At 69.3% G+C, this 54710-nt stretch carries 60 protein-coding genes and 1 tRNA gene (1 of these 61 running past the window's edge); 21 read left to right on the top strand and 40 right to left on the bottom strand.

Going from position 1 to position 54710, the window contains the following annotated elements; all coding sequences use genetic code 11:
* Positions 1–305: the start of a glycerol kinase GlpK gene (gene glpK, locus ABE438_RS16085; RefSeq protein ID WP_346503662.1), read on the bottom strand. The gene continues 1198 nt to the left of window position 1, outside the view; only the first 305 of its 1503 coding nucleotides appear in the window; it begins with the start codon at positions 303–305; its stop codon lies off the left edge, out of view.
* 335 nt (positions 306–640) lie between these two features.
* Between glpK and ABE438_RS16080 the strand changes: the two genes are divergently transcribed.
* Genes ABE438_RS16080 through ABE438_RS16070 form a run of 3 tightly spaced genes read left to right on the top strand, consistent with a single transcriptional unit; the run spans position 641 to position 3031 of the window.
* Complete coding sequence (locus ABE438_RS16080) at positions 641–1666, top strand: Ppx/GppA phosphatase family protein (protein WP_346503730.1); 1026 nt, start codon at positions 641–643, stop codon at positions 1664–1666.
* The gene (locus ABE438_RS16075; protein WP_346503661.1) at positions 1663–2388 is read left to right on the top strand and encodes an RlmE family RNA methyltransferase; all 726 of its coding nucleotides are present in this window, start codon (positions 1663–1665) and stop codon (positions 2386–2388) included. The genes ABE438_RS16080 and ABE438_RS16075 overlap by 4 nt, the downstream gene beginning before the upstream one ends.
* A 46-nt stretch (positions 2389–2434) precedes the next feature.
* Positions 2435–3031, top strand: coding sequence for a type 2 periplasmic-binding domain-containing protein (locus ABE438_RS16070; protein WP_346503660.1), 597 nt, complete (start codon positions 2435–2437; stop codon positions 3029–3031).
* 86 nt (positions 3032–3117) lie between these two features.
* Here ABE438_RS16070 and glpX read toward each other — a convergent pair whose 3' ends face one another.
* The 5 genes from glpX to ABE438_RS16045 all read right to left on the bottom strand — a co-directional run bounded on the left by glpX (position 3118) and on the right by ABE438_RS16045 (position 7994).
* Entirely contained in the window at positions 3118–4116 is a 999-nt protein-coding gene (glpX, locus tag ABE438_RS16065) for a class II fructose-bisphosphatase (RefSeq protein ID WP_346503659.1), read from the bottom strand.
* 110 nt (positions 4117–4226) lie between these two features.
* Positions 4227–5567, bottom strand: coding sequence for a homoserine dehydrogenase (locus ABE438_RS16060; protein WP_346503729.1), 1341 nt, complete (start codon positions 5565–5567; stop codon positions 4227–4229).
* Between the two features lie 100 nt (positions 5568–5667).
* Positions 5668–6099, bottom strand: coding sequence for a hypothetical protein (locus tag ABE438_RS16055; protein ID WP_346503658.1), 432 nt, complete (start codon positions 6097–6099; stop codon positions 5668–5670).
* Positions 6100–6255: 156 nt separating this feature from the next.
* A complete protein-coding gene (locus ABE438_RS16050) occupies positions 6256–7479 on the bottom strand; it encodes an LL-diaminopimelate aminotransferase (protein ID WP_346503657.1) in 1224 nt (407 codons plus the stop codon).
* 161 nt (positions 7480–7640) lie between these two features.
* Complete coding sequence (locus ABE438_RS16045; RefSeq protein ID WP_346503656.1) at positions 7641–7994, bottom strand: hypothetical protein; 354 nt, start codon at positions 7992–7994, stop codon at positions 7641–7643.
* Positions 7995–8100: 106 nt separating this feature from the next.
* Between ABE438_RS16045 and phaC the strand changes: the two genes are divergently transcribed.
* Positions 8101–9942 (top strand): class I poly(R)-hydroxyalkanoic acid synthase, encoded by a 1842-nt coding sequence (gene phaC, locus ABE438_RS16040; protein WP_465248628.1) that lies wholly within the window; start codon positions 8101–8103, stop codon positions 9940–9942.
* Positions 9943–9966: 24 nt separating this feature from the next.
* On the opposite strand, the gene aac(6') is transcribed toward phaC, so the two are convergent.
* Both aac(6') and ABE438_RS16030 read right to left on the bottom strand, forming a co-directional pair.
* Positions 9967–10443 carry an aminoglycoside 6'-N-acetyltransferase gene (aac(6'), locus tag ABE438_RS16035; protein WP_346503655.1) on the bottom strand — a complete coding sequence of 159 codons (477 nt, stop codon included), beginning with the start codon at positions 10441–10443 and terminating at the stop codon, positions 9967–9969.
* 131 nt (positions 10444–10574) lie between these two features.
* A complete protein-coding gene (locus ABE438_RS16030; protein WP_346503654.1) occupies positions 10575–11924 on the bottom strand; it encodes an OmpP1/FadL family transporter in 1350 nt (449 codons plus the stop codon).
* A gap of 466 nt (positions 11925–12390) precedes the next feature.
* Between ABE438_RS16030 and ABE438_RS16025 the strand changes: the two genes are divergently transcribed.
* Complete coding sequence (locus ABE438_RS16025; protein ID WP_346503653.1) at positions 12391–13239, top strand: fumarylacetoacetate hydrolase family protein; 849 nt, start codon at positions 12391–12393, stop codon at positions 13237–13239.
* 82 nt (positions 13240–13321) lie between these two features.
* On the opposite strand, the gene ABE438_RS16020 is transcribed toward ABE438_RS16025, so the two are convergent.
* The 9 genes from ABE438_RS16020 to ABE438_RS15980 form a co-directional block, all read right to left on the bottom strand.
* Complete coding sequence (locus tag ABE438_RS16020; protein WP_346503652.1) at positions 13322–14062, bottom strand: alpha/beta fold hydrolase; 741 nt, start codon at positions 14060–14062, stop codon at positions 13322–13324.
* Positions 14063–14252: 190 nt separating this feature from the next.
* Complete coding sequence (gene argC, locus ABE438_RS16015) at positions 14253–15185, bottom strand: N-acetyl-gamma-glutamyl-phosphate reductase (protein WP_346503651.1); 933 nt, start codon at positions 15183–15185, stop codon at positions 14253–14255.
* 324 nt (positions 15186–15509) lie between these two features.
* Positions 15510–16466 carry an agmatinase gene (speB, locus tag ABE438_RS16010; RefSeq protein ID WP_346503650.1) on the bottom strand — a complete coding sequence of 319 codons (957 nt, stop codon included), beginning with the start codon at positions 16464–16466 and terminating at the stop codon, positions 15510–15512.
* Positions 16467–16486: 20 nt separating this feature from the next.
* Entirely contained in the window at positions 16487–16765 is a 279-nt protein-coding gene (locus tag ABE438_RS16005) for a hypothetical protein (protein WP_346503649.1), read from the bottom strand.
* Between the two features lie 173 nt (positions 16766–16938).
* Complete coding sequence (locus ABE438_RS16000; protein WP_346503648.1) at positions 16939–17691, bottom strand: SDR family oxidoreductase; 753 nt, start codon at positions 17689–17691, stop codon at positions 16939–16941.
* A gap of 163 nt (positions 17692–17854) precedes the next feature.
* Positions 17855–18334, bottom strand: coding sequence for a 30S ribosomal protein S9 (gene rpsI, locus ABE438_RS15995; RefSeq protein WP_346503647.1), 480 nt, complete (start codon positions 18332–18334; stop codon positions 17855–17857).
* Positions 18335–18336: 2 nt separating this feature from the next.
* The gene (rplM, locus tag ABE438_RS15990; protein ID WP_346503646.1) at positions 18337–18798 is read right to left on the bottom strand and encodes a 50S ribosomal protein L13; all 462 of its coding nucleotides are present in this window, start codon (positions 18796–18798) and stop codon (positions 18337–18339) included.
* A gap of 197 nt (positions 18799–18995) precedes the next feature.
* Entirely contained in the window at positions 18996–19769 is a 774-nt protein-coding gene (locus tag ABE438_RS15985) for a sulfite exporter TauE/SafE family protein (protein ID WP_346503645.1), read from the bottom strand.
* On the bottom strand, positions 19766–20194 hold the full coding sequence (locus ABE438_RS15980) for a PaaI family thioesterase (protein ID WP_346503644.1): 429 nt from the start codon (positions 20192–20194) through the stop codon (positions 19766–19768). Before ABE438_RS15980 ends, ABE438_RS15985 begins: the two co-directional genes overlap by 4 nt.
* A 92-nt stretch (positions 20195–20286) precedes the next feature.
* Here ABE438_RS15980 and ABE438_RS15975 point away from each other — a divergent pair, with 92 nt between their 5' ends.
* From ABE438_RS15975 to ABE438_RS15965, 3 genes are all read left to right on the top strand, one after another.
* On the top strand, positions 20287–21096 hold the full coding sequence (locus tag ABE438_RS15975) for an enoyl-CoA hydratase (RefSeq protein ID WP_346503643.1): 810 nt from the start codon (positions 20287–20289) through the stop codon (positions 21094–21096).
* Between the two features lie 65 nt (positions 21097–21161).
* Positions 21162–21710, top strand: a complete 549-nt coding sequence (locus ABE438_RS15970) for a CoA-binding protein (protein ID WP_346503642.1) — start codon at positions 21162–21164, stop codon at positions 21708–21710.
* An 82-nt stretch (positions 21711–21792) separates the two neighbouring features.
* A complete protein-coding gene (locus ABE438_RS15965) occupies positions 21793–23070 on the top strand; it encodes an O-acetylhomoserine aminocarboxypropyltransferase (RefSeq protein ID WP_346503641.1) in 1278 nt (425 codons plus the stop codon).
* A 37-nt stretch (positions 23071–23107) separates the two neighbouring features.
* Here ABE438_RS15965 and ABE438_RS15960 read toward each other — a convergent pair whose 3' ends face one another.
* On the bottom strand, positions 23108–23542 hold the full coding sequence (locus tag ABE438_RS15960) for an HIT family protein (protein WP_346503640.1): 435 nt from the start codon (positions 23540–23542) through the stop codon (positions 23108–23110).
* On the bottom strand, positions 23535–24608 hold the full coding sequence (locus ABE438_RS15955) for a COX15/CtaA family protein (protein WP_346503639.1): 1074 nt from the start codon (positions 24606–24608) through the stop codon (positions 23535–23537). The genes ABE438_RS15960 and ABE438_RS15955 overlap by 8 nt, the downstream gene beginning before the upstream one ends.
* A 119-nt stretch (positions 24609–24727) precedes the next feature.
* Between ABE438_RS15955 and ABE438_RS15950 the strand changes: the two genes are divergently transcribed.
* Positions 24728–24934, top strand: coding sequence for a DUF2842 domain-containing protein (locus ABE438_RS15950; RefSeq protein ID WP_346503638.1), 207 nt, complete (start codon positions 24728–24730; stop codon positions 24932–24934).
* 12 nt (positions 24935–24946) lie between these two features.
* Here the strand turns inward: ABE438_RS15950 and ABE438_RS15945 are convergent, their stop codons facing one another.
* Complete coding sequence (locus ABE438_RS15945; RefSeq protein WP_346503637.1) at positions 24947–25999, bottom strand: polysaccharide deacetylase family protein; 1053 nt, start codon at positions 25997–25999, stop codon at positions 24947–24949.
* 138 nt (positions 26000–26137) lie between these two features.
* On the opposite strand from ABE438_RS15945, the gene ABE438_RS15940 reads away from it, so the two are divergent.
* The gene (locus ABE438_RS15940) at positions 26138–27349 is read left to right on the top strand and encodes a GNAT family N-acetyltransferase (RefSeq protein WP_346503636.1); all 1212 of its coding nucleotides are present in this window, start codon (positions 26138–26140) and stop codon (positions 27347–27349) included.
* A 19-nt stretch (positions 27350–27368) separates the two neighbouring features.
* Here ABE438_RS15940 and ABE438_RS15935 read toward each other — a convergent pair whose 3' ends face one another.
* The gene (locus ABE438_RS15935; protein WP_346503635.1) at positions 27369–29552 is read right to left on the bottom strand and encodes a GumC family protein; all 2184 of its coding nucleotides are present in this window, start codon (positions 29550–29552) and stop codon (positions 27369–27371) included.
* A 214-nt stretch (positions 29553–29766) separates the two neighbouring features.
* Between ABE438_RS15935 and ABE438_RS15930 the strand changes: the two genes are divergently transcribed.
* Positions 29767–30324 (top strand): polysaccharide biosynthesis/export family protein, encoded by a 558-nt coding sequence (locus tag ABE438_RS15930; protein WP_346503727.1) that lies wholly within the window; start codon positions 29767–29769, stop codon positions 30322–30324.
* Positions 30325–30364: 40 nt separating this feature from the next.
* On the top strand, positions 30365–31552 hold the full coding sequence (locus ABE438_RS15925; protein ID WP_346503634.1) for a glycosyltransferase family 4 protein: 1188 nt from the start codon (positions 30365–30367) through the stop codon (positions 31550–31552).
* Here the strand turns inward: ABE438_RS15925 and ABE438_RS15920 are convergent.
* Both ABE438_RS15920 and ABE438_RS15915 read right to left on the bottom strand, forming a co-directional pair.
* Entirely contained in the window at positions 31539–31877 is a 339-nt protein-coding gene (locus tag ABE438_RS15920; protein WP_346503633.1) for an SMR family transporter, read from the bottom strand. The two genes, ABE438_RS15925 and ABE438_RS15920, sit on opposite strands and share 14 nt — an antisense overlap.
* On the bottom strand, positions 31874–32278 hold the full coding sequence (locus tag ABE438_RS15915; RefSeq protein ID WP_346503632.1) for an SMR family transporter: 405 nt from the start codon (positions 32276–32278) through the stop codon (positions 31874–31876). Before ABE438_RS15915 ends, ABE438_RS15920 begins: the two co-directional genes overlap by 4 nt.
* A 480-nt stretch (positions 32279–32758) precedes the next feature.
* Between ABE438_RS15915 and ABE438_RS15910 the strand changes: the two genes are divergently transcribed.
* Positions 32759–34300 (top strand): undecaprenyl-phosphate glucose phosphotransferase, encoded by a 1542-nt coding sequence (locus ABE438_RS15910; RefSeq protein WP_346503631.1) that lies wholly within the window; start codon positions 32759–32761, stop codon positions 34298–34300.
* Positions 34297–35568 (top strand): O-antigen ligase family protein, encoded by a 1272-nt coding sequence (locus ABE438_RS15905; protein WP_346503630.1) that lies wholly within the window; start codon positions 34297–34299, stop codon positions 35566–35568. Before ABE438_RS15910 ends, ABE438_RS15905 begins: the two co-directional genes overlap by 4 nt.
* On the opposite strand, the gene ABE438_RS15900 is transcribed toward ABE438_RS15905, so the two are convergent.
* On the bottom strand, positions 35541–36350 hold the full coding sequence (locus ABE438_RS15900) for a methyltransferase domain-containing protein (RefSeq protein ID WP_346503629.1): 810 nt from the start codon (positions 36348–36350) through the stop codon (positions 35541–35543). The genes ABE438_RS15905 and ABE438_RS15900 overlap by 28 nt on opposite strands.
* Before the next feature lie 596 nt (positions 36351–36946).
* Between ABE438_RS15900 and ABE438_RS15895 the strand changes: the two genes are divergently transcribed.
* From ABE438_RS15895 to ABE438_RS15885, 3 genes are all read left to right on the top strand, one after another.
* Positions 36947–37024 (top strand) — tRNA-Pro (locus tag ABE438_RS15895).
* Between the two features lie 330 nt (positions 37025–37354).
* Positions 37355–37669: a hypothetical protein gene (locus ABE438_RS15890; protein ID WP_346503628.1), complete on the top strand. Its 315-nt coding sequence runs from the start codon at positions 37355–37357 to the stop codon at positions 37667–37669.
* A gap of 342 nt (positions 37670–38011) precedes the next feature.
* On the top strand, positions 38012–38161 hold the full coding sequence (locus tag ABE438_RS15885; RefSeq protein WP_346503627.1) for a hypothetical protein: 150 nt from the start codon (positions 38012–38014) through the stop codon (positions 38159–38161).
* A gap of 98 nt (positions 38162–38259) precedes the next feature.
* Here ABE438_RS15885 and ABE438_RS15880 read toward each other — a convergent pair whose 3' ends face one another.
* On the bottom strand, positions 38260–38892 hold the full coding sequence (locus tag ABE438_RS15880; RefSeq protein WP_346503626.1) for an alpha/beta hydrolase: 633 nt from the start codon (positions 38890–38892) through the stop codon (positions 38260–38262).
* 66 nt (positions 38893–38958) lie between these two features.
* Positions 38959–39891 (bottom strand): ring-cleaving dioxygenase, encoded by a 933-nt coding sequence (locus ABE438_RS15875; protein ID WP_346503625.1) that lies wholly within the window; start codon positions 39889–39891, stop codon positions 38959–38961.
* 185 nt (positions 39892–40076) lie between these two features.
* On the opposite strand from ABE438_RS15875, the gene ABE438_RS15870 reads away from it, so the two are divergent.
* Both ABE438_RS15870 and ABE438_RS15865 read left to right on the top strand, forming a co-directional pair.
* On the top strand, positions 40077–40502 hold the full coding sequence (locus ABE438_RS15870; protein ID WP_346503624.1) for a DoxX family protein: 426 nt from the start codon (positions 40077–40079) through the stop codon (positions 40500–40502).
* A 76-nt stretch (positions 40503–40578) separates the two neighbouring features.
* Positions 40579–41511, top strand: a complete 933-nt coding sequence (locus ABE438_RS15865; protein ID WP_346503623.1) for a LysR family transcriptional regulator — start codon at positions 40579–40581, stop codon at positions 41509–41511.
* 28 nt (positions 41512–41539) lie between these two features.
* Here ABE438_RS15865 and ABE438_RS15860 read toward each other — a convergent pair whose 3' ends face one another.
* Positions 41540–42043, bottom strand: coding sequence for a YciE/YciF ferroxidase family protein (locus ABE438_RS15860; protein WP_346503622.1), 504 nt, complete (start codon positions 42041–42043; stop codon positions 41540–41542).
* Positions 42044–42205: 162 nt separating this feature from the next.
* Between ABE438_RS15860 and ABE438_RS15855 the strand changes: the two genes are divergently transcribed.
* Entirely contained in the window at positions 42206–42376 is a 171-nt protein-coding gene (locus tag ABE438_RS15855; protein WP_346503621.1) for a hypothetical protein, read from the top strand.
* Positions 42377–42396: 20 nt separating this feature from the next.
* On the opposite strand, the gene sugE is transcribed toward ABE438_RS15855, so the two are convergent.
* The 7 genes from sugE to ABE438_RS15820 all read right to left on the bottom strand — a co-directional run bounded on the left by sugE (position 42397) and on the right by ABE438_RS15820 (position 47207).
* Positions 42397–42711 (bottom strand): quaternary ammonium compound efflux SMR transporter SugE, encoded by a 315-nt coding sequence (gene sugE / locus ABE438_RS15850; protein ID WP_346503620.1) that lies wholly within the window; start codon positions 42709–42711, stop codon positions 42397–42399.
* A 128-nt stretch (positions 42712–42839) separates the two neighbouring features.
* Positions 42840–43388, bottom strand: a complete 549-nt coding sequence (locus ABE438_RS15845; RefSeq protein WP_346503619.1) for a MerR family transcriptional regulator — start codon at positions 43386–43388, stop codon at positions 42840–42842.
* Between the two features lie 35 nt (positions 43389–43423).
* On the bottom strand, positions 43424–43738 hold the full coding sequence (locus ABE438_RS15840; protein WP_346503618.1) for an integration host factor subunit alpha: 315 nt from the start codon (positions 43736–43738) through the stop codon (positions 43424–43426).
* A 200-nt stretch (positions 43739–43938) separates the two neighbouring features.
* On the bottom strand, positions 43939–44916 hold the full coding sequence (locus ABE438_RS15835; protein WP_346503617.1) for a beta-ketoacyl-ACP synthase III: 978 nt from the start codon (positions 44914–44916) through the stop codon (positions 43939–43941).
* A 12-nt stretch (positions 44917–44928) separates the two neighbouring features.
* Complete coding sequence (gene plsX / locus ABE438_RS15830) at positions 44929–45993, bottom strand: phosphate acyltransferase PlsX (RefSeq protein ID WP_346503616.1); 1065 nt, start codon at positions 45991–45993, stop codon at positions 44929–44931.
* Between the two features lie 111 nt (positions 45994–46104).
* A complete protein-coding gene (locus tag ABE438_RS15825) occupies positions 46105–46674 on the bottom strand; it encodes a YceD family protein (protein WP_346503615.1) in 570 nt (189 codons plus the stop codon).
* On the bottom strand, positions 46671–47207 hold the full coding sequence (locus ABE438_RS15820) for a ubiquinol-cytochrome C chaperone family protein (protein ID WP_346503614.1): 537 nt from the start codon (positions 47205–47207) through the stop codon (positions 46671–46673). Before ABE438_RS15820 ends, ABE438_RS15825 begins: the two co-directional genes overlap by 4 nt.
* A 117-nt stretch (positions 47208–47324) precedes the next feature.
* On the opposite strand from ABE438_RS15820, the gene ABE438_RS15815 reads away from it, so the two are divergent.
* Positions 47325–47819 carry an outer membrane protein assembly factor BamE gene (locus ABE438_RS15815; RefSeq protein WP_346503613.1) on the top strand — a complete coding sequence of 165 codons (495 nt, stop codon included), beginning with the start codon at positions 47325–47327 and terminating at the stop codon, positions 47817–47819.
* A gap of 107 nt (positions 47820–47926) precedes the next feature.
* Here the strand turns inward: ABE438_RS15815 and ABE438_RS15810 are convergent, their stop codons facing one another.
* The 6 genes from ABE438_RS15810 to ribH all read right to left on the bottom strand — a co-directional run bounded on the left by ABE438_RS15810 (position 47927) and on the right by ribH (position 54604).
* Complete coding sequence (locus ABE438_RS15810) at positions 47927–48844, bottom strand: DMT family transporter (protein WP_346503612.1); 918 nt, start codon at positions 48842–48844, stop codon at positions 47927–47929.
* A 202-nt stretch (positions 48845–49046) separates the two neighbouring features.
* Complete coding sequence (locus tag ABE438_RS15805; RefSeq protein WP_346503611.1) at positions 49047–51203, bottom strand: sodium-translocating pyrophosphatase; 2157 nt, start codon at positions 51201–51203, stop codon at positions 49047–49049.
* Positions 51204–51400: 197 nt separating this feature from the next.
* Complete coding sequence (locus ABE438_RS15800; protein WP_346503610.1) at positions 51401–52612, bottom strand: MFS transporter; 1212 nt, start codon at positions 52610–52612, stop codon at positions 51401–51403.
* A gap of 35 nt (positions 52613–52647) precedes the next feature.
* Positions 52648–53646 (bottom strand): thiamine-phosphate kinase, encoded by a 999-nt coding sequence (gene thiL / locus ABE438_RS15795; protein WP_346503609.1) that lies wholly within the window; start codon positions 53644–53646, stop codon positions 52648–52650.
* A complete protein-coding gene (nusB, locus tag ABE438_RS15790) occupies positions 53646–54110 on the bottom strand; it encodes a transcription antitermination factor NusB (protein WP_346503608.1) in 465 nt (154 codons plus the stop codon). Before nusB ends, thiL begins: the two co-directional genes overlap by 1 nt.
* Positions 54107–54604 carry a 6,7-dimethyl-8-ribityllumazine synthase gene (gene ribH / locus ABE438_RS15785; protein ID WP_346503607.1) on the bottom strand — a complete coding sequence of 166 codons (498 nt, stop codon included), beginning with the start codon at positions 54602–54604 and terminating at the stop codon, positions 54107–54109. Before ribH ends, nusB begins: the two co-directional genes overlap by 4 nt.
* Positions 54605–54710: the final 106 nt, after the last annotated feature.

The following is a 54710-nucleotide window of genomic DNA, read 5'->3' as shown; positions in this document are numbered from 1 at the left end:
ATGGCGCGATGGATCGCCTCCCCCGTCGCCCGGTCCCAGACCAGCGTAGTCTCGCGCTGATTGGTGATTCCGATGGCCGCGACCTCGCCGGGCAGGATGCCGGCCCGCGCCAGCGCCTGCCGGCAGACCGCCAGCGTGCTCGTCCACAGCTCCTCCGGCTCGTGCTCGACCCAGCCCGAGGCCGGATAGAACTGCGCGAATTCCTGCTGGGCGCTGGCGACGGGGGCGAGCACGTCGTCGAACAGGATCGCCCGCGAGGAGGTGGTTCCCTGGTCGATCGCCAGGATCATCCGCCGTTTTGCCATGGTGCTCTCCTCCCGGGCCGTCCAGCGGCGCCTGCGCGGCCGCAGGGCCGAGCTTTGCCGGCTCGCGCCCCCGCAGGCAACAGCGCAGGCCGCGACGCGGCATCCGGGCATCTTACGCCCTGCCCGCGGGGCAGGTTCCGCTTGGCAGTCGCGGCAAGCTGTTGCTACGCTGCCTTTGAATTGAAACGTTCCGGCCTTCGTGCCGGACTCCGGCAGCCCGCGATGGCGAGGCCGGTCGAGGACATGGCGCCGTGACGGTCGAGGACCGCCAGGAATCCGGTCGCCCGCTGCTTGCGGGGGCCGCCCCGTCGGAGGAGCGCAGCGCTCCGCCGTCCGTGCCCGTGCGATCCTCCCCCTCTCCCGCCGTGCGCAGCCCGCTGCGCCAGCAGCCGACCTATGCGGCGCTCGATCTCGGCACCAACAACTGCCGCCTGCTGATCGCGCGGCCGGCGCAGCACGGCTTCCGCGTGGTCGACGCCTTCTCGCGCATCGTGCGCCTCGGCGAGGGGTTGAGCGCCAGCGGCCGGCTCTGCGAGACGGCGATGGAGCGGGCGGTCGAAGCCCTGAAGATCTGCCGCAACAAGATGGAGCATCGCGGCGTCACGCGGGCGCGGCTGATCACCACCGAGGCCTGCCGCGCCGCCGCCAACGGCGTCGACTTCGTCCGCCGCGTCGGCCGCGAGGCCGATCTCGATCTCGAGATCGTCGACCAGCGTACCGAGGCCTCGCTGGCGGTGACCGGCTGCGCCTCGCTCGCCGCGCCGGACGCCAATGCGGTGATCGTCTTCGACATCGGCGGCGGCTCGACCGAGATCGTCTGGCTCGGCGGGCGCGAGCGCGGCCGCGACCCGGCCTCGCGCATCCGCGAATGGGCCTCGCTGCCGATCGGCGTCGTCTCGGTCGCCGAGCGCTATGGCGGCATCGATGTCGGCCGCGAGACCTTCGAGCGCATGGTCGCGGACTGCTCCGAGATCCTGCGACCCTTCGCCCAGAAGGCGGCGGCGGCGCATCGCGCCCGCGGCTTCCACCTGCTCGGCACCTCCGGCACGGTCACCACCGTCGCCGGCGTGCATCTCAAGCTGCCGCGCTACGACCGGCGGCAGGTCGACGGCTTGTGGATGCGCGAGGCCGACATCATGCGGGTCATCGACGAACTGGTGGCGATGGACTATGCGCAACGGCAGGCGAACACCTGCATCGGCCGCGACAGGGCCGATCTGGTGCTGGCGGGCTGCGCGATCTTCGAGGCGATCCGCCGTGCCTTCCCGAGCCCGATGGTGCGCATCGCCGATCGCGGCCTGCGCGAGGGGATCCTGTTACGCATGATGCACGAGGACCGCGCCTGGCGGCGCCGGCAATGAAACCGTCCAAGCCCAGCGGCGGCGCCCGCGATCTGCGCGTCAAGGTCAAGAAGCCGGCCAAGCGCAGCCATTCCTCGCAGCTCTGGCTCGAGCGGCAGCTGAACGACCCTTATGTGAAGCGGGCCCGCGAGATGGGCTATCGCTCGCGCGCGGCGTTCAAGCTCGTCGAGATGGACGACCGCTATCACTTCCTGAAACCGGGCCAGAAGCTGGTCGACCTCGGCTGCGCGCCGGGCGGCTGGTGCCAGGTGGCGGCGCAGCGCATCGGCCTCGACAAGGGCAAGGGCCGGATCGTCGGCATCGACCTGCTGCCGGTGGACCCGATCCCGGACGTCGAGCTTATCCAGCTCGACTTCATGGCCGACGAGGCCCCTGCCCTGCTGACCGAGGCGCTCGGCGGCAAGGCCGACGGCGTGATGTCCGACATGGCGGCCAACACCACCGGCCACAAGAAGACCGACCATCTCAAGATCATCGGCCTCGCCGAGGCCGCGGTGGAATTCGCCAACGAGATCCTGGCGCCGGGCGGCTTCTTCCTCGCCAAGCTGTTTCAGGGCGGCGAGACGGTGACGCTGCTCAACCAGCTCAAGCGCGACTTCGCGACGGTCCGCAACGTCAAGCCGGCGGCCAGCCGCGCCGATTCCTCCGAGCTCTACGTGCTGGCGACGGGCTTCCGCCGTAAGCCGCAGGCGGAGGCCGAGGCAGCGGCGGACGAGGCCTGAGCCCCGGCCTGCACATCCCCTTCCCGCGCCGCGTCACGGGGGCTTCATGACGGTGTTCGCGACGCTCGGCCCGGCCGGGACCAATCACGAGCTGGTCACGCGGCGCTATCTCGCCCATCACGTGCTGGACGCGGCGCGGATCGTGCTGGTGGGGGATTTCGCCGAGGCGGTGGCGGCGCTGCGGGCCGGCACGGTCGACCATATCGTCCAGTGCGCCGTGCATCCCGAGACGCCGCGGACGCTGGGCGAGAACTTCCGCGACGTCTTCGCAATCGACAGCTTCGTCGCGCCGGGCAAGCCGCTCGCGATCCTGACCCGCAGCGAGGTCGAGGCGCCGCGCTCGATCGCGCTGGTCTCGCCCGCCACCGATTCCTATGCCGATCTCGGCCGCTGGGAGCGCCGCTGCCCCGAGGCCTCGATCCCGGTCATCGTCGAGAAGCTACTTTCCGGCGCCTATGATTCCGGGCTGGTGTATCTCGATGCCGCGACGCGTCATCCCGGGCGCTTCCGCGTCGAGGAGGTGATCGGCGCTCCGGACGACGTCTGGATCGTCTATGGCCGCGAGCGGCTTTGCGCGGACGGCATCCTGGCGCGGACGGACGGCCCCGCCGCGGCGCTCTACCGGCGACCTGCCAGGCCCTGACACGGCGATGGCCGGGGCAGCCCTCGCCGCCCCGGCCATCATGATCCCTGGATCGTGCGCGCGCCCGCTGGACGCGCCTGCGACGCTCAGTCGAGCTTGAACTTCCCGAGTTCGCGATGCTCGCCATAGATGCGGCGCACGGTGCCGGTGATCGAACGATAGACGATCGTCTCGGTCTCGATCACGTCGGGGCCGAAGCGCACGCCCGACAGCATGCCGCCATCGGTGACGCCGGTGGCGCAGACGATGACGTCGCCCGAGGCCATTTCCGACATGTCGTACTTCTTGTTGGGGTCCGAGACGCCCATGGTGGCGGCGCGCTTGCGCTTCTCCTCGGTGTCGAGGATCAGGCGGCCCTGCATCTGCCCGCCGACGCAGCGCAGCGCGGCCGCGGCCAGGACGCCCTCGGGCGCGCCGCCGATGCCGAGATAGAGGTCGATGCCGGTCTTCTCCGGCTCGGTGCAGAAGATCACGCCGGCGACGTCGCCATCGGTGATCAGGCGGATCGAGCAGCCGGTCTTGCGCACGGCGGCGATCAGGTCGGCATGGCGCGGCCGGTCCATGATCAGCACACTGATCTCGTGCGGCTTCACGCCCTTGGCGCGCGCCAGCGACTGGATGTTGTCGACCGGCGAGGCGTCGAGGTCGATCACGCCCTCGGGATAGCCCGGGCCGATCGCGATCTTGTCCATGTAGACGTCGGGTGCGTAGAGCAGCTGGCCGGCGCCGGCCATCGCCATCACGGCGATCGAGCCCGGCATGTCCTTGGCGCAGAGCGTGGTGCCCTCGAGCGGGTCGACCGCGATATGGACCTTCGGGCCCTGCCTGTTGCCGACCTTCTCGCCGATATAGAGCATCGGCGCCTCGTCGCGCTCGCCCTCGCCGATGACGATCTCGCCGTCGATGGGCAGGCGGTTCAGCTCGCGGCGCATGGCGTCGACGGCGGCCTGGTCGGCGGCCTTCTCGTTGCCGTGCCCGCGCAGGCGGGCGGCCGCCACGGCGGCGCGCTCGGTGACGCGCACCAGCTCCATCGAAAGATAGCGCTCGATGATCTGATCGGGCGAGATACGGAGATCGACGGACATGGGGCCTCCCTAGGAACGTATGACGGCGGATGACAGGCGTAAGGCTAAGAGCATGGCGTCAGCGTGACGAGGGGTCGCGGACAGCGTCTGCGCCGTGCCCGCCACGCGCATCACTCCCGCTCGATCCGGATGACCTGCGGGTTTTCCGAAATGTGGCCGTCGGCGCTGACCTTGGCCAGCGCGTCGCGCAGCGCGCGCTCGGTGGTGGCGTAGGTGATCAGCACGACCGGCACCGGCGCGCCCGAGCGGCCTTCCGGATCGCGCGCCGCGGCGGCTTCCGAACGACGCTGCACGATGCTCTCCAGCGAGATGCCGGCTTCCGCCATGCGGGTGACGATCGCGGCCGCGGCGCCGGGACGATCGGCGACGGCGAGGCGGATGTAGTAGCCGCCCTCGTGGCGCTGCATGGCGCTGCGCACCGGCTGCTCCAGCCGCGAGACCGGCAGGCCGAAGGGCAGGCCAACCGTGCCGCGCGCCACGTCGGCAATGTCGGCGATCACCGCCGAGGCGGTCGGCCCGCCGCCGGCGCCGGGGCCGACCAAGGTCAGCTCGCCCACCGCATCGGCGTCGATCGTCACCGCGTTGGTGACGCCCATCACCTGGGCGATCGCCGAGGTCTTGGCGACCATGGTCGGGTGCACGCGCTGCTCGATGCCGGTCTTGGTGCGCTCGGCCACGCCGAGCAGCTTGATGCGGAAGCCGAGATCGTCGGCCATGCGCAGGTCGAAGGGCGTGATCGAGGAAATGCCTTCGACGTGAATCGCTTCGGCGTCGATCTTCGTGCCGAAGGCGAGGCTGGTCAGGATCGCCAGCTTGTGGGCGGTGTCGAAGCCTTCGACGTCGAAGGTCGGGTCGGCCTCGGCATAGCCGAGTCGCTGCGCGTCCTTCAGGCAGTCGTCGAAGGTCAGGCCCTCGGTCTCCATCCGCGAGAGGATGTAATTGCAGGTGCCGTTGAGGATGCCGTAGAGCTTGCTGACATTGTTGCCGGCCAGCGCCTCGCGCAGCGTCTTCACCACGGGGATGCCGCCCGCCGAGGACGCCTCGAAGGCGAGCGCCGCGCCGGTCCGTTCGGCCAGCTCAGAGAGCGCGAGGCCATGGGCGGCGAGCAGCGCCTTGTTGGCGGTGACGACGTGCTTGCCGGCGGCCAGCGCCGTCTCGACCGCGCGGCGCGCCGGGCCGTCGGAACCGCCGACCAGCTCGACGAAGCAGTCGATCTCGGGGTCGCTCGCCAGCGCCACCGGATCGTCGAACCAGCGATAGCCGGCAAGGTCGATGCCGCGATCGCGGTTGCGGTCGCGCGCCGAGACGGCGGTGACGCGGATCGGCCGGCCGCAGCGGGCGGCGAGCTGGTTGGCCTGGCGGTTGAGGATGCCGGCGACGGCGGCGCCGACGGTCCCGAGCCCGGCGATTCCGACGCGGAGCGGCATGATCTCGGGAAGCGGAGCGTGCATGGTCATGGCGCGCGGGGTCGCATGGGGCGCAGCCGGAGTCAACGGGACCAAAGCGGGAGACGAGCCGGGGCAGGGCCGGCCAGCGCGCCCTCCCCGGCAGTCAGTCGAAGCGGCAGATCACCTCGGAGGCCTGCTTGCGCAGCTTGCCGTCGGAGAAGCTCAGATAGATGCGCAGGAGCTGGTTGCCGAAGGCGGTGGTTTTGATGGTGCGCAGCACTTCGAGGCTCTCGCCGCTCCAGACCGCGGTGTTCTGGTCGACCGGCTTCCAGAACCAAGGCTGCGGCGGACGGATCAGCGTCTGGGCGAGAAGCGCCTCGACATCGCCCTGGGCCATGCCCTCGGGCAGGTATTTGGCGACGACCTCGGTGGCGTCGCGGCCGCATTCGCGCGCGGTGGTCGCGGTCAGCACGTCGCCGATCAGGGCGGAATCGGTGTCGACCGTGCGGCCGCGCGAGAAGTCATAGGTCGCGAACAGGCAGGCCAGCGCGAACAGCCCGAAGAAAACGCCGATGATCCGGCCCTTTGAGACCATGCCAGCCCGAACTCCGTTGGCTGCTGCGGAGCGCGACCAAGGCAGCCGACTCCCGTCCGGACGCTGGGGCATCCGGACGCCTTCGGTTCCCACGTTTCGGCGGCGCGGTCCAGCCCCGGCGCGGTCGCAGGCGCCGGGGCTGGAGGTCGCGGTCGATCAGCCGGTGGCGCGCGGCATCTGGATGACGTTGTGCAGCGTCTGGTCGGCCGTCTTGAGGAAGCGCCCGACATTGCGCGCCGCCTGGCGGATGCGCTGCTCGTTCTCGACGATGGCGATGCGGACAAAGTCGTCGCCGTGCTCGCCGAAGCCGATGCCCGGCGCCACCGCGACCTCAGCCTTCTCGATCAGCAGCTTGGAGAACTCCAGCGAGCCGAGATGGCGGAACTTCTCGGGGATCGGCACCCAGGCGAACATCGAGGCCTGCGGCGCCGGGAAGTCCCAGCCGGCCTTGCCGAAGCTCTCGACCAGCGCATCGCGGCGCTTGCGATAGACGTCGCGCATCTCGCGGATGCAGTCGTCCGGGCCATTGAGCGCGGCCGCCGCCGCGACCTGGATCGGCGTATAGGCGCCGTAGTCGAGATAGGACTTCACCCGCGCCAGCGCCGCCAGCAGGCGCTCGTTGCCGACGGCGAAGCCCATGCGCCAGCCGGCCATGGAGAAGGTCTTCGACATCGAGGTGAACTCGACGGTGACGTCCATCGCGCCCGGCACCTGCAGCATCGAGGGCGGCGGGTTGGCCTCGTCGAAATAGACCTCGGCATAGGCCAGGTCGGAGAGCAGGATCAGCTCGTGCTTCTTCGCGAAGGCGACGAGGTCGCGATAGAAGTCGAGCGAGGCGGTGAAGGCGGTCGGGTTGGCCGGGTAGCAGGTCACCAGCGCGATCGGCTTCGGCACCGAATGCATCACCGCGCGCTCCAGCGCCGGGAAGAAGGCCGGCGTCGGCTCGGCCGGGACCGAGCGGATGACGCCGCCGGCCATCAGGAAACCGAAGGCGTGGATCGGGTAGCTCGGATTCGGCACCAGCACGACGTCGCCCGGCCCGGTAATGGCCTGCGCCATATTGGCGAAGCCCTCCTTCGAGCCCAGGGTCGCGACGACCTGGGTGTCTGGGTTTAGCTTCACGCCGAAGCGGCGCTCGTAATAATTGGCCTGGGCGCGGCGCAGGCCGGCGATGCCCTTGGAGGCGGAATAGCGGTCGGTGCGCGGCTTGCCGGCGGTCTCGACCAGCTTCTCGATGACGTGACGCGGGGCCGGCAGATCCGGATTGCCCATGCCCAGGTCCACGATGTCGACGCCACGAGCTCGCTCGGCTGCCTTGATCTTGTTGACCTGCTCGAAGACGTAGGGCGGCAAACGCTTGATGCGGTGGAAATCGGTCATCTTGACATCGGGTCCATAGGGTTCACACGCGACGGAAGGCGAACGCTCACATTCCTTGCGTGGACCGGGTTTAGCACCGCAGCTTCCGCCGAGACAGGGCTAACCGCGCAAGAATCGTCGAAACAATGCCGCAGGGCGCCGATGTGCGCGGCCGCGACGCCCTACTCGGCCGGCGGCAGCTTGGCCGGGGCCGGCGGCGCGGTCTGGCCGAGGCTCTGCGCCTGCGTGCCGGCGGCGGCGTTGGAGACGCGCTTGGCCTCGAGCTCGGCCTCGAGCTTCTTGAAATCCTCGACGGTCATGCGCTTGGCGTCGCGGCTGACCGTGGTGCCGACCGGGATGTAGCGGGCATCCTGCGGGCGGGTCTCGACGACGAAGGGCTTGGCCTCGCCCGGCTTGGTCGCCAGATCGGCGAATTCCGCGACGCCGCGGGCAGCTTCGCAGCCCGCCAGGGCGGTTGCGAGCAGGCCCGTGACGGCGGCCGCCTTGCACATCTCCCGGAAGCGATCGTCAGCCATTGCCCAGCTTTCGTAAATTTCTTTTGTCACCCATAACGGTTACGTCCTTAATAGGTCCAAAATGGGGTGTCCAACGCCCCGCAGCCACGACGCCCGAGGAGCCGCGATGAGCCCGCCCGCCACCGACAGAGCGCAAGCAGGCGCCAGCCCGGCGAGCAGCGCGCCCGCGGATGCGCCGCGACTGCCTGATTTCGACGCCATGGCGCAGAATATGGGCCGGCTGGTCGAGGAGGCCGGCAAGGTCACCGCCGCCTATCTCAAGCCGATCGAGCGCGGCGAGGCCAAGACCGGCCAGGCCGACGAGGCCAGCGAGATGGTCAAGGTGCTCGGCCGCGTCGCCGAGCGCTGGATTAGCGACCCGCGCCGGATCATCGAGGCGCAGGCCTCGATCACCGGCGATTTCCTCAGCCTGTGGAGCAACACGCTGAAGCGCCTCGGCGGGGAGACCACCGAGCCGGTGATCGAATCCGAAGGGCGCGACCCGCGCTTCGCCGATCCCGAATGGCGCGAGCATCCGGTGTTCGACTTCGTCAGGCAGGCCTATCTGCTCTCCTCGCGCTGGGCGGAGACGCTGGTCGACAAGGCCGAGGACCTCGACCCGCACACCCGCGACAAGGCGCGCTTCTACGTCAAGCAGCTCGCCGGTGCGCTCTCGCCCTCCAACTTCATCGCGACCAATCCCGAGCTGCTGCGCGAGACGCTGGCGCAGAACGGCGAGAACCTGGTGCGCGGCATGAAGATGCTGGCCGAGGACATCGAGGCCGGCGGCGGCGAGCTCAAGATCCGCCAGTCGGACGCGCGCGCCTTCGAGATCGGCGTCAACATCGCCATGACGCCCGGCAAGGTCGTGTTCCGCAACGATCTGATCGAGCTGATCCAGTACGCTCCGGCCACCGAGACCGTGCTGAAGCGGCCGCTGCTGATCGTGCCGCCCTGGATCAACAAGTTCTACATTCTCGACCTCAACCCCGAGAAGAGCTTCATACGCTGGTGCGTGGCGCAGGGGCTGACCGTCTTCTGCATCTCCTGGGTCAATCCGGACGAGCGCCACGCCGCCAAGGATTTCGAGAGCTATATGCGCGAGGGCATCTTCGCGGCGCTGGAGGCGATCGAGCAGGCCTGCGGCGAGAAGAAGGTCTCGGCCATCGGCTATTGCGTCGGCGGCACGCTGCTGGGGGTGACTTTGGCCTATATGGCGGCGACCCGCGACAAGCGCATCGACAGCGCCACCTTCTTCACCACGCAGGTCGACTTCACCCATGCCGGCGAGCTCTCGGTCTTCGTCGACGAGGACCAGATCCGCGCCCTGGAACAGCAGATGTCGCAGCGCGGCTATCTCGACGGCTCGCGCATGTCGGGCGCCTTCAACATGCTGCGCCCGAACGATCTGATCTGGTCCTATGCGGTCAACAACTATCTGAAAGGCAAGGCGCCGAGCGCCTTCGACCTGCTCTACTGGAATTCGGATTCGACGCGGATGCCGGCGGCGAACCATTCCTTCTACCTGCGCAATTGCTATCTCGATAACACGCTGAGCCGGGGCGAGATGAGCCTCGGCGGCAAGCGGCTCGACCTCGGCAAGGTCAAGATCCCGATCTACAACATCGCCACCCGCGAGGACCATATCGCGCCCGCCAAGTCGGTCTTCATCGGCTCGCAGAAGTTCGGCGGCCCGGTCGACTATGTGCTGGCCGGCTCCGGGCACATCGCCGGCGTGGTCAACCCGCCCTACAAGGTGAAGTACCAGTACTGGACCGGGCCGAAGCCGGAGGGCGCGCTGGAGGACTGGACCGCCAAGGCGCAGGAGCATCCCGGCTCCTGGTGGCCGCACTGGTTCGGCTGGCTGGAGGCCCAGGCGCCAAAGCGCGTCGCGCCGCGCATTCCCGGCGCGGGCGGCCTCCCCGCCCTCTGCGACGCACCCGGAACCTATGTGAAGGTCAAGGCCTGACGCAGCGCAGGCGGCCCGCCACGGTCAGGTCGCCCCGCCGTCCTCTGCGGCGAGCGGCTTGCGGAAGAAAACCACCCGCTCCGTCTCGACGAAACCGAGCGCGCGATGGAGCGCGAGGCTCGCGGCATTGCCGATCGCCGCGTCGGAGGCGAATTCGGAGCAGCCATGCCCGCGCCCCCACGCTTCGACGGCACGGCAGAGCATGCGGGCGACCCCGGACCGGCGGTGCGGCCCGGCGACGAAGATACCTTCGAGAAACACGACCGGCGAGGTCTCGCAGCCATTGACATAGTCGCTGCGCAGGGCGGCCTCGGCGAAGCCGATGCAGGCGCCCTCGCCCGTCAGGGCGACGCAGGCGAAAGCGTGGTCGCGGCCGGCGGCCAGGGCCGCCTCGATCTCGGCGCGATGCTCGGCCGCATCCGCCTCGGGCCAGAGCTCTGCCCTCAGCGCAGCCCAGGCGGAGAGATGCGCCTTGCCGGCGGGTTCGATCGTGATCGTCATGCCCTGCTCCACGCCGCGGTGCGTGACGAAGCTGCGCCGCGAAGCCCCAGAATCCGGGCAGAGACGGCCGCCAGACAACGAAAAAAGCCGGCCCGCAGGCCGGCTTTCGAGATCTCGTGGCGATTGGGCGATCAGTACTTGCGCACGACCGGGTCGCGCACCGGGACCGTCTCGGTCGGGTTGTCCCAGCGCCAGGTCAGCGCCGCCGAAGCGACGTGAATATAGGGCTCGGCCGCCGCGGTGTAGATGACCGGCGAGCCGTTCTGCTGCGGATGGAAGCCCGTATAGTTCACCCGCGCCTTGTTGACGTGGATATAGGTGTAGCCGAGGTCGAGATTGAGCTTCTCGGTGACCTTGTAGCTCAGACCGGCCGACAGCCAGAGGCGGTCGTTGTCGGAGATGAAGACCGTGCGGTTGCGGTCGTTCACGGCCGAGAGCTCGTAGCCGACACCGGCGCGCAGCGTCAGGTCGGAATTGTACTTGTACTCGAGACCGCCCGAGAAGAACCACGAGTCGTCATACTCGAAGTTCAGGCTGGTGACGGGCGCGCTGCCGAAGCGGGTGACGACCGGAATGCGGTTGAAGCGGCTCCAATTGGTCCACTCGACGCCGATATGCGCCTGCCACTGGTCGTTGATGACCTGAGACACGCCGACGACGACGGAGTCCGGCAGGTTGAGGTTGGCCTTGACCGGGAGCACCGGCGGAGCGCCGGGCGAGCCCATCAGCTTGCCTTCCAGCGTCTGGCGGATCGAGGAGCGGTAGGCCACGCCGATGGTGGTGCCGTCCATCGGGGTCAGGGTCGCACCGACGCGATAGCCGAAATCGATGGTGTCGCCGTCGAGGATCACGTTGCCGGCAGTGGCGGTGATGCCGTTCGCCTGCTTCAGGTTGGCCTTGAAGTACTGGATCTGCAGCGCGGCACCGATCGAGAGCCAGTCATTGACCTTGTAGCCGATGGTCGGCGCCACGTTGATCGAGCGGACCTTGGCCGAGCGGCCATAGACCTGGCCGGCATGGAACTGGTTGTCGGCCTTGGAGCGCAGGCCGAACGGCGCGCCGGTGGTCAGGCCGATCCAGAGCCGGTCGGTGAGCTGCCAGGCGGAATAGCTCGCCGGGATGAAGGCACCGTCGCCGCCCAGGTCGCCGGTACCGAACGGGCTGCCGCCGAAGGCCTGGATCGGGAAGCTGCCGACAGGCGTGCGGACCGTGGTCGGCGACGTCGGCTTATAGTCGCCGTTGGCGTAGAGATAGGTGAAGTTCCACTGGCTGTTGCGGCCGGGGAACATGGTGATCGTTGCCGGGTTCCAGGCCATGGCGCCCATGCCGATGCCGCCCGAGGCCGCGCCCGCATAGCTCATGCCGAGACCCTCGGCGCTCTGGCCGCTGCGGATCGCGAAGGAGCTGGCGGAGGCGGCGCCCGCGGCCAGGAGGGCACACAGCGACACGGTGGCGGCGGTGAATGTGCGGAGGCTCGACATCGCGGCTTCTTCCCCGGAAACGATTTGTTCTCTGGGCCCGTGCGAAAGGACCGGGCGAATCTGGATTCACCATGCCGTTCCCGCAGTTCCGCCGCAATCCCGCCATCGGAGGCGGCCTAATCGTGCAGGAGCAGCAATCTTCCGCTAGGGAAGGCGCGAATTCGGCTCGAAACGGCGCTGTTTTCGCAGCGACCTCCTAGAGATAGCTTCCAAACGAACAGTTTATATCGAAACTTTCGCCGGTTCTTATTGTGCAACGCACAAATTGAGCCGCATCCACCGTCCCCCATCTTTGCCGATTACCCGATTCCGTTGCAGAAAGAACACATTCGCCCGCCCCTCCACATGGGGATGGGGCATGCGCCTGACCGGACTTGCGCCGGCCCCGTGGTCCGCTAAGGATCGCGCCGGTCCATGCGGGCGTTCACCGGCCCGTTTCAAACGATTTGAGTATGGAGGAAGCGACGTGAAACTGGTTCGCTACGGAGCGTTCGGCCAGGAGAAGCCGGGCATGATCGATGCGGCGGGCAAGCTGCGCGACCTGTCCGCGCAGGTTCCGGACATCGCCGGCAAGACCCTGACCGCGGCGTCGCTGTCCAAGCTGAAGGCGCTGGACCCGGCCTCGCTGCCGCTGGTCGAGGGCTCGCCGCGCATCGGCGCCTGCGTCGGCGACGTGCGCAACTTCATCGCGGTAGGCCTCAACTTCGCCGACCACGCCGAGGAGACCAACTCCCCGATCCCGAAGGAGCCGATCCTCTTCAACAAGGCGCCGAACTGCATTGTCGGCCCGAATGACGACGTGATCGTCCCCAAGGGCTCCGAGAAGACCGACTGGGAAGTCGAGCTGGCGATCGTCATCGGCGATGGCGGCTCCTATATCGAAGAGAAGGACGCGATGGCGGCCATCGCCGGCTTCTGCGTCTGCAACGACGTCTCCGAGCGCGCCTTCCAGATCGAGCGCGGCGGCCAGTGGGCCAAGGGCAAGGGCTGCCCGACCTTCGGTCCGCTCGGCCCCTGGCTGGTCACCCCCGACGAGGTCGCCGATGTGCAGAACCTCGCCATGTGGCTCGAAGTCGATGGCGAGCGCGTTCAGAACGGCTCCTCGAAGACCATGATCTTCGGCGTGACCTATCTGGTGCACTACATCAGCCAGTTCATGCGCCTGGATCCGGGTGACGTGATCACCACCGGCACGCCTCCCGGCGTCGGCCTCGGCTTCAAGCCGCCGCGCTTCCTCAAGGGCGGTGAGACGGTCAGCCTCGGCATCGAGGGCCTCGGCACCCAGACCCAGAAGTTCAAGGCCTATCAGGGCTGACGAATCCAGCGCCGCCCGGGACTTAAGTCCCGGGCGGCGTCTTTTTCTGAGCGCCCATTGGCGGGGGCCGCGCTCCCGCCCGCTATTGCCGGCGCAGCCAGTCGATTACCTGAGCCACCGCGACGCGCGGCGTCTGCGCATGATCCGCCTCGACCACCAGCCGCGTGCCGGAATAGGCCGCGCGGTCGCCCATGGCGGGCCGGTCGGCGGTTCCCACCACCCAGAGAGACGGCCCGCGCAGGCCGCTGCCGCGCGCCGCAGCGGCCGCCGGCCCAGACGGGTCGAAGAAGCTGAGATAGGCCTCGGCCGTCGTCGTCACCGGGAAGACCTTGCCCTGGTTGAAGTCGAGGAAGCGCGCCTTCTGGCCGCCCTTCCCGGCCGCCACCAGCGCCTTGGCCTCGGCGACGCTCTCGCCGGTCTGGCCGGCGATGAAGTCCGGCCGGTGGCCGGGCGCGAGCGCGACCACGGCGTCGACGCCGCCATAGCGCGCCGCATAGCCGATGGAGAGGTTGGCGCCGAGGCTGTGGCCGGCCAGCACGATGCGCGAGGCACCGCCCGCCTTGAGCTTCGCCACCGCGGCATGCACCTCGCCCAGCGTCTGGTCATAGGTGCGATAGCCCGACGTCCAAGACATGCGCGGCAGCATGACGGTGGCGCCCTGCGCCTTCAGGGCCTGCGCCAGCGGCTGCAACGGGCCCTGCCCGCCGGCCTTGCCGTGGATCAGGACGACGCCGGTGCCGCGCAGCTCGAAGGCCTGCGCCGTCACCGGCAGGAACGCCGCCGCCGCGGCCAGAGCGAAGACCGGTCGGCGCAACGCGCGCAACAGCGCGGCCCGCCTCCGGAAAGACAGGAATCCTGACATGATGAGATGACCCCTCCCCGTCGGCGGCCGGTCGATCCGGGCGCGACGAGCCCTCATCCTAGCGCCGATTTCGCGCCGTCGCGCAGCCCCTTCTTTCGGAAGGGCGCGCGACGGCCGGGGGAGGTCGGAGTGGCCCCGCAGCCGGTCGGGCTCAGCCCTGCGGCAGGCCGAGCATCAGGCGGATGTTCTGCACGGCAGCGCCCGAGGCGCCCTTGCCGAGATTGTCGAGCCGGGCGACCAGAACCACCTGCCCCGCCGCCGCATTCCCGAAGACGCGCAGCTCCAGCCGGTTGCTGTCGTTCAGCGCCTGCGGCTCGATCTTGCCGTTGGCCTCGGCCGGGACGACGGTGACGTAAGTACCGCCGGCATAGCGCGCCGTCAGCGCCGCCTCGAGATCGGCGGGCTTCGGCCGGCCGGGCAGCGTGTCGAGATGCAGCGGGATGCTGACCAGCATGCCCTGCCGGAAATTGCCGACGGAGGGCACGAAGATCGGCCGCCGCTGCAGGCGCGCATAGGTCTGCAGCTCCGGTAGGTGCTTATGAGCGAGGCCGAGGCCGTAGAGTTCGAAATCCGGCGCCGTGCCGGCCTCGTAGGCCTCGATCATCGCCTTGCCGCCGCCGGAATAGCCCGAGACCGCGTTGACGCTGACCGGATGGTCGGCCGGCAGCAGGCCGGCATCGACGAGCGGGCGCAGCAGCGCGATGCCACCGGTCGGATAGCAGCCGGGATTGGAGACGCGGCTCGCCTGTGCGACCGCGTCGGCGAAGCCGGGCTCCAGCTCCGGGAAGCCGTAGGTCCAGCCCGGCGCGACGCGATGGGCCGTCGAGGCATCGACGATCTTGGGCGCGTCGGCGCCGAGCTCGTCGGCCAGCGCGACGGATTCCTTGGCGGCATCGTCGGGCAGGCAGAGCACGACGAGGTCGACCTGCTGCATCAGCGCCTTGCGGGCGGCCGGGTCCTTGCGCTTGTCGGGGTCGATGCTGCGGATCTCGACCTCGGGCACCGTGGCGAGGCGCTCGCGGATGCCCAGCCCAGTGGTGCCGGCCTCTCCGTCGATGAAGATGGTCTTACGCGTCTGGCTCATCGGACCCTCGCAAGGCGTCTGGTGGAAGGCCGGCTGTCGTGCCTTGCCGGCTCAGGGCATAAAAAAAACCGCGCTCCAGGGCGCGGTCGCGGGCGTTCGGATCTAGCCGAGCGTCATCGCGGGCGCGCCGGGGCGGCCATGGCGAAGCGACGTCGGATCAGGATCGTGGTCATGGCCGGTATATGTTCGCTGCCGGCCGCGCTGTCAATCGGCGGGCTAGCGCGGCGGGTGGGCGCCGCCGCCCCCCAGGCGGCGAAAGCGCAAGGATCGGAATCGGATGCGTGCGATCGCGACGAGACCGATTCAAGCGCTTCGCAAACCGATTCAACCGGCCTTCTTCTCGGCCAGGGCCTGGATGTAGTGCTGCGCCACGGCGGCGCCGGCGATCGCGGTGGCGTCGGCATGGTCGTAGGGCGGCGAGACCTCGACGATATCCATGCCGCGGAAATCGAGGTCGCGGATCGCCCAGACCATGCGCAGCGCCTGGGCCGAGGAGAGCCCGCCGGCGACCGGCGTCCCCGTCCCCGGCGCGAAGGCGGGATCGATCGCGTCGATGTCGAAGGTCAGATAGGCCGGGCCGTGCCCGACACGCTGGCGCACCCGTTCGGCAACACCCGCCGCACCGAGCGCGTCGGCCTCGTATCCGTCGATGATCGCGATGCCGCAATCGCGCGGTGCCACCGTACGGATGCCGATCTGGATCGAGCGCTCGACGTCGATCAGCCCCTCGCGCACCGCCTCGAGCACGAAGGTGCCGTGGCTGATCGCGCCGACGCCGTCGTCCCAGGTGTCCTGGTGCGCGTCGAACTGCACCAGCGCCAGCTTGCCGTGGCGGGCGACATGGGCACGCAGCAGCGGCAGGGTGATGAAGTGGTCGCCGCCCAGCGTCACCAGATGCGCCCCGCCGGCAATGATCGCTGCGGCCTCGGTCTCGATGGCCCGCGCGCAGCCCTGCAAATCGCTGCGCGGCAGCAGGCAGTCGCCATAGTCGACGGCCGAGAGCCGCTTGAACGGGTCGCGGCGCGAGGGATATTGCGCGTCGCCGTCGAAGATGGCGCTGACGCGGCGCAGCGCCTGCGGCCCGAAGCGGGTGCCCGGGCGATTCGAGACCGCGAGATCGAAGGGCACGCCCCAGATCACCAGATCGCAGCCCGAGACGTCCTTGCTGTAGCGGCGGCGCATGAAGGAGAGCGCGCCGGCATAGGTCGGGTCGTGCGCCGGGCCGAGGCGGTCCCCGGTGAAGGCATGGTCGATGGTCGGGGTGTCGGCGGGTTCGGTCATGGCGGCAGGTCCGGGAGGGTTCAGCGGCGCCCGGTCAGCCAGACATAGAGGCACCAGGGCAGGATGAGGGCGAGGCCGGTCAGCACCAGCCGGAGCGTGGTCCAGGCGACGGGGTTGTTGAGCGCGCGGCCGTCGAGCTCCGGTACGCCGTGGATCAGGCCGAGCGCGAAGGCCGGGGCCAGGAACACGACGAGCGCCCCGCCGATGCGCCGCCCGCGCGGCAGATCGGTACGGGCGAGCGCCAGCAGGGCCGGCACGGCCACCATGCCGAAGGCGATCAGGACGAGGATGACGCGCATCGCAGCTCCCGGACGGCTGACGCATCGCACCGAACAGCCGGCTCCATTCCTCGGAATACGCCGATGCGATGACAGTTGGATGGATCACCGTGCTCGCGCCCGGTCGGACGCGCAGCGATCCGGCGGACGCCGTTTAGCATGTCGCGCGTCCCGCCGCAGCGGTTTCGGCGGGCCTAGCGTCCGCCCGCGACCCGCAGCGTCACGCCGGTGGTGTAGGAGGAGGCCTCGGAGAGCAGGAAGAGCACGGATTCGGCGATCTCGCGCGCCTCTGCCGGGCGCTTGAGCGGCACCAGCGCCGAGAGCCTGGCGACGCGCGGCCCGTCTCCGGTGGAGAGCGCGTGGATCTCGGTGTCGGTGACGCCCGGCGCCACGCCGTTCACGCGGATGCCATGGCGCGCCAGCTCCTTCGACAGGCCGATGGTGAGCGAGTCGATGGCGCCCTTGGAAGCCGCGTACCAGACATATTCCTCCGGCCCGCCGAGCGTCGCCGCCGAGGAGGAGATGTTGACGATGGCCCGGCCGGGCTGGCCGGCATTGGCGATCAGCGCGCGCGAGGCCTCGCGCGCCACCAGGATCGCACCGGTGACGTTGAGGTCGATGCAGGCACGAATGACCGTCGTCTCGGCCTCGGCGAACGTGCTCGCCTTGCCGGTGATGCCGGCATTGTTGACCACGGCAGTCAGCGGGCCGAGCGCCGCGGCCGCCTCGGTGAAGACGCGGATGATGTCGGTGGCGCTCGCCATGTCGCCCTGCAGCGCGACCGCCTTCGCACCGGCCGCCTCGCAGCGGGCGACGACCTCGGCCGCGGCCTCGGCATTGCCCTGATAGTTCACCGCCACATCGTAGCCGCGCTCGGCCGCGAGCACGCAGGTCGCGGCGCCGATGCCACGGCTGCCGCCGGTGACGAGAAGGACGGGACGGGTCATGGCGGGCTTTTCTCCGGCTCGGGGCGCGACAGGGGAACAGGAATTCGCCGCGCGCGGCAAGCGCGGCCCGCCCTGCGCGGGGACAGTGCACAAATGAAAAGGGCGGCTCGCGAGAGCCGCCCCGATCGATGACCGGCACGAGGCCGGCCGAAGGCGTGAAGGATCAGCGCTTCGAGAACTGGAAGGAGCGGCGGGCCTTGGCCTTGCCGAACTTCTTACGCTCGACGACACGCGCGTCGCGGGTCAGGAAGCCTTCCTTCTTGAGCGGGCCACGCAGCTCGGGCTCGTAATGGGTCAGAGCCTTGGAGATGCCGTGACGGACCGCGCCGGCCTGGCCGGAGAGGCCGCCGCCCTTGACCGTGACGATGACGTCGTACTGGGTCAGGCGATCGACGATCTGCAGCGGCTGCTGCAGGATCATGCGAAGCACCGGACGCGCGAAGTAGACTTCCTGGTCGCGGTTGTTGACGGTGACCTTGCCCGAGCCGGGCTTGATCCAGACGCGGGCGATCGCGTTCTTGCGCTTGCCGGTGGCATAAGCGCGGCCGAGCGCATCGACCTTCTTCACATGGACCGGAGCCTCGGGCTGGGTGCCCTTGGCGACCTGGCCGAGATCTTCGAGAGACTGGAGAACCTCAGCCATCGTCAGACCCTCGCATTCTTGCGGTTGAGCGCCGCGACGTCGAGCGTCTCGGGCGACTGGGCGGCGTGCGGATGCTCGGAACCCTTGTAGACGCGCAGGTTACCGAGAATCTGACGGAAGAGCGGGCCACGCGGCAGCATGCGCTCGACGGCCTTCTCGACGACGCGCTCCGGGAAGCGCCCCTCGAGGATGAACTTGGCCGAACGCTCCTTGATGCCACCCGGGAAACCGGTGTGGTGGTAGTACACCTTCTGGTCGCGCTTGCGGCCGGTGAAGGAGACCTTGTCGGCATTGATGATGATGACGTTATCGCCGCAGTCGACATGCGGGGTGTAGGCGGCCTTGTGCTTGCCGCGCAGACGCATCGCCACGATGGAGGCGAGACGGCCGACGACGAGCCCGGAGGCGTCGATCACAACCCACTTCTTCTCGACGTCGGCGGGCTTGAGCGAGATGGTCTTCATCGCGGCACCCTTCGGCAGACTGGAAAAAGGACAAGCCGCCGGGAGCCCGGCGGCGGTGTGTGGCGGGGAATAGAGAGCGCCCCGCGATTTGTCAACGGCTCGAAAACGAGCCGAGGCAGAAAAACATCAGCATTTCCAGTTTATTAGAAAAACAGGTAACTGGATACCGCATCTTTTTTCGACGGCTTGCCAGATGTTCAGCCGCGCAAGCCCTGCCAGATCAGGAAGGCGCCGCCCAGCATCACCACCGCGTCGAGGATGCGGGCATGGCCTTCCAGTGAGAGGGAGGCGGCCATCCGGCGCGCCAGGAAGGCGCCCGGCACCGCACTGACGCCGATCAGCAGCGCCATCACCACGGCCGGCCAGGGCAGCGCGCCCTGCCAGGCGAAGACCGCCGACTTGACGATGCCGACCGGCAGCGAGATCGCGGCGTCCGTCGCGATCACCGCCATGCCCGTCAGGCCGGAGGAGAGCAGCATCGCCAGCAGGACGATGCCGGAGCCCGAGGTTCCGCCGACGAGCAGGCCGTAGCCCGTGCTCGCCGCAGCGAGGCCGGCATCGCCGAGATGGCCGCGGCGCCCGGCGAGCCAGCGGCGCACCGGCACCAGCAGCACCAGCGCGGCGCCGATCACCAGGGTCGCGGCCGGCCCCGAGAGCAGCGTGTAGCCCCAGGCGCCGAGCGCCGTGGTCGGCAGCGAGCACAGCGAGATCAGCACGGCGCGCCTCATGTCGAGATGCGCACGGAAGGCGACGAGCCGGCTGCCATTGGTCAGCAGCGCCGACAGGCCGATGACCGGCACCACCGCCTCCGCACCGATGATCGGGATCAGCACGGGCGGCAGCAGCAGGCCGGTGCCGTAGCCGGCGATGCCGCCGACGACAGAAGCGAGGAAGGAGGTGACGGCCACCAGCAGATAGGCGGCGAGCCCGGGATCGGCCGAAAGACCCGCCAGCAGCGCCTGCGCGCTCACGGGCCGGCGGGAATCGAATAGGTGCCGGTCGCGTGGCAGACCAGCTCGCTCTCGCCCTGCGAGCGGATCGCGACCTCGCCCACCGCCAGACGCCGGCCGAGCTTGAGCAGCCTGCACTCGCCGATGAGCGCCATCGGGGCCGGCTTGCGCAGGAAGTTGTAGGAGAGGCTCGTCGTCACCGCAAGCGGGACCGGGCCGATCTGGGCCAGGATCGCGGCATAGAGCGCCAGATCGGCCAGCGCCATCATGGTCGGCCCCGACAGGGTGCCGCCCGGGCGCAGGTGCTTCTCGTGATAGTCGCAGCGCATCCGCGCCGACATCGGGCCGACCGCCTCGACGAAGAAGGTGCGCCCGCCGTAATGCAGCTGCGGAAAGACCTCGTCGAGATAGGCATCGAGCTCGGCGGCGGTCATCTTGGTGGTCATGGTGCGCAAAACCGGGAGCTGGACTGACGACCCTCCCCTTGCGGCATGGCGACGCCGCCTCGACAATAGCGGGACCAGCGAAAGGCCGCCCCATGAACGCCCATCATCTCCAGCCGGCTCCGGTCCTCCTGCGCGAGGACGCCGACGGAATCGCGCAGCTGACGCTGAACCGCCCGCAATCGCGCAACCCGCTGAGCGAGGCGATGCTGGCCGCCCTGTCGCAGGCCTTCGCCGCCATCGCCGAGGACGGCTCGGTGCGCGCGGTAGTTCTGGCGGCGGCCGGTCCGGTGTTCAGCGCCGGGCACGACCTCAAGGAGATGAGCGCGCATCGCGCCGACGCCGACCGCGGCCGAGTCTATTTCGCCGACATCCTCGGACGCTGCTCGGCGATGATGCAGCAGATCACCGCCCTGCCCCAGCCGGTCATCGCGGCGGTCGAGGGCACGGCCACGGCAGCCGGCTGCCAGCTCGTCGCGAGCTGCGACCTCGCCGTCGCCGGCAGCGGAGCCCGCTTCTGCACGCCGGGCGTCCATATCGGCCTGTTCTGCTCGACGCCGATGGTGGCGCTGTCGCGCAACCTCTCGGCCAAGCACGCCATGGAGATGCTGCTGCTCGGCGAGATGGTGCCGGCGCCGGAGGCCGCGCGCATGGGGCTGGTCAACCGCGTCGTCCCGGCCGGCGAGGCGCTCGCCGAGGCGAGGCGGCTCGCCGCGACCATCGCCGCCAAATCGGCGGTGACGGTGAAGACCGGCAAGCGCACCTTCTACGAGCAGCGCGAGATGGGGCTGAAGGCGGCCTATGACCACGCCTCCGCCGTGATGGTGGAGAATATGATGGCGCGCGACGCCGAGGAAGGCATCGGCGCCTTCATGGAGAAGCGCCAGCCGGTCTGGGAGCGCTGAGGCGCCCTCCCTTTCGCGAGACTTTCCGCCGGCGGCCGAGCCCGCCGCAAACCATGAGCCAGACGATGACGCCCCTCGCCTATCCCGACCATCTGATCCGAGACATCCTCAAGGCCTCGAAGCGCATCGCGCTGGTCGGCGCCTCGGCCAACGAGGCGCGCCCGAGCTGGATCGTCACCAAGTACCTGCTCGACCGCGGCTATGACGTGATCCCGGTCAATCCCGGCCTCGCCGGCCAGACGCTGCTCGGCAAGACGGTGTATGGCTCGCTGAAGGAGATCCCCGGGCCGATCGACATGGTCGAGATCTTCCGCAATTCGGAAGCGGCCGGGCCGATCGTCGACGAGGCGCTGGCGCTCACGCCCCTGCCCAAGGTGATCTGGATGCAGCTCTCGGTCCGCAACGACGAGGCGGCCGCCCGCGCCGAAGCGAAGGGGCTGACCGTGATCATGGATCGCTGCCCGAAGATCGAATATGGCCGGCTCTCGGGCGAGATCGGCTGGCAGGGCATCAATTCCCGCATCCTCTCGTCGAAGAAGCCGGCGCTCGCCGGCAAGGGCTTCCAGAAGCTGACGATCGACCGTCCGGGCCTGCGACGGCCGCCCTCCTCCTGAACCCCATCCGATTGACGCCGAACAAAGCGTTCGGTAAATCGAACGAAAGCAGCACACGACCAAAGCGCCGAGGGAGTACGCCATGACGGACCGCGCACCGGGTTTCAACACGCTCGCCATCCATGCGGGTGCCGCGCCCGACGCCGCCACCGGCGCCCGCGCCACGCCGATCTACCAGACCACCAGCTTCGTGTTCGACGATGTCGACCACGCCGCTTCGCTGTTCGGTCTGCAGGCCTTCGGCAATATCTATTCGCGCCTCGGCAACCCGACCAATGCGGTGCTGGAAGAGCGCATCGCGGCGCTGGAGGGTGGCACGGCCGCGCTCGCCGTCTCCTCCGGCCACGCGGCCGAGTTCCTGAGCTTCCACACGCTGCTGCAGCCGGGTGACGAGTTCGTCGCGGCCCGCCAGCTCTATGGCGGCTCGATCAACCAGTTCAACCATTCCTACAAGAACTTCGGCTGGAACGTGATCTGGGCGGATGTCGACGACCTCGAGTCGTTCGCCGCCGCGGTGACGCCGAAGACCAAGGCGATCTTCATCGAGTCGATCGCCAATCCGGGCGGCGTGATCGTCGACATCGCCGGCATCGCCAAGATCGCCAAGGCGCACAACATCCCGCTCATCGTCGACAACACGATGGCGACGCCCTACCTGATCCGCCCCTTCGAGCACGGCGCCGACATCGTCGTGCACTCGGCCACCAAGTTCCTCGGCGGCCACGGCAATTCGATCGGCGGCCTCCTGGTCGACGGCGGTTCGTTCAACTGGGTCGGCGACGACCGCTTCCCCATGCTCTCCAAGCCGCGCCCGGAGTATAACGGCATGGTGCTGGGCGAGACCTTCGGCAACTTCGCCTTCGCGATCGCGGCGCGCGTGCTCGGCCTGCGCGACATGGGCCCGGCGCTTTCGCCTTTCAACGCCTTCATGATCCTGACCGGCATCGAGACGCTGCCGCTGCGCATGCAGCGCCATTGCGACAACGCACTCAAAGTCGCGACCCATCTGGCGCAGCATCCAGCGGTGGAATGGGTCAGCTATCCGGGCCTGGCCGACGACAAGTACCATGCGCTGGCGCAGCGCTATACGCCGAAAGGCGCCGGCGCAGTGTTCACCATCGGCCTCAAGGGCGGCTACGACGCCGGCGTCAAGCTGGTGTCGAACCTCGCCCTGTTCTCGCATCTGGCCAATATCGGCGACACGCGCTCGCTGGTGATCCACCCGGCCTCGACCACCCATCGCCAGCTCACCGACGCGCAGAAGACTGCGTCGGGCGCCGGCCCCCAGGTGGTGCGCCTGTCGATCGGGCTCGAGGACGCCGAGGACCTGATCGCCGATCTCGACCAGGCGCTCGCCTGAGCCGACGAGGCGACCGGCCCGCGCCGGCCGCGTCCTTTTACGCAGAGAGCTCGCCGCGGATGCGGCGGGCCGTCTCGTCCAGCTCTTCCGGCGCCAGGCGCGGCAGCGGACGAAAGGTGACGACCTCCTCGGCGAAATAGCGCCGCGAGGTCACGTCGTGCTTCTCCACCATCGGAATCAGATGCCCATGCGCATGGGCGACATCCGTCCCCGTGAACATGAAGGCGACGCGCGGCACGCCGTAGAGCCGCTTCAACGCCCTGGCGATCGGCTGGGCCATCTGCACGAGCTCGGCCGCGACATCGGCCGGCATGTCGTCGAAGAACGGGTGATGCGCCCGCGGCACGATCAGCACATGGCCCGGCCGCACCGGCGCGATATCGAGAAAGGCGACGAGCCGCTCGCTCTCGGCGACCTTGTGCACCGGGATGCGTCCCGCCGCGATGGCGCAGAACGGGCAGCTCTCAGACACGATCGCGCAGCCCGGTCTGCGTGCGGGTGACGTGCACCACCGCCATGGCGAGCACGGCGAAGCCCAGCGCCTGATGCGCCAGCCCGGCCCAGAGCGGCACCACCAGCAGCAGCGTCACCACGCCGAGCGCCGCCTGGGCGAGCACGAGGCCGGCGAGCGCCGTCGCCCGTTTGGCGCCGCCGGAGCCGGGCGCGGCGTTGCGCAGCGCCAGCATGTGCCAGAGCGCCACGGCCAGCAGCACATAGGCGCCGATGCGGTGGTTGAACTGCACCAGCGCGACATTGTCGACGAAGTTCTCCCAGAGCGGCGTACCGGCGAAGAGCGTCGCCGCCGGCGGCACCAGCCCGCCATCCATCAGCGGCCAGGTGTTGAAGGTGAAGCCGGCGCGGGAGCCGGCGACCAGCCCGCCGAGCGCGATCTGGACGAAGACCAGCAGGAGCAGCAGCCAGGCGCCGCCCAGGCTGCGCGCGGTCTCGATGCGGCGCGGCGGCGTCAGCCAGGTGGCGAAGGCGATCACCGCGCCGAAGAACAGGCCAGCGAAGCTGAGATGCAGCGTCAGCTTGACCGGCGCCACCGCGACCATGCCCGGCTCAAGGCCCGAGGCGACCATGATCCAGCCGATCGTGCCCTGCAGGCCGAGAAGCAGGCCGAGGCCGAGCAGCACCCCGACCTGGCGCCAGGGCAGCAGCCGGCGCAGCGCCACGACCAGGAATCCGGCAAGATAGACCAGACCGATGAAGCGGCCGAGTTGGCGATGGCCCCATTCCCACCAGTAGATGAACTTGAACTCGCCGAGGCTCATCCCGGTATTGAGCAGCTGGTATTGCGGGCTGGCGCGATATTTCGCGAACTCCTCGGCCCAGGCGCCCGCCGAGAGCGGCGGCATCGCGCCGGTTACCGGGCGCCATTCGGTGATGGAGAGGCCCGAACCGGTCAGCCGCGTCGCGCCGCCGACGACGATCATCACGAAGACGAGCAGGGCCACCGCCCAGAGCCAGCGCCTGATGCCGGCATGCGCCGGGGGAGCCGGCACCGCCTCGATGGGCTGGTCGAGCACGATCGTCACGGGATGGAACCTCCGGTCGCGGGGGATAGCGCTTCACAAGCGCGGCAGCGGGTGACAGATAGTCCCGGCCCCCGCGCCGAACAACGCCCGCAATGCCGCAGTCCGGATGAGAAAACCCCATGAGGCAGACCCACCGCAAGCTGATCGGGACCGTGGTGATCCTGATCTTCGTCTGCGTCTACGCGCTCGTCGCCATGGCGCTGGCCCAGGGCCGCATCACCGAGGCGGCGAAGCCGATCCAGACCATCGCCTATATCACGCTGGGCCTCGCCTGGATCCTGCCGCTGCTGCCGCTGATCAAGTGGATGGAGCGCAAGGACGGCTGAGCCTGCCGCCGCTCAGCCGACATTCAGCCGGCGGCCGCGGTTCCAGGCCAGGAAGGGCAGCCCCGAGAGCAGCGCCCTGAGCGCCGCTTCCGACTGGTGCAAACCGTTCAGCGAGACGCGCGGCAGAGCGTGCAGGTGCTGCGCATGGGCGGCGAAGAGATGCCCCGGGCGCGTCGTCACCGCGCTAGCGAAGCCGAGCTCGCGCGCCAGCGCGAACTCCCGCGGGCCGGCCGAGCCGGGATCGCCGACCGGATAGGAGAGATGCCGGATGTCGAGGCCGAGCGTCTCGGCGAGCCAGCGCCGGCTCTCCGCCATCTCCCGCCGCGCCGCTTCCTCCGGCAGGCCGGCCAGCATGGGATGGCTCATCGTGTGTGCGCCGATGGTGACGCCGGGCGCGCCGGCCAGCCCCTTCAGCGTCTCGACCGGCAGGCATTCGCGCTCGACCAGCGCGACGGGATCGACGCCCGCCCGCGCCGCCAGCTGCGATATCGCAGCCAGCAGAATCGCTTCCGGCCCCTTGCGCAGACGCCAGTAGAGCGCATCGAAGGCCCTGCCCTTTTCGGCGTCGTCGCGCGTCGCGGCGCTGAAGCGGCCGTCCGGCAGGTCGAGCGTGATCTCCGGCAGGATGCGGATCGCCTCCTCCAGCTCGCGCCACCACAGCCTCGCCGTGCGCTCGGCGAAGCCCGGCACGACATAGAGCGTCCATGGCGCCTGGTGCTTCGCCAGCACCGGCCAGGCACGGTCGAGATTGTCGCGATAGCCGTCGTCGAAGGTCAGCGCGACGAAGAGCGGGCCCGGCCGCGGATCGGCGAGCCGGTGCAGCGCCTCGTCGAGCGGGACGATCTCGTAGCCCTCGGCGCGGATGAGTTGCAGCGCCCGGTCGAGGAAGCCCGGCGTGATCTCCAGCAGGCCGTTGGGGCGGAAGCCCGAGCGCAGGGTCGGCCGGACGTGATGCAGCGTCAGGATCGCGCCACGCCCCTGCGCCAAGCCGCGTCCCCAGCCGGCGGCGCCGGTCAGGTCGAGCGCGGTGAAGGCGGCCGAAAACAGCTTGTGGCGCAGGCTCATGGCGACGCTGCCCGATAATCCGATTCAACCATTCGCTAACGGTGTCCCGCGAAGTCCCGCCCGCTCTGGCGCCGGGATGGCCTGTCCGTTCACAATGCCCGATTAAGCAGTTCGCGTCGCGCCGTCGAGAATGCCGCCATGACAGAATCCGACCCCGCCTCCCCCCGGCCCGCCGGCACGCCTGCGCCGGACGGCCGGCGGCTGCGGGTGGAGCACGATATCGCCGCGCTCGAACCGCTGTGGCGGGCGTTCGAGCGCGAGGCGCTGGTCACGCCCTATCAGGCCTATGACTGGGTGCGGCCCTTCGTCGAGACCGTCGGCCGGGCGGACGGGATGCAGGCCCGCTTCGTCGTGGTGGAAGCCGCGGACGGCACCATCCTGGCGCTTCTGCCGCTGGCGATCGAGCGCCGGCTCGGCGCCTCCCTCGCCGCGTTCATCGGCGGCAAGCACGCCAATTATCATATGGGCCTCTATCGCAAGGACTTCGCCGCGGCGCTCGACGATGCCGCCGCGGCGCGGCTGTTCCAGGCGGTCGGGGCGTTGCTGGCGGTGGATGCGCTGGCCTTCGTCAACCAGCCGCCGGACTGGCAGGGCGTGCGCAACCCGGCAGCGCGGCTCCCCGGCGGGCCGAGCCCGAGCCGGTCCTACAAGCTCGCGCTGATCCCCGGCGACGGCGAGGCGACGCTGCGGCGCGCCATGAGCAAGCATGCCCGCAAGAAGATGACGACGAAGCACAACCGCTTCGCCGAGTTCGGCCCGTCGCGGCTGCTGCTGGCCGGCGATGCGGCCGAGATCGAGCGCGTGCTCGACGCGTTCCTGCTGCAGAAGGCGGCGCGCTTCGCGCAGATGGGCCTGCCCGACCCGTTCGCGGCGCCGGCGATGCGCGCCTTCTTCCGCCAGGCGGCGCTCGCCGGGAACGGGCAGAAGCCGGTGATCGAGCTGCATGCGCTGGAACTGAACGGCGGCATCGTCGCGACCTATGTCGGGGCGGTCCAGGGCGGACGCTTCTCCGGCATGGCGACCTCCTTCGACCTCGATTCGGTCGCGGCGCGCACCAGCCCGGGCGAAATCCTGCTGATCGAGCTGATCCGGGCGAAGTGCGAGGAGGGACTGACGATGTTCGATCTCGGCGTCGGCGAGGCCCGCTACAAGACGACGATCTGCGACGACAGCGACGCGCTGGTCGACAGTTTCCTGCCGCTGACGGCGAAGGGCCGCGTGCACGCGCAGATCGGCCGGGCCCGGCGCGCGCTGAAACGGACCATCAAGGGCTCGCCGCGCCTGCTCGCGCTGGTGCGCCGCGTCCAGGCGCTGCGCACGCGGGCGCGCCCGCCAGCCGACGAGGCGTGAACCGCATCGCGGCCCCGGCTCAGGCCAGGGCCGGGCTGCCGTCCGGCGACAGGGGCGCCATTTCGACGGGCTTCGCCTGCGCGCGCTTCTCGGCCATGACCAGCGCGATCGGCGCCTTGGTGATGTCGGCCAGCCGATAGGCGGCCTCGACGGCATGGCCGTTGCCGGCATGGCCGGCGACGACCAGCGCCGCCCGGGCGCGGGCCGCCAGCGGCGCGAGCACGCGGCTCTCGTCGGTGGAAGCGGCGACGACCACGACCCAGTCATAGGTCTCGCACAGCGCGTCCAGCGCCAGCTCGACCAGTTCGGGCGCGGCCAGCACCGCCGCGCGCCCAGCCCGGCCCGGCGCGATCTCGTGCAGGCGCTGGTTCGGACGGCGGGTGATGACGTCGGAGAACATCGCCTCGCCCGAGAGCAGTTCGGAGAAGCCGGCCTGCTGGCGCTCGTCGTCGCTGGCGAGATCGACCAGCACGCAGCGCGCCCGCTCCGAGAGCATGGCGGCGAGGTCGCGGGCCGAGACCTCGGTCGGCTCGGCCGCGTCGAGGGCGAGCAGCAGAGATGCGCTCGCGCCGCCGGGCTCGCCGAGCCGGCGCGCGATCTCGCTCAGGCTGGCATCGGCGTCGGCGAGATCAAGATGCAGCTGTCCGACCCGCCCGCCATGTGTGAGCAGGCCCGCAACCGGGCGCGGCGGCATGTCGGGACCGGCGGCGACGGGCGCGCCGACCTCGTCCTCGCGCGTGCCGGCACCGACCCAGCCCGGGCTCTTGCGGCGGGGCTTTTCGGCCGGCGCCGAAGCGCCGCCGTTCAGCAGCTCGCGCGAGACCACCAGAGCCAGCGAGACCAGGAAGGTCGCGAGCGTCGAGACCAGCACGATCGGCAGCTTCTTCGGGAAGGAGGGCTGCGTCGGCTCGACGGCGCGCGAGATGATGCGCGCATCCGCCGGCTGGGCACTGAGCGAATCGCGGGCGAGCGCCTCGCGATAGCGCAGCATGTACTGCTCGAGCTGCTCGCGCTGGGTCCTGGCCTCGCGCTCCAGGGCACGCAGCTGCACCTCGCTGTCATTGGCGCCCGAGGCGGTCTTCTTCTGGCCTTCCAGCGCGGCCGCGACGCTCTCGACGCGCTGGCCGGCGATCTTGGCCTCGTTCTCCAGCGTGCGGACCGCACGCTCGGCGGCGGCGCGGATCTGGCCTTCGAGGTCGGCGAGCTGGGCGTTGAGCTCCTTGATGCGCGGATGCTCGGAGAGGAGGCTGCGCGACTCCGCCGCGAGCTGCGCCCGCAGGTTGACGCGCTGCTCGATCAGGCGACGCACCAGCTCGTTGTTGGCGACGTCGGGGATCTCGAACAGCCGGCCACTGCGCAGTGCCTCGCGGATGATGCCGGCCTTGGCCTGCGCCTCCGATTGCTGGCTGCGTGCCGCCGAGAGCTGCGTCGAGAGATCGGCGAGTTGCTGCGAGGTGATCGTGGTGTTGTTCGGCCCGACGAGCAGGCCGTTGCGCGAGCGGAAATCCTCGACCTTGGCCTCCGACTCGGCGAGGCGCTTGCGCAGCGGCTCGATGGTGGTCGACAGCCAGGAGGAGGCGCTGCGGGCGGTGTCCTGCTTGGCGGCCTCCTGCATCTCCAGATAGAGCGCGGCGATCTCGTTGGCGCCCTTGGCGGCCAGCGCCGGATCCTGCGAGGTGAACTCGACCGCGACGATGCGCGAGCGCCCGACCGGATAAACCAGCAGCCGCTCGTAATACTTCTCGAGCACCCGGTCCTCCGGCGAGCGATCGGCCGGATGGGCGCCGATGCCGAGCAGCACGCCGACCTTCCTGAGCGCGCCGAGCGCCCCCGCCCCGGAATCGAACTCCGGGTTGCCGACGAGGCCGATGCGCTTGATCGCCTCGCGGGCGAGGTCGCGCGACATGATCAGCTGGACCTGGCTCTGCACGCCCTCGCTGTCGAATTGCGGGCCGGCGCCATCCGGGCCGGGGCCTGGACGGGTGTAGTAATTGTCGCGGTTCTCGAGATGGATCTGGGCCTCGCCGGTATACCGGGGCGTGATCACATTGACCGCGATGCTGGACAGGGCAAGCGCGGCGAGCGTCGGCCCGATGATCCAGCGCTTGCGCGCCTTGATCGCGGCCCAGAGCGCCGACAGGTCGAGCATGTCGCCGACGCGACCATCACCCATGGCGGGAGCAGTGTCATAGCGAGATGTCATGACGCTTCCATTCACGCAATACTCTCTGCGCCCCGGCGAGACGCAGCGTTCAAGAGACGACATTAAGGTTATTGGCGGGTTAAGACGGCTTCCGCGGTTGCACGGCGCCGATTTGCGCCTCGGCCGGGACGGTCGGCAGCCGGCGCGGCTCAGATTTTGTTAACCATATCGCCCCTAGCATTGCGGCAGTCCGTGAACAGGTCCGCCAGTGATGATGCTTCGACGCCATGTCTGTCTTGCGCTCGCGACCGCGCTGGCGGCGTCCGCTTGCGCGCCGCGGGTCTCCGCGCCCGATATCGCCATCGACGATCGCCAGCCCTACCGGCTCGCCAGCGGCGACCGGCTGCGGGTGATCGTGTTCGGCCAGGACAATCTCTCGAACGTCTACGCGGTGGACGGCTCGGGCCGCATCGCCATGCCGCTGATCGGCACGGTCGACGCGCAGGGGCGCACCACCGACATGCTGGCGCGCGCCATCGAGGCGAAGCTGCGCGGCGGCTATCTGCGCGAGCCCAAGGTCTCGGTCGAGGTCGATACCTACCGGCCCTTCTTCGTGCTCGGCGAAGTCACCAATTCGGGACAGTTCCCCTATGTGAACGGGATGACCGTGCAGACCGCGGTGGCGATCGCCGGCGGCTTCACCCCGCGCGGCCAGCGCGAGCAGGCCGAGATCACCCGCGTGATGGACGGACGGCAGGTCACCGCCACCGTGCCGATCACCTATCCGGTGCGGCCGGGCGACACGATCGTCATCAAGGAACGCTGGTTCTAGCCGGCCCCGCCCCGTCGCCAGCGCCTGCGGAGGACCGACGATGTCCGGCGAGACCGGGGCCGCGCCCCTCAGGATCCTGCACGTCTTCCGGGCCCCGCTCGGCGGGCTGTTCCGCCATGTGGTCGATCTGGCCAACGGACAGGCGGATCGCGGCCATCACGTTGGGATCTTCTGCGATTCCTCGACCGGCGGCACCCGGGCCGACGCGCTGTTCGCCGAGCTGGCGCCGCGCCTGACGCTCGGCGTCACACGCGTGCCGATGTCGCGCTATCCCAGCCCGACCGATCTGCGCGCCCAGATCGCGGCGATCGCCACCCGTCGGTGCCTGGCACCGCAGATCGTGCACGCCCATGGCTCGAAGGGCGGACTCTATGCGCGGCTGCCGGCACTGTTCTCGCCGAAGCGCAACTTCACGACGGCCTATACGCCGCATGGCGGCAGCTTCAACTACCGGCCGGGCAGCAGGGCCCATCGCCTCTACATGGCCGTCGAGCGGCTGCTTGAGCCGGCAACCGACATGTTCCTGTTCGAGAGCGCCTTCATCGCCGGGCGTTTCGAGGCGAGCATCGGACACCCGCCGCGCTCGGCCCACCGCATCGTGCTGAACGGCATCTCCGAGGCGGAGTTCGCGCCGATCGACCATGGCGGCGCGACCTTCGACCTGCTCTATCTCGGGGAGCTGCGCTCGGCGAAAGGAGTCGACACGCTGGTCGAGGCGCTGGCGCTGCTGCGCCAGGAGGCCGGACTGACGCCCTCCATCCTGATCGTCGGCTCCGGGCCGGACGAGGCGCTGCTGCGCGAGATGGCGGCGGCACGCGGCATCGCCGCGCAATGCACCTTCGAGCCGCCGGGGCCGATCCGCGCCGCGCTGACGCGGGCCCGGCTGATGGTGCTGCCCTCGCGGGCGGAATCGCTGCCCTACGTCGTCCTGGAAGCGGCCGCGGCGGCGCAGCCGCTGATCGCGACCGATGTCGGGGGAATCAAGGAGATCTACGGGCCGGAGAAGGCGCACAGGCTGATCCCGCCGGACGAGCCGCGCATCCTGGCGCAGGCAATTCGCGGCGTCCTCGCCACGCCCGAACAGGAACGCCGGGCACAGGCGGCGGGTCTCGCCGCCCATGTCCGAGCGCATTTTTCGCTCGACGCGATGGTCGAGGGGGTGCTCGGCGGCTATCGCAGCGCCCTGGCGCAGCGCGGCCTCGGACCGGCGCCGCTCAGCCGAGCTTGAGTGCCAGCACGCCAGCGATCACGCAGGCGATCCCGAGCCAGCCGGCGGGCCGGATGCGCTGGCCGAAGGCGAGCGCGCCGACGACGGCCGTGAGCACCAGGCCGACACCGCCCCAGACCGCATAGGCGACCGAGAGGTCCATGCCGCGAATGGCCTGGGCGAGCGCCGCGAAGGCGCCGATGACCAGCAGCACGCCGGCCGCGCCGGGCAGGCGCTGCTTCAGACCGTCGGAGATCTTGAGCAGCGCGGTGCCGGAGACCTCGAGCAGGACCGCGAGCGCGAGCCAGCCGAGGGCGAGGATCTGCGGAGACAGGGAGATGCTCACACGAGCCTCCCGCCGGTCACCTCCGTCGGGTTGCGGGCCGTGGGGATGTCGGGCTCGCGCGCGCCATCGGCGGCGCCGTCACGTCCGACGCCACGCTCGAGCAGCACGATGCCGGCGATGATCAGCGCCAGCGCGAGAATGCGCGAGACCGTGAGATGCTCGGCGAAGAGGATATGGCCGATGACGGCGATCCCGACGATGCCGAGCCCCTCCCAGACCGCATAGGCGACAGCCATCGGGATGACCCGCAGCGCCAGGCTCAGAAGCGCGAAGGACAGGCCGATGAGGAGGAGAGGCAGGATGGCGGCGAAGAGAGGCGCGGAGACGAAGGCCTTCAGCGCCGATGTGGCGGCAACCTCGACGACGACCGCCGCGAGCAGAACGAACCAATGAAAAGACATAAGACACACATGGACGCCGACCCAGGGCGCCTGCGTCGCGGGGGCGACGGAGACGGGGGGCGTATCGTTGGCATTTGGGAATGGTGTTCGAGAGCGCGACCGGGTCACTCGACCGTGGTCACGAAATGATCGCATGCGCCGCGAGCAGTGGCGGAGCGATCATGAACAGCAATGTGTTTCTCAGACAACCATCAACGCTGTAAATGCCCCAATTTGCGCTTTCTGTCAACCGATCGGCTGTTTTGCCGGCTTTTCGAGACCGAAACGACGCTTTCCGAAAGCTTGGCGCAACTGTAGCATCACCTTGCGAGCACGACGAAAAACGCCATCCGCCCGCCCCTTCGCCACGCGCCGCGGAGAAGCATGGCGGGCCTGGAACTGACGTAACGGCGGATTAAACGTTCCGAGAGCAATTGGTGCTAGGTCACGACCGCGACGCAACTTCCACGGATCGGCGCAATCCGGCGAGGACGGGACGAGATGGGCGCTTTCGACGTTCGCGACATGATCAAGGCGGATACCGGCGACGGCCCCGCGCCGGGCGTCATCGCCGGCACGACCCGGGCGTTCCATCCGCTGGCCGCGAAGATCGCGGCCCTGCCCGTGAAACGCAGCTTCTCCCATGAGCTGATCGAGGGCCTCGTCCGACTGGCGGACCTGCTGACGGTGATGATCGCTGGCACGCTGGTCTACTGGCTCTACGTCCACGGCAACACCAAGGACCCGCTGCTCTACCAGATCACCATCCCGCTGACGGCGGTGGGCGCGATGGCCGCCTTCCAGGTGCTGCATCTCTACCAGATCGGCGCCCTGCGCCAGTTCGCCGGCGGGATCCTGCGGCTCCTCACCGGCTGGACGCTACTGTTCCTGCTGGTGCTCGCAGCCTTTTTCTTCTTGAAGGTCAGCGACCTCGCCTCCCGCGTCTGGCTGGCGGGCTTCTACGCCACCGGTCTCGCCGCGCTGCTGTGCGAGCGGGCGCTGGTAACCCAGATCGTCCGGCGCCTCACCCGTGCCGGCCGGCTCGACCGCCGCACCGCGATCGTCGGCGGCGGCCCCGCTGGCCAGGAGCTCATCCGCGCGCTGGAGGCGCAGGAGGATTCCGGCCTGAGCATCCTCGGCGTCTTCGACGACCGCAATGACGACCGGTCGCCCGATCTCGTCGCGGGCTACCCCAAGCTCGGCACGGTCGACGACCTCGTCGAGTTCGCCCGGCGCACCAAGCTCGACCTGGTCATCTTCACCCTGCCGATCTCGGCGGAGGCGCGCATGCTGACCATGCTGCGCAAGCTCTGGGTGCTGCCGATCGACATCCGCCTCTCCGCGCACATGTCGAAGCTGCGTTTCCGGCCGCATTCCTATTCCTATATCGGCACCGTCCCGGTGCTCGACGTGTTCGACCGGCCGATCGCCGGCTGGGACCTCGTACTGAAATGGCTGTTCGACAAGGTCATCGGCAGCCTGGCGCTGCTGCTGCTCTCGCCGCTGATGCTCGCCACCGCGATCGCCATCAAGCTGGATTCGCGCGGTCCTGTGCTGTTCCGCCAGAAACGCTACGGCTTCGACAATGAGAGCATCGACGTGCTCAAGTTCCGCTCGCTCTATCACGAGATGGCGGACCAGACGGCCGCCAAGCAGGTCACCAAGGACGATCCGCGCGTCACCCGCGTCGGCCGCTTCATCCGCAGGACCTCGATCGACGAGCTGCCGCAGCTGTTCAACGTCGTGTTCAAGGGCAATCTCTCGCTTGTCGGCCCGCGGCCGCACGTGATCCACGCCAAGACGGCCAACCGCGCCTATGAGCAGGTGGTGGACGGCTATTTCGCCCGCCACAAGGTCAAGCCCGGCATCACCGGCTGGGCCCAGGTGAACGGCTGGCGCGGCGAGACCGATACCGACGACAAGATCCAGAAGCGCGTCGAGCACGACCTCTACTATATCGAGAACTGGTCGGTGCTGTTCGATGCCTACATCCTGCTCCGGACGCCGCTCTCGCTGCTGACCAAGAACGAGAACGCCTATTGAGCGCGCTCGCGCAGGCGGGGTCCGGCCATGCCCCGCCTCGGCGCGGGCTGGCGATCTCCTATGCCGCGATCAAGCGCGGCGTGCTCTGGCTGTTCGTGGCGCTGAGCGGCTTCGCGCTGATCGAGCCCTCGCCCTATGAGTTCCTCTTCCCGCTGGCGCTCTTCGTCTTCGCGCTGACCGGCATCCGCCTGTCGCAGAAGCTGATCCCGCTGGCGCTGCTGCTGCTGCTCTACAATCTCGGCGGGGTGTTCGCGCTGATCCCCTGGATGGACGAGACGCCGTCGGTACGCTTCACCGCGGTCTCGGTCTATCTGATGCTGACGGCGATCTTCTTCGCCGCGATCATGGCCGAGGACGCGACAGGGCGGCTCGACACCCTGCGCAAGGGCTATCTCTTCGCGGCCTGGTGCGCCGGGCTCGCCGGCATTCTCGGTTATTTCAACATCGGCGGCCTCGGCGGCGCCTTCACCCTCTATGGCCGTGCCTCGGGCACGTTCAAGGACCCGAATGTGCTGGGTCCCTATCTCGTCCTGCCGATCCTCTACTGCCTGCACGGCATCCTGACCCGCCGCCTCGGCCTGATCCGCGGCTTCCTCCTGATGAGCGTTCCGCTGCTCGCGCTGTTCCTGACCTTCTCGCGCGGCGGCTGGGGCAATCTCGTCGCCTCCGCCATGCTGATGACGGCGCTGAGCTTCCTCGTCTCGGCCAGCGCCGCCCAGCGCCGGCGCATCGTCGTGCTGACCGCCGTCTCGCTCGGGCTCGTGGTGGTGGCGCTGCTGGTGGCGCTTTCCTTCGAGAACATCCGCAGCGTCTTCGAGGTGCGCGCCAGCCTCGACCAGAGCTACGACCAGGGCGTCACCGGCCGCTTCGGCAGCCAGCTGCGCGCCATCCCGATGCTGCTCGACGTGCCCAACGGCTTCGGGCCGTTGCGCTTCCGCTTCTTCTTCCCCGAGGATCCGCACAACGTCTACGTCAACGCCTTCGCCTCCTATGGCTGGCTCGGCGGCATCGCCTATCTGGCGCTGACGGCGGCGACCTGCGTGGTCGGCTGGCGGCTGGTCTTCACCCGTGCGCCCTGGCAGGGCCATGCCATCGTGCTCTGGTCGGTGCTGTTCGCGACGATCCTGCAGGGCATCCAGATCGACACCGACCACTGGCGCCATTTCTACCTGCTGCTCGGCCTGGTCTGGGGACTCTCCGCCCTCCCCCGCCGGACCGTGCCGGTCGGCGCGGCACGGCCTCAGGGCGCCTTGCGCACCGCGACATAGGCATAGGTCGTCATCGCCGCCCAGCCGGTCTTGGCCGCAAAGCGGTTGAAGGCGTGATCGGCCTGGCGCAGAACCGGCATCCGCTCGAAATAGCCATGGCCCCAGAAGGGCTGGACATGGACGTCCTCGAAGCCGACCCGGTGCAGCATCGGCGCCAGCCGCGACCGGCTGCCCCGGCACCAGTCGTAGAAGGCGGGGAACTTCGGATCGCCGCCGCCGTCGCGGCGCGCCGGGAACAGTGCGTGCACGATGGCGCGCGAGGCCTTCTCCGGCAGCACGTGGTTGAGCGCGAAGACCGGCGCCCACAGCGTCGGCATGAAGGCGAGGCCGACGCCGCCGGGCGCCAGCAGCGCGTGGATATTGGTCCAGGCCCGCTCGACGTCGTGCACATGCTCGAAGACCATGCGCGAGACCATCATGTCATAGCCCCCGCGCTCCACGTCGGGCTCCGAAAGGTCGCCGGCGATATCGAAGCGCGCCGTGCGCAGGCCCTTCGGCGTCAGGGCAAGCTCGCCGGCGTCGATGTCGTTGACGACCAGCTCGAGCCCGTGCCCGCGCGCCTCCTCCGGCGTGAACAAGGGATCGCGGCCTCCGCCGATCTCGCAGAGACTGCGCAGGCCGAAGCGTTGCGCCAGCCCCAGGATCGTCGATTCGTAGTGGTCCCAGGCCCAGCGCGAATGCCAGTCGGGCCCCAGCCCGGCGAAGAAGCTCTCGAGCGAGCCGCCGCCCGCCTTCGGCGCGCCGACACGACCGGGCTCGCGTTCAGGCACGGCGATGGCCATCGAGATCCCTTCCCTCCGGAAATGCGATGGCGAACCCTGCGCCCTCGCCCACCGCCGCGCAAGCGCCACCCACCGACGCGGTAAACGCGGCCGGGTCGGCCAGCGCCGCGGCCATGGCGAGGGTTGCAGCTCAACAGCCATCGCGAGCACGGCACGCCCCTCGGCCATCTCACCGAAATCCACCCGCTGACCTGGCGCGCGAAGCGGGGGGCGAAAGCAGACGGAGGCGGCGCTGGACTGCGGAAGTCTGTCCGCAGTCCAGAGCGCTACGTGGCCTCACCACTCTCCTAGCGATGCTGCCCTCCCGACGGGGCGAACCGGCGGAGGGGCACGAACGGCGTCATACCGACCGCCTCGCAACCCGCGGCGATGCCCAAAAGGCCGCTCATCGATCTACCAGGCAGCCGCACGCGCTCCGATTCGCCGGCGACGGGCTCGGACGCGCCCTAGGTCCCAGCGAACGCCTTCCAGCGACCACCCCGGCGTGCCCGAAATCCCCTAAAGTCCGGCGACGTTCGCCGTCATCGAGGGAAACTGGGCAAAGATGCATCTGCCGCGTTGCATCGCGCGAACGCCCACACTATAAGCCGAGCCGTCGGAGCGTAGCGCAGCCCGGTTAGCGCACTTGTCTGGGGGACAAGGGGTCGGAGGTTCGAATCCTCTCGCTCCGACCATTTTTCCTAAATATTCTCAGCAACATGTCTTATCGGCCCAGAATGGTCGATCCGTTGTTTCGCATACCTTAGTGCCGCGGGATTGCGCCAGGCGCTTACGAGTCCCCCATCTGACCTGTCAAAGACCTCTGCCTTGCACGCGGCCGCGCGCGGGGTCGCACCGTATCAGCGCCGCCCTCCCCAAGCGGTTTCGCGATAGATCCTCACGACCGGAGTCGTGGCTTGGGACAACATGACTTCACGGTGAGGATAGGCGGCGCATAATCGAATCTCCGCCGGACGAATCTCATCGGCCCTCAGCGCCCGCGACAAGCACCCGAAAGGCCCCTCATGAAACCCGCTCTCGGCCTCGCCTTCGCCCTCGCCACATCCTGCTTCGCTCTCCCGGCGCAGGCTGCGGTTTCCGGGTTTTACGACAGTGCGGCGCAGGTCGAGGTGTTGATGCAGAGCGGTGCGCTTGCCGATGCGGTTCGCCAGTTGCCGATCCGGGAGTTGACGCGGGCGGGGCAGCGGCGGTCGGACGGGGCACTGCGCTGGCGGGTCAGGACCGAGCGCTGCAAGCTCGTGGTCTATCTTGAGGCGATCCCGCCCCAGGGCGTCGGCAGGACGCGCTATGCGGTGAAGGAGGTCGGCTCCTGTCGCTGAGGGCGCCGGAGGCGAGAGCGCGCGGCAGAAGAAAAAGGCAGGCGTGGAGCGTCGGGCGCCGGACGAGGCGTCGCGCAGCACGGAGGGCGGCGAGCACCACACGCCAGACGCCAGACGCCGGACGCCAGACGCCAGACGCCATACGCCATACGCCATACGCCATACGCCATACGCCATACGCCATACGCCAGAGCTGGCAGCACAGACAGCGCCGCGCAACCCTTTCCAGGATCTGAACGAGCGCTCGCAAGCGTAAGATTTTCTTAATCGATTCCGTTCAAATCCGGTTCAGACAATCAAGCTTATCGTAACGATGCTGCCCTGCGTGATGGAGGCTTCGTCATGACATTCGACTGGCGCAACGGGATGATGATCGGGTTCATCGCCTCGGTGTTCGTCGCCTGCCTGTTCGGGCCCTACATGATCTCGGTCATGCTCGGCTCGCTGGGCCTGCTCTGCTATCTCTCCCGTCACCTGCGGACGGGCGCCTGAGCGCGCGGCACGCGCTGAGACCGCCGGCATCGGCGCGGCGATACGAGATCTGACGATTCGAGGCCGGGGCACGCGGGGCGTGTCCCGGCCTCTGTCGTTCAGGCATTCACGGCGCGGCCTGTGTCGGCCAGCCAGCCGGCGACGATGCCGATATCCGCCTGGCCGAGGCCATGGCCGCCGGGCAGGCTGCGATGGGTCACCGCCGCACCGGCCTTCGCCAGCGTCGCGGCCAGCCGCTCAGCATCCTCTCCCGCCACGATCGGATCGAAGCTGCCCGACAGGATCAGCACCGGCTTGCCGGCGAGGTCGGCCGCGGGCGGCGCCGCGAAGGGCGACATCGCCCGCAGCAGCACGCCGCCGGCCAGCGCTTCCGGCCGGAGCAGCAGCGTCGCGGCGGCGATGTTGGCGCCGTTCGAGAAGCCGAGCGCCAGCGGCGCGGCGATGCCGTAGCGCGCGCGGGCCGCCAGCACGAAGTCGGCGAGCTCGTTGGCGCGGCGCGTCAGGTCGGCCTCGTCGAAGACGCCCTCGGCGATGCGGCGGAAGAAGCGCGGCATGCCGCCTTCCAGCACCTTGCCGCGCGGCGAGAGCAGCGCCGCCCCGGGCAGGACGGTGCGGCCCAGCGAGAGCAGGTCGGTCTCGTCGCCGCCGGTGCCGTGCAGGAGCAGGAGCGGCGGCAGGCCGGGCGCGGTCGCCGGCTCGAAGCGGTGGATGAAGGACGTGGTCGCATCCATGGTGACATCTCCTCGTCGATGGCGATGGGAGCGGGCGCCCGGCGCAAGGCTGGGCGCCCGTCCTTGTCAGTCGAGGGCCGGCAGCACCGCCTCGATCTCGCTGCGGCGCGCCTCGTAGCGGGCCGGCAGCTTGAGGGTGCCGCCGAGGCTGTCGGCCGGCTCGTCGATGGCGAAGCCCGGATCGTCGGTCGCGATCTCGAACAGCACGCCGCCGGGCTCGCGGAAGTAGACGGACCGGAAGTAGTTGCGGTCCCTCTGCTCCGTGACGCGCAGGCCGAACCGCTCGGTCAGCAGCGCCACCATGCGCGCCTGCTCGGCATCGTCGGCCGCCCGGAAGGCGACGTGGTGCACCGAGCCGGCGCCCATCCGGGCCGGCAGGAAGCCGCCCGCACCGCGCAGATCGACGATGCCGCCGACAGGGCTGCCCGGCGCCCGCATCCGCACGATGCCGCCCTCGCGTCCGGCTTCGGCGAAACCGAAGACCTCGGCGAGGATCGCCGCGGTCGGCTCGGCCTTGTCGAGCAGCAGGGTGACGCCGTGGAAGCCGCGAATGGCGACCTCCGCGGGGATGCCCCCGCCCTCCCAGGCCGGCTCGGCCTCGCTGCCGGGCACGCCGACGAGCGCCAGCCGCATGCCGTCCGGGTCGCGGAAGGCCAGCACGGTCTCGCCGAAACGCTTCTGGGGCACATCATGCACCACGCCATGAGAGACGAGGCGATGCGTCCAGTAGCCCATGGCGGCGGCGGGCACGCGGAAGGAGGTCTCCTGCGTCTCGCCGATGCCGAGCCGGCCCGGGGCGGCATGCTCCCAAGGGAAGAAGGTGAGGATCGTGCCGGGATTGCCGCCGGCGTCGCCGAAATACAGGTGCCAGGTTGTCGGATCGTCGAAGTTGACGGTCTTCTTCACCAGGCGCAGCCCGAGGACGCCGGTATAGAAATCCAGATTGCGGCGCGCCGGGCCGGCGATCGCCGTGACGTGGTGGATGCCGTTGATCTGCATGGCTTGGGTCCTCTCGGGCCGCGGAACGCCGCCCTCGTTGCCGACAAGATGGGCCATCGGCCGGCAAAATCCAGATGCCGGACATTGCACTCCAGCAATGTCTTCCTGACGAATTCGAAAATTGAATTGCGCAACAGCCGCGATCACTCTCCCGCCACGATCACCCCGATCGCCTGGAGAGTTCCATGATCGATACCCGCCTCGCTCCCTACGGAGCCCTCGTGCTGCGCCTCGCGCTCGGCCTGATGTTCCTCGCGCACGCCTATCTGAAATACAGCGTGTTCACCGTGCCGGGTTTCGCCGGCTTCCTCGGCCAGCAGGGCCTGCCCGGCGCGGTCGCCTGGCCGATCATCCTGGCCGAGACGCTGGGCGGCATCGCCATTCTCCTCGGTTTCTATGGCCGTTTCGCCTCGCTGCTGCTGCTGCCGGTGCTGCTGGGCGCGCTCGCCGTGCATGCGCCCAATGGCTGGCTGTTCACCGCCGCCAATGGCGGCTGGGAGCATCCCGCCGTGCTGGCGGCACTCGCACTCGCCCATGGCCTGATCGGCGACGGCCCCCTGGCCCTGCGTCCCGGCCGCCTGCCCGAGGCGGCGCGCTCCGCCCTCGCCTGAGCCCGATGCCGGACGGCGGGTTGTTGCAGCCCGCCGTCTGCGGCATGGTCCGGCAGCAACCGCCGGAGAGCCCGCCTTGCCGTCCGCGCCCCATCCCGTGTCCTGGGACGATTTCCGCCTGATCAAGGCGATCGCCGAGGCGCGCAGCCTGCCGGCCGCAGCCGAGCTGATCGGCATCAACCATTCCACGGTGTTCCGGCGGCTCGGCCAAATCGAGGAGGCGCTCGGCACCCGACTGTTCGAGCGCCATCGCAGCGGCTACGTCACCACGCCCGCCGGCGAGGAGATGGCGGCGCTGGCGGCGCGGCTCGACCAGGACATTTCCGGCTTCACCCGCCGGCTCGCCGGACGCGAGATCCAGCCCGCCGGGGAGTTGCGCGTCACGACCAACGATTCCCTGCTGATCGAGCTGCTGACGCCGCTGTTCGAGCGCTTCATGCGCGAATGCCCGGACATCAGGCTCGACGTGCTGCTCGGCAACCAGGCGCTCAATCTCAGCAAGCGCGATGCCGATGTCGCCATCCGCGCCACCGATGCGCCGCCGGAGAACCTCGTCGGGCGCCGGGCTGCGCGGATCGCCTGGGCGCTCTATGGCCGTGCCGCCGACCATCCCGACGCGCAGGCACTGACGGAGGAGCACTGGCCCGCGCAGCGCTGGGTCTCGCTCGGCGACCAGTTCACCGGGTTCAAGGTCGTGCAGACCGTGCAGAAGGCCGTGCCGCCCGAGCGCCTGGTCTACAAGCTGAATTCCGTGCTCGGGCTGGCGGAGGCGATCGAGACGGGGATCGGCGTCGGCTTCGTGCCCTGCTTCATCGGTGATCGGCGGCCCGGGCTGGCGCGCCTCGGTGCGCCGCAGCCGGGCTATGCCGCCGATCTCTGGCTGCTCACCCATCCCGACATGCGCCACACCCCACGGGTGCGGCTGTTCCTCGACTTCATGGCGATGGAGCTGGCACGGCTGCGCCCCCTGATCGAGGGGGCGCAGGACGCGGTGGCGCCGGCCGACTGAACGGCGCGGCGCCCCACGACGACCGCGATCAGGCGGCCTTGCGGTTGATGCCGCCGGTGGCGAGCTTGGTCAGCTTGTCGTCGGCGGCATATTCCTCGTCGAGGTTCTGCTGCAGCAGTTCGGCACAGTCCTGACGGCCGAGGCGCTTGGCCCAGGCGACAAGCGTGCCGTAGCGGGTGATCTCGTAATGCTCCACCGCCTGGCAGGCGGCGACGATGGCGGCATCGAGCACCTCCTTGTCGGCGACCTCGCCGGCCACCTCGTCGGCCTCCTTGAGGATGCCGTCGATCGCCGGGCAGTTCACCGCCTTGGCCTCGACGCCATGCTGCTTGAAGACCTGCTCGAGCCGCCGGATATGGCCCTCGGTCTCGCCGCGGTGCGCCTCGAGCCCGCTGCGCAGGCCCTGGTCGGTCGCCTTCTCGATCATCTTGGGCAGCGCCTTGTGGATCTGCTTCTCGGCGTAATAGACGTCCTGGAGCTGATGCACGAACAGATCGTCCATCGTCTTGATATCCTTGGAAAACAGGCCCATGGATGCCTCCTCGTCCGTGTGGTGTGGATGGATCGCCGGCACCGGTCTGGCGGTGTGCTCGTCCCTGCCCTGCCAACGTCGCGCGGCCCGTTGAGTTCCCGCGACGATACGGATCGCGGGGTGTGGTTGCCTCGCTTCGGGCCGATGCACTAGGCTGGCGCCATGGAGATCGCGATCCCCCTCATCATGGGGCTGACGCTGGTCTGGCTGATCGGCCGCGGCGTCCCCTGGAACTCGAAGCTGATGACCGTGGTGGTGACGCTCGGCGTCATCGTCCTGATCCTGCTTCTGGAGCGCAACGGCTTCTGGCCAGAGGCCTTCCGGCGCAGCTGAGCCGCGCCGGTCGCCCGCCTTCAGCCGACGAGCTTCAGCCCGACGATTCCCGAGACGATCAGCCCGATGCAGGCGAGCCGCATCGCGGTGGCCGCCTCGCCGAACAGCAGGATGCCGAGCAAAGCCGTGCCGACGGTGCCGATGCCCGTCCAGATGGCGTAGGCGGTGCCGAGCGGCAGGCTCTTGAGCGCGAGCCCGAGCAGGCCGAGACTGACTGCCATGCTCGCGAAGGTCAGCAGGCTCGGCACCACGCGGGTGAAGCCATGGGTGTATTTGAGGCCGATGGCCCAGCCGATCTCGAACAGGCCGGCGATGAAGAGATAGATCCAGGCCATGGTGCGGCCCTCCGTCACGAAGGGCGAGGTCGTCCACGCCGGGAAAACACGCTGGCACGGGGCCGCGGAGGTCGTCCTCGCGGCCGATCTAAGCCATGCACCGCCCCGGTTCAAGGGCCATGACGCGGTCAGGCGTCCTCGGAATCCGCCGAGGCGAGCGCGCCCTGCAACAGCCGGCGGCATTCGGTCAGCTCGGCCAGCGTCGCGCGCAGCAGCGCGAGATCGGCGACCGGCAGCGTCTGCACGGGCATGGCGTGCGCCTCCGCACCGTCCTCGTCGGGTCCGGGATAGCTGTCCGCCTCCTCGAAGCCGGGCAGCATCGCGGCGCGGCGTGCGGCGGTGACGGCGGCAGCAGGCGAGGTCTCGGCCGGTACCGGCGCGCCCAGCAGCGGGGCGATCTCGGCGCCGCGGCCGATCGCCTGGACGTGGCGCGGCCCCTGCTCCTTGAGGATGCGCTGCATCCCCTTGATCGTATAGCCTTCCCCGTAGAGCAGCCGGCGGATGCCCTTGAGCAGGGCGACGTCGTCGGGGCGGTAGTAGCGACGGCCACCGCCGCGCTTCAGCGGCTTGATCTGCGCGAAACGGGTCTCCCAGAAGCGCAGGACGTGCTGGGGTATGTCGAGGTCCTCGGCGACCTCGCTGATGGTCCGGAATGCGTCGGGGCTCTTGGTGTCCAATTCGGCCTCTGTCTCGCCGGTTGGGAACTCCAGGCTCACTCGTCCTCGCCTTCGGCGATCTGCCCGTTGATCCGGGCCTTCATCACGTTCGACGGCTTGAAGACCATGACGCGGCGCGGCTCGATCGGAACCTCGACGCCCGTCTTGGGATTACGCCCGATTCGCTCGCCCTTGTCGCGCACGACGAAGGAGCCGAAGGAGGAGAGCTTGACGTTTTCGCCGCGCGCGACCGCGTCGCAGATCTCGTCCAGCACGGCCTCGACAAGCTTGGACGACTCCGTCCGCGACAGGCCGATCTTCTGATAGACCGCCTCGCACAGATCAGCGCGCGTCACCGTTTGCCCAGCCATGAGCCACCTCCAAAGGCGTTATCGAGCAGAAGCATCCCCGCAGGGCCGAGCTGTGCCGGCTGCGCGGACGCTAGGATGCGTGGCAGACCGGGTCAATCCTCGGAGCAGACGCACAGGTTGAAAACAGCGAGATTCATGGCTTCCGCAATTCGGAAATGTCATGAATTCCAAAAGATTTAGCGGTCGAGCCTGCCGCGGGCTCACCAGCGGATCAGCGCCGAGCCCCAGGTGAAGCCGCCGCCCATCGCCTCGATCAGCACGAGCTGGCCGCGCTTGATGCGGCCGTCGGCATGGGCCTCGGCGAGCGCCAGCGGGATCGAGGCCGCCGAGGTGTTGCCGTGGCGGTCCACGGTCACCACGACATGGTCCTGGCTGATGCCGAGCTTGTCGGCAGTGGCGTCGATGATGCGGCGATTGGCCTGGTGCGGCACGAACCAGTCGATGTCGGCGCCGGTCAGCCCGGTCGCCTCGAAGGTGTGGCGCACGGTGTCGGCGAGGTTGACCACCGCATGGCGGAACACCTCCTTGCCCTCCATGCGCAGCAGGCCGACCGTTTTGGTCGAGCCGGCGCCGCCATCGACATAGAGCTTGGTCTTGTGGCGCCCGTCCGAGCGGATATGGGTCGTCAGCACGCCGCGGTCGGCGAGCGTGCCCTCGCCCTCCTCCGCCGCCAGCACGACCGCGCCGGCGCCGTCGCCGAACAGCACGCAGGTGGTGCGGTCCTCCCAGTCGAGGATGCGCGAGAAGGTCTCGGCGCCGATGACCAGCGCCGCCTTGGCAGCCCCGCTGGTCAGGAACTTGTCGGCGGTGGCCAGCGCGAACACGAAGCCGGAGCAGACCGCCTGCAGGTCGAAGGCCGCGCCCTGGGTGATGCCGAGCTCGGCCTGGATCTGGGTCGCGGTGGCGGGGAAGGTGTGGTCGGGCGTCGCGGTGGCGACGATGATCAGGTCGATCTCGTCGGCGCGCATGCCGGCGTCGGCGAGCGCCGCCTCCGCGGCCTTGAGGCCGAGCACCGAGGTGGTCTCGTCATCGGCCGCGATATGGCGCTGGCGGATGCCGGTGCGCTGGACGATCCACTCGTCGGTGGTGTCGACCTTTTTGGCCATGTCGGCATTGGTGAGGATCTGCGCCGGCAGATAGGAGCCGCAGCCGCGCAGCACGGATCGCAGTTTCGACAAGGACGTTCTTCCCTACTCGCCGGCGACGGCCTGCGCGTCGGCAGGGCCAGCCTGCGGACGCGACGTGGCCGACACCATCTCGCGGACCTTGGCCATCAGGTCCTCGCGCGCCATCTCGTAGCCCAGTTCGGCGGCGCTGGCGAACCCCACCGCATCCGTGCCGCCATGACTCTTGATCACGATGCCCTCCAGGCCGAGGAAGACGCCGCCGTTGACCTTGCGCGGGTCCATCTTGTCCTTGAGCGCCGAGAAGGCGCCGCGGGCGAAGAGATAGCCGATCTTCGACATCAGCGAGCGGCCCATCGCGGCGCGCAGATATTCGCCGATCTGGCGGGCGGTGCCCTCGGCGGTCTTGAGCGCGATATTGCCGGTGAAGCCCTCGGTGACCACGACGTCGACCGTGCCCTTGCCGAGATCGTCGCCCTCGACGAAGCCGTGATAGGCCATGTGGGGCAGGTTGCTCTCGCGCAGGATGCGGCCGGCTTCCTTCACCGCCTCGACGCCCTTGATCTCCTCGACGCCGACATTGAGCAGGCCAACGCTCGGACGGTCGAGATCGAAGACGACGCGCGCCATGGCGGCGCCCATCACCGCGAGATCGACCAGGTGCTGGGCGTCGGCGCCGATGGTCGCGCCGACATCGAGCACGACGCTCTCGCCGCGCACCGTCGGCCACAGGCAGGCGATCGCCGGGCGGTCGACTTGCGGCATCGACTTCAGGCAGAATTTCGACATCGCCATCAGCGCGCCGGTGTTGCCGGCGGAAACGGTGACGTCGGCTTCTCCGGTCTTGGTGGCGTCGATGGCGCGCCACATCGAGGATTTGTAGCGGCCATAGCGCAGGGCCTGGCTCGGCTTGTCGTCCATCTTCACCGAGACCTCGGTGTGGTGCAGGACGGAGGCAGCCTTGAGCTTGGGGTGCTGCTCGAGCAGGGGCGCGACCTGCGCCTCATCGCCGAAGATCACGAAGCGGGCATCGGGACGGCGCTCGAGAGTCAGCGCGGCGCCGGGAATGACCACGGACGGGCCATGGTCCCCGCCCATCGCATCGAGCGCGATTGTAACCGGACGTGTCATGAGATGGCGATCAGTTCCTGAGGCGACGCCCCTGGGCGATGCGGCTCGAGGCGGGCGGACAATAGCGTCTTGCACGCCGGCCGCAAGCCAAAGCCTGCTCCGGCGGCGGGCTCAGTCATCCCGCTTCAGCCTGGCGAGCGCAGCGAAGGGCGAATCCGCTTCGGTCGCCGCGGCGTTTTCGGTGAAGGTCGCGCCGGGCTTGCGCGGATAGGGATCGAGGCCGAGCGCCAGGAACTCCAGCGTCACCGCGCCGAGGTCGATCACGCCGCCGATGATCGGCTCCGGCGGGTCCGCCTCGTTGAGCATGACCTCGATGTCGATCTCCGCGAGATCGCGCGCCGTCGGCTCGGGGGCCACGATCTCCGATTCGGGCACGAAGTCGAGCTTCACCGGGATCCTGAGCGTCGCCGGCACCGGCTCCAGCGTCACGACGCAATTCTGGTGCAGGCTGGCGCGGATCTCGCCCTCCAGCCCGACGCGGTCGCCATTGCGCGAGAGCCGGTACTCGGCGCGCAGGGCTTCCAGAGAGGCCAGCCCGAGATGACGCGCGATCGGCGCCAGCTGTTCGGGCTGCGCCACCACCTCGACGGTGACGGTGCGCAGGGTGATCGACTCGACGCGGACGGGCTGCCTGAGCGGCAGCGCCGGCGCGGCGGGCGTGTCGGGGGTCTCGGAGGTCATCGGGCTCTGTCGCTCGTGAAAGGGGGAAACAGGGGATCGGCCGCGAGAAGCGCAGCGAGATCGAGCCCCGAGAGGCGCTCGTCGCAGGCCCTCGCATGGGCCGCGAGCGCGGTGGAATCGGCCTCGGCCGAGACGTTGCGGGCCAGCGCCGTGGCCAGCGCGTCGGGTCCCTCGCCGGCGAAGGCCTCCTCATAGGCCCCGAGGCGGCCATAGAAGCTGCGCCCGATCGCCTTCATCTTGCGCGGCACCGAAACGTCGCCGACCCCGCCCTGGCGGAAGCCGAGCTCGAGATAGGCAAACGTGGCGTCGACGAGGTCCTGGGCCATGTCGGCCGCCGGGGCCGGCAGGGCGCGCAGCCGGCGCAGCACGAGGAAGACGTGCAGGGCCAGCATCTCGAAGCGGCCCTCGAAATCGTCGGGGACGCGGGCGTCGAGGAACAGCGCCGGCTCTCGCGATGCCGACACGATCCGGGAGAACACGGTCTTGACCGGCGCCAGCCGGTCCGGCCGCTTGCCGAAGAGGCTGAGAATCACAGTCCTGTCCCGTTTCCTAGCGCTTGCCTTGCCAAAGCCATGCTCGGGCGTTACGCCAAGCACACCCCTCATGACAAGCGCGGCATCGTCCGCGTGCCTGCTGCTGGACCCTGCCGCATGACCGCTCCGACCCGCCGCACCGTCCTGTTCGGATCGCTGGCCGCCGCGCTGCCGCTGGCCGCGTGCAGCAACGCCACCCAACTCGGCTTCCGCGTGCCGACCTCCGCCGGCCTGAACGAGGAGTTCACCCGCGGCTTCGTCATGGACGACGATCTGATCGCCAAGGTCAGGCCGGGCATGGATGTCCAGGCGGTGCTGACCACGCTCGGCACGCCCTCGACCACGTCGACCATCGGCAACCGCACCTTCTACTACATCAGCCAGACGGTGCGCCGGCGCTTCCAGTTCCAGGACTTCCAGGTCGTCGACCAGAAGGTGCTGGTGATCTATTTCAACAAGGGCTTCAAGGTCGAGCGCATCGCCAATTACGGCCTGCAGGACGGCGTGATCTTCGACTTCATCAGCCGCACCACCCCGACCGGCGGCGAGGAGCAGAGCTTCCTGCGCAACCTCTTCCGCGGCGTCACCAAGTTCAACCCGCTCGGCGCCTGAGCGGGCGCGATCGCGAACCGACGAAAACCCCGCGGCACGCTGCGGGGTTTTTTTGTTGCCGGTGACGGCGCTTGTGCGCGCGCCGATGCGACAAGAGCGCAGCCCTGTCAGGCCCCACCGCGCGGGCGCCCCCGCAGCGTCATCGCGACGACGCCGACGAGCACGAGGACCAGCCCGGCCGCCGTGGTGAGGGCGAGCCGCTCGCCGAGGAAGACGATGCCGATCAGCACGCCGGCCGGCACCCTGAGATAGGCCACCGAAGTCGTCGCCACCGCGCCGATGCGGGCGATCAGCCGGAAATAGATCGCGAAGGCCAGCGCCGTCGAGAACACCGAGAGCGCGAGCAGCGCGGCGAGCGACTCGCGCGAGGGCGACAGCGTCCACGGCCGGTCCCAGATCAGGCTGGCGGGGATCAGGACCAGCGCGCCGCAGACCAGCGAGCCTGCCGCCGGCATCAGCGGATCGAGCCCGGAGAAGCGCCGGCCGAACAGGGCGGCGCCGCCATAGCACAGGCTGGCGAGCACCAGCGCGAGCTGCGCCGCGACGTCCCGCCCGAGCCCCGACAGCGCCTCGACCCCGATGATCAGGCAGACGCCGAGCATGCCGGCGAGTACGCCGAAGAGCTTGCGCCCGGTCGCGGCCTCGCCGCGCGAGAGCAGGAGCGCCAGCAGGAAGGCGAAGATCGGCGAGCCGGCGGTCAGGATGCTGGCTAGGCCGGCATCGACCCGCATCTCGGCCCAGGCGATCAGCGTGAACGGCACCGCGCTGTTCAGGCAGGCCTGCACCGCGAAGTCGCGCCAGACCAGCGGATCGCGCGGCATGGACAGGCCGCGCCAGCGCAGCACGGCGAGCAGGATCGCACCGGCGATCACGGTGCGGACCGCGATCAGCGTGAAGGGCGGGATCGTCGCCACGCCCATCTTGATGAAGCTGTAGGAGGCGCCCCAAAGCAGCGCGAGCAGGCCCAGCAGGGCGTAGTCGGCGACGGGGCTGGAACGGAAGCGGCGGTCGGCACGGGCGGTCATCTCGTCTGTCTCCATCTCGGCCCGGACCATGCCAGCTTCGCCGCCCCACCGCCCGCCCGGACGCTACGCTTTCGACCGAAGGTTCACAGATCGATTCAAGCGCCTGGCGGATCGATTCCGCCAAGTGCCGCAAAGCGTTGAGCGGGCATGGAAAACCCCGCGGCAGCGGCTGCCGCGGGGTGGGTTCGTCTTGGTCCGGCGCTCAGCTATGCGCCAGGATCGCCAGCAGCAGCAGCGCGATGATGTTGGTGATCTTGATCGCCGGGTTCACGGCGGGGCCCGCCGTGTCCTTGTAGGGGTCGCCGACGGTGTCGCCGGTGACGGAGGCCTTGTGGGCGTCCGAGCCCTTGAGATGGCGCACGCCGTCCTTGTCGACGAAGCCGTCCTCGAAGCTCTTCTTGGCGTTGTCCCAGGCGCCGCCGCCCGAGGTCATCGAGATGGCGACGAAGATGCCGGTGACGATCACGCCCATCAGCATGGCGCCGACCGCGGCGAAGGCCTGGTTCTTGCCGGCGATGGCGTTGATGACGAAGAAGGTGACGATCGGCGCCAGCACCGGCAGCAGCGAGGGCAGCACCATCTCCTTGATCGCGGCCTTGGTCAGCATGTCGACGGCACGGCCGTAATCGGGCCGGTCCGTGCCCTGCATGATGCCGGGCTTCTCCTTGAACTGCCGGCGCACCTCTTCGACCACCGAGCCCGCCGCCTTGCCGACGGCCGTCATGCTCATGCCGCCGAAGAGGAAGGGGACCAGGCCGCCGAGCAGCAGGCCGACCACGACATAGGGGTTCGACAGGCTGAAATCGACCGCGACGCCCTTGAAGTACTGGAAGGTCGTCGAGCCGGCCTTGTTGGCCTCCGCCACGAAGAAGTTGAGGTCGGAGGTATAGGCGGCGAACAGCACCAGCGCGCCGAGGCCGGCCGAGCCGATCGCATAGCCCTTGGTGATCGCCTTGGTGGTGTTGCCGACGGCGTCGAGCGCGTCGGTCGAATGGCGGACCTCCTTGGGGAGCCCCGCCATCTCGGCGATGCCGCCGGCATTGTCCGTCACCGGGCCGAAGGCGTCGAGCGCCACCACCACGCCGGCCAGCGCCAGCATGGCGGTGGTGGCGATGGCGATGCCGAACAGGCCGGCGAGGCCGTAGGAGACGATGATGCCGGCGATGATCACGATAGTCGGCAGCGCAGTGGATTCCAGCGAGACCGCGAGGCCCTGGATGACATTGGTGCCGTGGCCGGTCACCGAGGCCTGGGCGATGGAGACGACCGGGCGCTTGCCCGTGCCGGTGTAGTACTCGGTGATGACGACGATCAGCAGCGTCACCGCCAGGCCGACCAGGGCGCAGCCGAACAGCCCGCCGGAGGTGAAGCTCGCGCCCTGCCCGGTGGTGAAGGCCGCGGAGAAGCCGCCGAACATCAGATGCGTGACGGCGGCGATGGCGGCGATGGAGAGCACGCCGGCGGCGATGAAGCCCTTGTAGAGCGCGCCCATGATCGACTGGTTGGCGCCGAGCTTGACGAAGAAGGTGCCCGCGATCGAGGTGACGACGCAGGCCGCGCCGATCGCCATCGGATAGAGCATCATCACCTTGAGCGCGTCCTGCCCGGCGAAGAAGATCGCCGCCAGCACCATGGTGGCGACCAGCGTCACCGCATAGGTCTCGAACAGGTCGGCCGCCATGCCGGCGCAGTCGCCGACATTGTCGCCGACATTGTCGGCGATCGTCGCCGGGTTGCGCGGATCATCCTCCGGAATGCCGGCCTCGACCTTGCCGACGAGGTCGGCGCCGACATCGGCGCCCTTGGTGAAGATGCCACCGCCGAGACGGGCGAAGATCGAGATCAGCGAGGCGCCGAAGCCGAGCGCCACGAGCGAGTCGATGACGGTGCGGCTGGCGGCGTCGAAGCCGAGCCAGCCGGTCAGCACGGCGAAATAGACCGCGACGCCGAGCAGCGCGAGGCCCGCGACCAGCATGCCGGTGACCGCGCCGGCCTTGAAGGCGACGTCGAGCCCCTCTCCCAGCGACTGCATCGCAGCCTGGGCGGTGCGGACATTCGCGCGCACTGAAACGTTCATGCCGATGAAGCCGGCGACGCCGGAGAGCACGGCGCCGATCAGGAAGCCGATGCCGACATAGATGCCGAGAAGCCAGATCAGCGCGGCGAGCAGCACGACGCCGACGATGCCGATCGTGAGATATTGCCGCTTGAGATAGGCTTGGGCGCCTTCCGCGACCGCGCCGGAAATCTCCTGCATTCGCGCGCTACCGGCGTCGCGCTTCATGACGTCGCCATAGGCCCAGAGTCCATAGACGATCGATAGCGCACTCAAAACGATGATGATGAGCAAGGCCGACATCGAATTTCCCGTCCCTGAGTTTCGTCAACCGGGGCAGGACGCCCCGACGGATCCGGTTTTCCGGTTTGTTGAACGCCAAGGATTGCTCTGCCGAGCAGGAATCACGCGCCGGCAGGGCCGATCGTCAGTGTCGAGCCGAACGTTGCCAAGTTTTCGCCCGAATCGCAAACGGGCGGGAGTGCTGCTTCCCGTGGGCCTCAGGCCGCCGCGACGCGCCCCGAGAGGCGCTGCCAGCCGAGCAGCGTCAGCGCGATCAGAACCGGCGGGAAGACCAGCCAGTTGACGCTGTCCCAGCCGCCGGCATGCAGCAGGCCGCCGGAGGAGAAGGAGGCCAGGGCGACGGAGCCGAAGACCAGGAAATCATTCGCCGCCTGCACCTTCACCCGCTCTTCCGGGCGATAGCAGTCGGTCACCAGCGCGGTGGCGCCGATGAAGCCGAAATTCCAGCCGATGCCAAGCAGGACGAGCGCGATCCAGAAATGCGCGACGCTGATGCCGGCGAGCCCGACGATCGCCGCCAGCGCCGTCAGAAGCAGGCCGAGGACGGTGATCTGCCCCTTGCCGAAGCGCGCGATCAGCCGGCCGGTGACGAAGCTCGGCGCGAACATGGAAAGCACGTGCCACTGGATGCCGAGCGCGGCCTCGCCGACCGAATGGCCGCAGCCGACCATGGCGAGCGGCGCTGCCGTCATCAGGAAGCTCATCAGCCCATAGCTGACCAACGCCGCCACCACCGCGGCGATGAACTTCGGCTGGCGCATGATCTCGGAGAGCGGCCGGCCGCCGGCCGAAGCCTGGCGGACCACCGGCGGGGCCTGCAGACGCGAGACCAGCGGCATGGCGAGCAGCGCCAGGCAACCCAGCGCCAGGAAGCTCGCCGCGAACGGGGCGGCGGGCGTCAGGTCGCGCGTCCAGAGCACGGTCTGCGGGCCGACCACGCCGGCGACGAGACCGCCGATCATCACCCAGGAGATGGCGCGGGGGCGGAAGCCCTCGCTGGCCGTGTCGGCGGCGGCGAAGCGGTAGCTCTGCACATAGGAGCCGTAGAGCCCGCACAGGAAGGTGCCGACGCAGAACAGCCAGAACAGCCGCTCGACCACGCCGCTCGCGGCGACGCCGGCCCCGATGGCGCCGATCATCGCGCCGACGAGATAGCCGCCGCGGCGGCCGAGGCGGCGCATCACCATCGCCGCGGGGATGACCCCGCAGGCGAGGCCGAGATGCATGGCACTGACCGGGACTGTGGCGAAGGCCGGGTCCGAGACCAGCTGCGCGCCGACGATGCCGCCGAGCGAGACGACGATGGCCGGATTGGCGCCGCCGAGCGCCTGGGCGGAGGCGAGCACGAGCGCGTTGCGGCGCGCCAGCGCGTCGCCCTGCTGCGCGATGGTCTGGGCATTCTGGCTCATCGGAACCGCCGGTCTCCCGGCGGCCATGGCCGCCGTCAGAAATGGACGAAGGAGCCTCGCGCGAATTCGCGCGGCCGGCCCGCTTCGCGGTAGAGCACGGTTCCCGGCACGCCGGCGATGCGCCCGATCCGGACGAGGGGAACACCCGCCGCGTCGGCCGCCGCGATCAGGGAAGAATACTTCTCGTCCGGGACCGTGCAGAGAATTTCGTAGTCGTCTCCACCGGTCCAGGCCAGTTCCGCCAGCGCGGGATCGGCCATGACGGCAGAGCGCACCGCCGCCGAGAACGGCACGGCGTCGAGATCGACTTCGGCGCCGACGCCGGAGGCCGTCACCAGCTTGGCGAGGTCGCCGACGAGCCCGTCGGAGACGTCCATCGCGGCGGAGGCATGGGCCTGCAGTGCCTGCGCCAGCGCCAGGCGCGGGCGCGGATGCAGATAGCGGTCGGCGAGTTCGTCACGCGCCGCCTGGTCGAGCCCCGCCACCCAGGCGGGCGCATCCGGGGCATGCACCTTCAGCCCGAGCGCACCGTCGCCGATCGTGCCCGAGACCAGCAGGACATCGCCGTACTTCGCGCCGGAGCGCAGTACCATGCGGCCGGCCGGGACGCTGCCGAAGGCGGTGATCGACAGGGTGAGCGGGCCGGGCGTCGAGACGGTGTCGCCGCCGATCAGCGGGCAGCCAGCCTCGGCCGCGATCGCGGCCAGCCCCGCGGCGAAGGCCGCGAGCCAGGCCTCGTCCCAGCCCGGCGCCAGCGCGAGGCTGAGCACGAAGCCGTCGGGCCGCGCGCCCTTGGCGGCGAGGTCGGAGAGGTTGACCGCCAGCGCCTTGCGGGCGATCGAGCCCGGCGGATCGTCGGCGAGGAAATGCACGCCGGCGACCAGCGCGTCGGTGGTGACGACGATCTCGAAGCCGCGCCCGGGGCGCAGCAGCCCGGCATCGTCGATCAGGCCGAGACCGCCCGGCCCCGCGATCGGCGCGAAATGCCGCGCGATCAGCTCGAACTCGCCGGGGCGCGCGGGGGCGGTCGCCATCAGGCCGCCGGGTCGAACTCGTCCGCCCGGAAGTCGCGGGCGAGCCGGTCCATGACCGCGTTGACCATGCCGATCTCCTCGCCCTCGTAGAAGGCGCGGGCGACGGCGACATATTCGGAGATGACGGCGCGGGCCGGCACGTCCTTGCGGAAGGCGAGCTCGTAGCAGCCGGCGCGCAGCACGGCGCGCACCACGGCCTCGACCCGCTTCAGCGGCCAGCCGCTGGCGAGCACCTCGTCGACCGCGCGGTCGACCATGCGCTGCTCGCGCACGACGCCGCCGAGCAGGTCGCGGAAGAAGGCGATCTCGGCTTCCGGCAGCTCGACCTCGTCGATCTCCTTGCCGATCCAGAACGCCTCGAACTCGGACATGGCCTCGATCACGCCGCGGCCGCCGATCTCCATCTCGTAGAGCGCCTGCACGGCCGACAGCCGCGCGCCGCGGCGCTTCTCGGCACGGCTCATTTCGACTGCTCCGCCAGCGAGCGCTTGAAGCGCAGCACCGCGAGCGCCGCCTCGGCGGCACCGCCGCCCTTGTTCATCTCGTCGCGCTTGGCGCGGGCCCAGGCCTGCGCCTCGTTCTCGACGGTGAGGATGCCGTTGCCGAGCGGCAGCGCATAGGCGACGGAGATGTCCATCAGCGCGCGCGAGCTCTCGCCGGCGACGATGTCGTAATGGCCGGTCTCGCCGCGGATCACCGTGCCGAGCGCCACGACCGCCTCATAGGGATCGACCGTTTCGTCGGCGGCGCGCTGGGCGATCACGATCGCGGAGGGGATCTCGAGCGCGCCGGGCACCGTCACCACGTCGACGCGGCATTCGGCCGCCTCGAGCACGGCGAGCGCGCCCTCGAGCAGCTCGTCGGCCAGCTCGTCATAGAAGCGGGCCTCGACCACCAGGACGCGGGCACCGTCGAGCGGGGCCGCGGGGGCGGCGGAAGATTGCCGGGGTCCGGCCATGGCGACATCCTCGCAAAATCATCATCGGACGGGCATGGGCGCCCGCCGCACGGCCCCTCCGGGGCCTGTTCCAACGGAAACGGCGTCTCGAAGGATGCTCCCGGTC

It is taken from the genome of Allobosea sp. TWI1241 (assembly GCF_039673065.1).
Lineage (GTDB): Bacteria > Pseudomonadota > Alphaproteobacteria > Rhizobiales > Beijerinckiaceae > Allobosea.
Note: the sequence above shows the minus strand (reverse complement) of the source record. Positions and strands in the feature narration are given on the sequence as shown.

Coding starts and splice junctions, on each gene's coding strand:
- ABE438_RS16075 (WP_346503661.1), top strand. CDS start 1,663: ATGAAACCGTCCAAGCCCAGCGGCGGCGCCCGCGATCTGCGCGTCAAG.
- ABE438_RS16070 (WP_346503660.1), top strand. CDS start 2,435: ATGACGGTGTTCGCGACGCTCGGCCCGGCCGGGACCAATCACGAGCTG.
- glpX (WP_346503659.1), bottom strand. CDS start 4,116: ATGTCCGTCGATCTCCGTATCTCGCCCGATCAGATCATCGAGCGCTAT.
- ABE438_RS16060 (WP_346503729.1), bottom strand. CDS start 5,567: ATGCACGCTCCGCTTCCCGAGATCATGCCGCTCCGCGTCGGAATCGCC.
- ABE438_RS16055 (WP_346503658.1), bottom strand. CDS start 6,099: ATGGTCTCAAAGGGCCGGATCATCGGCGTTTTCTTCGGGCTGTTCGCG.
- ABE438_RS16050 (WP_346503657.1), bottom strand. CDS start 7,479: ATGACCGATTTCCACCGCATCAAGCGTTTGCCGCCCTACGTCTTCGAG.
- ABE438_RS16045 (WP_346503656.1), bottom strand. CDS start 7,994: ATGGCTGACGATCGCTTCCGGGAGATGTGCAAGGCGGCCGCCGTCACG.
- phaC (WP_465248628.1), top strand. CDS start 8,101: ATGAGCCCGCCCGCCACCGACAGAGCGCAAGCAGGCGCCAGCCCGGCG.
- ABE438_RS16030 (WP_346503654.1), bottom strand. CDS start 11,924: ATGTCGAGCCTCCGCACATTCACCGCCGCCACCGTGTCGCTGTGTGCC.
- argC (WP_346503651.1), bottom strand. CDS start 15,185: ATGAGCCAGACGCGTAAGACCATCTTCATCGACGGAGAGGCCGGCACC.
- speB (WP_346503650.1), bottom strand. CDS start 16,466: ATGACCGAACCCGCCGACACCCCGACCATCGACCATGCCTTCACCGGG.
- ABE438_RS16005 (WP_346503649.1), bottom strand. CDS start 16,765: ATGCGCGTCATCCTCGTCCTGATCGCCTTCGGCATGGTGGCCGTGCCG.
- ABE438_RS16000 (WP_346503648.1), bottom strand. CDS start 17,691: ATGACCCGTCCCGTCCTTCTCGTCACCGGCGGCAGCCGTGGCATCGGC.
- rpsI (WP_346503647.1), bottom strand. CDS start 18,334: ATGGCTGAGGTTCTCCAGTCTCTCGAAGATCTCGGCCAGGTCGCCAAG.
- rplM (WP_346503646.1), bottom strand. CDS start 18,798: ATGAAGACCATCTCGCTCAAGCCCGCCGACGTCGAGAAGAAGTGGGTT.
- ABE438_RS15980 (WP_346503644.1), bottom strand. CDS start 20,194: ATGACCACCAAGATGACCGCCGCCGAGCTCGATGCCTATCTCGACGAG.
- ABE438_RS15975 (WP_346503643.1), top strand. CDS start 20,287: ATGAACGCCCATCATCTCCAGCCGGCTCCGGTCCTCCTGCGCGAGGAC.
- ABE438_RS15970 (WP_346503642.1), top strand. CDS start 21,162: ATGACGCCCCTCGCCTATCCCGACCATCTGATCCGAGACATCCTCAAG.
- ABE438_RS15965 (WP_346503641.1), top strand. CDS start 21,793: ATGACGGACCGCGCACCGGGTTTCAACACGCTCGCCATCCATGCGGGT.
- ABE438_RS15950 (WP_346503638.1), top strand. CDS start 24,728: ATGAGGCAGACCCACCGCAAGCTGATCGGGACCGTGGTGATCCTGATC.
- ABE438_RS15945 (WP_346503637.1), bottom strand. CDS start 25,999: ATGAGCCTGCGCCACAAGCTGTTTTCGGCCGCCTTCACCGCGCTCGAC.
- ABE438_RS15940 (WP_346503636.1), top strand. CDS start 26,138: ATGACAGAATCCGACCCCGCCTCCCCCCGGCCCGCCGGCACGCCTGCG.
- ABE438_RS15935 (WP_346503635.1), bottom strand. CDS start 29,552: ATGACATCTCGCTATGACACTGCTCCCGCCATGGGTGATGGTCGCGTC.
- ABE438_RS15930 (WP_346503727.1), top strand. CDS start 29,767: ATGCTTCGACGCCATGTCTGTCTTGCGCTCGCGACCGCGCTGGCGGCG.
- ABE438_RS15925 (WP_346503634.1), top strand. CDS start 30,365: ATGTCCGGCGAGACCGGGGCCGCGCCCCTCAGGATCCTGCACGTCTTC.
- ABE438_RS15915 (WP_346503632.1), bottom strand. CDS start 32,278: ATGTCTTTTCATTGGTTCGTTCTGCTCGCGGCGGTCGTCGTCGAGGTT.
- ABE438_RS15910 (WP_346503631.1), top strand. CDS start 32,759: ATGGGCGCTTTCGACGTTCGCGACATGATCAAGGCGGATACCGGCGAC.
- ABE438_RS15900 (WP_346503629.1), bottom strand. CDS start 36,350: ATGGCCATCGCCGTGCCTGAACGCGAGCCCGGTCGTGTCGGCGCGCCG.
- ABE438_RS15890 (WP_346503628.1), top strand. CDS start 37,355: ATGAAACCCGCTCTCGGCCTCGCCTTCGCCCTCGCCACATCCTGCTTC.
- ABE438_RS15885 (WP_346503627.1), top strand. CDS start 38,012: ATGACATTCGACTGGCGCAACGGGATGATGATCGGGTTCATCGCCTCG.
- ABE438_RS15880 (WP_346503626.1), bottom strand. CDS start 38,892: ATGGATGCGACCACGTCCTTCATCCACCGCTTCGAGCCGGCGACCGCG.
- ABE438_RS15875 (WP_346503625.1), bottom strand. CDS start 39,891: ATGCAGATCAACGGCATCCACCACGTCACGGCGATCGCCGGCCCGGCG.
- ABE438_RS15870 (WP_346503624.1), top strand. CDS start 40,077: ATGATCGATACCCGCCTCGCTCCCTACGGAGCCCTCGTGCTGCGCCTC.
- ABE438_RS15860 (WP_346503622.1), bottom strand. CDS start 42,043: ATGGGCCTGTTTTCCAAGGATATCAAGACGATGGACGATCTGTTCGTG.
- ABE438_RS15855 (WP_346503621.1), top strand. CDS start 42,206: ATGGAGATCGCGATCCCCCTCATCATGGGGCTGACGCTGGTCTGGCTG.
- sugE (WP_346503620.1), bottom strand. CDS start 42,711: ATGGCCTGGATCTATCTCTTCATCGCCGGCCTGTTCGAGATCGGCTGG.
- ABE438_RS15840 (WP_346503618.1), bottom strand. CDS start 43,738: ATGGCTGGGCAAACGGTGACGCGCGCTGATCTGTGCGAGGCGGTCTAT.
- plsX (WP_346503616.1), bottom strand. CDS start 45,993: ATGACACGTCCGGTTACAATCGCGCTCGATGCGATGGGCGGGGACCAT.
- ABE438_RS15825 (WP_346503615.1), bottom strand. CDS start 46,674: ATGACCTCCGAGACCCCCGACACGCCCGCCGCGCCGGCGCTGCCGCTC.
- ABE438_RS15815 (WP_346503613.1), top strand. CDS start 47,325: ATGACCGCTCCGACCCGCCGCACCGTCCTGTTCGGATCGCTGGCCGCC.
- ABE438_RS15810 (WP_346503612.1), bottom strand. CDS start 48,844: ATGACCGCCCGTGCCGACCGCCGCTTCCGTTCCAGCCCCGTCGCCGAC.
- ABE438_RS15805 (WP_346503611.1), bottom strand. CDS start 51,203: ATGTCGGCCTTGCTCATCATCATCGTTTTGAGTGCGCTATCGATCGTC.
- ABE438_RS15800 (WP_346503610.1), bottom strand. CDS start 52,612: ATGAGCCAGAATGCCCAGACCATCGCGCAGCAGGGCGACGCGCTGGCG.
- thiL (WP_346503609.1), bottom strand. CDS start 53,646: ATGGCGACCGCCCCCGCGCGCCCCGGCGAGTTCGAGCTGATCGCGCGG.
- nusB (WP_346503608.1), bottom strand. CDS start 54,110: ATGAGCCGTGCCGAGAAGCGCCGCGGCGCGCGGCTGTCGGCCGTGCAG.
- ribH (WP_346503607.1), bottom strand. CDS start 54,604: ATGGCCGGACCCCGGCAATCTTCCGCCGCCCCCGCGGCCCCGCTCGAC.